The organism is Pandoraea sp. XY-2 (genome assembly GCF_004193915.1).
Lineage (GTDB): Bacteria > Pseudomonadota > Gammaproteobacteria > Burkholderiales > Burkholderiaceae > Pandoraea > Pandoraea cepalis.
In genome coordinates this window covers 2071885-2129555 of the sequence record NZ_CP030849.1, presented here as the reverse complement: position 1 = coordinate 2129555, position 57671 = coordinate 2071885, and the positions used below count along the sequence as shown (strand labels likewise).

Sequence of the window (57671 nt, the reverse complement as noted above, 5' to 3'; positions counted from 1 at the left end):
GCAACGCCACCTATCTCGCCTATGCGCGCGGCAGGTTCTGCGCGGCTTGCGCCCAGCACGGAATTTCGGCCATCGACACCGCGAACTTTGAAAGCAGTGCCGACATCATGGACCTGACGGCGTTCGAACTGGATTGCCGAGAAGGCCGAGCCGAGGGCTTCACCGCTCGCGCGGTTGTGCATCCTGCCCAAGTGGCCATCGTCAAACGCGTCTTTGCTATGCCGGAAGAAGAGTTGCAGACCTACCGCAGCGCCATCGCCGCCTATGCCGATGCGCAGACGGGATTTTCCATCGTCAACGGCAGCATCATCGCCCCACCCTTCGTGGCGCGCGCGCACAAAATGTTGCGGTTGTATCAGCGCCTCCAAGGAGAACAGGCATGCACGGGGCATTGAACCGCCCCACCGCCGGCCCGGCCTGTCTGGACTATGTAGCGCTCAGTGCCGTCGGAGATATCGCCGAACTTGCGCACAACATGCGCACAGCGTACGCGGTCGGGCTGGAGGGCGTGACTGTTCCTCTGCGCAGCAGCATCCAGCGCGATGAGCCTTTCTTCGCCTTCGATACGATGCCAGCTTATAGCGAGACTCACCAGCTATTTGTCGCCAAGCTTGGTACCGTCATTCCTCAGCGCAATCCGGAGTTGAAGAGTGTCCATGCGCTAGTGGCCGCTTTTTCAGCGAGCAGCGGGCGACTGATTGGCATCTTCGATGGTGATGCCGTCACCCATCTGAAATGCGCAGCCGTTGCGGCCTTTGTCACAGACCTGTGTGCGCCGCGCAACGCCAGCGTTCTGGGATTGATCGGTAGTGGCGTGCAGGCATCGTCGCAATTGCGCGCGGCGACGACTGTGCGTCCCATTGAACAGGTCAACATCTATTCACGCAATGCCAAGAGGGTGGCCGCTTTCGTGCGTGAGCATCAGCCGCGATTCCCGGAAATTCATCTGAACGCATGCAGTAGTGCGGAAGAGGCGGCGCAAGATGCGGACATCATCAGCACCGCGACCACGGCGACGGTCCCCTTACTGGCCGCGTCCGTCTTGAAGCGCGCCGGCGGCCTGCACATTAATTGCTTCGGCAATCACACGCCGGCTTCGCGTGAAATCCCGGTCGAGGTGCTGGCTCACGATTCCATCGTCATCGTAGAAGATATGCAGACGGCGTTGAAGGAGGCGGGCGAAGTGCATCGCAGCGCGTATTCGCTGGAACGGCTGAGCACCTTGGACCCTGCTCAACTGCAACTGCAACGAACCGTGTTTTCTTCCACTGGTCATGCCTTCCTCGATTTGCTGGCAGTCGATCACTTTATCAGGAAGCTGGGGCTACTAGGGACGTAGCACTCGTCTTATGGAGTTGAGAGAAAAATGAGTAGGGAGATGAAACAAGTGGCACCAAATGTCTTCCGTGCCAGCTATGGCCGCTACTTCGAGGATTTCGAGATAGGGCACGTGTACCAGCATCGTCCCGGTAGGTCGATTACCGAGGCCGACAATATCTGGTTTAGTCTACTGACGATGAATACCCACCCGCTGCACTTCGATAACGAGTATGGCAAAGCGACCGAGTTCGGCCGCACCATAATCGCCAGTGGCTTCACCGTATCGGTCCTGGGCGGCATGAGCGTTAGCGATATCAGCCAAAAAGCTATCGCAAATCTGGGCTGGACCGATATCCGCATGCCGGCACCGCTGTTTGCTGGCGACACCCTGTACGGCGAGAGTGAAGTATTGTTCAAGCGCGATTCAAACTCGCGACCACACGCCGGCATCGTTGAGGTCAAAACGACTGGAAAGAATCAGCATGGCGTGGTGGTCTGCGAGTATCGTAGAACGGTCTTGGTGCCCAAACGCGGCCACGCTGTTGACGACAAGATGGATTATTAAACGATGGCTCTTGATGCCGACGACACGTTGCGCGACATGCCGGCCCTGGGCGACTGGCTGCTGAGCGCGCCGGTGCCAGCTCTGGAATGGCATACTGGTCAGAGCGAACAACTGCGGCAGTGGTGTGAAGAGGGGCTGAACTTGCTGCTGGCGGCCTTGCCGCCCCGCTCCGTATGGGGCGATGGCGAACGCCGGCTGGTAAGACTGTTTCGCGAAGCCGTAGCGGATGCCCGCGCAGCCCTTGTTGCAGTTCACGGGGAAGGTATCTATAGCCTGCTGACTCGAGACTTCAGCGATTCTCCGCGAATAGATGCTTTAGTGACGCTGGCAGCGACGCAAGTCCCCGGTCTGTTGCCGACGCCAGCGCAGCTAAGTGAGGACGCGGCGCTGGTATTGAACGACAAATTGGGACATGAGTTGAGCGTCGGCCTGGTGCTGGCGCAGTGGCTGGCCCAACCACGCGTCGGCCGGCATCTGATGGCGTCGATGCGACTGCCGCTGCCCGAGGCGCATGAAATACTGCCGGCTTACCAAGCTGGCAGCGAGTTGGAGCTTGGCTTGGTGCGCCTGCAGCGACGTGGTCGACAGGGCTACCTGAGCCTATGCAACCCGCGCTATCTGAACGCCGAAGACGATGATGTGGTGCGTGCCATGGAGTTGGCCATCGACGTGGTGCTGCTGGATGGCGGGACCGAACTCGGAGTGCTGCGCGGCGGGATTATGCTGCACCAGAAGTATCGAGGCCGCCGTGTGTTCTGCTCGGGCGTCAATCTGACCAAGCTATATTCGGGGCAATTGCCCTTCCTGTTCTATATCGAACGCGAATTGGGCTTGGTGAGCAAACTGCATCGCGGGCTGTGGGGCGGCGGCTCGCCATGGGCGGATGCCCCGGACCTGGGACTGGAAAAGCCCTGGGTGGCGGCGGTGGACGGACATGCCATAGGTGGCGGCTGCCAGCTACTGTTAGTCTGCGACCACGTCATAGCGGAATCATCGGCGTTCATTTCTTTGCCGGCGCGTTCCGAAGGCTTCATTCCCGGTGTCGCCAATCTGCGCCTGCCGCAGTACGTCGGACGACGCTTGGCAAACCGCCTGATCTACCGGAACCATAAGGTGGCTGTGGACAGTATCGAAGGCAGGCTGCTGGTTGATGAAGTGGTGGGCGCGGCCGATATGGATGTGGCGATCGACCGCATTGCCGCAGAGATCGTCGACCTCGGCTCGCGCGGCATTGTTAGCAATCGCAAGGCATTTCGTCATGCGACCGAGCCACTGGACCAGTTCCGCGGCTATCTGGCGACTTTTTGCCGCGAGCAGGCGCGCTGCATGTATGGCACCGAGATCATTCGTAACCTTGAACAGTTCTGGACGCGACGCAATCGGTCATGATGGGCAAGACGCGCTATGAAAACGCCGATTAAAAGCTTCGCGCGAGATTTTCGGCGATGTTCACGGCAAAATTCGATGCCAAAGTGAAGTGCAGCCAGTTCGAAGGGGGCGTAAAAGCGTTTCAAATACAGCAGTTCACACCCATGACGGACGACTCTTATGCGCTGAAAGTAGCCCGTTTCGCGCAATCACCAGATTCGCCAGGGCGAACAGACTGAACAGTTGCACCTCAGTTCATCTAGGAGCAGCAAACGCCAGAACTTCAGCAGCGTGGTCGCATCCAGCACGTTCTCAACACTCAGATCGATTCCGGAAAACGATCGCATCGTGGTGCTGTCGTACAGCGCGTCTGCCCGCTTCGGATAGTACGGCTCAATTGCAGTGAACATTCGCGGCCACGGCACGAGCTACCCCATCTCGTCCAGGAAACGCTGACGCCGGGTCATTCGCTTCTTGTCTGCGCCGTCCGCTTCCACATCGCCGATTTGTCGCGCCATCGTCGTGGGCTACTGCTGTACGCCATCGCGACGACCTCTTCGGACACGTCTTCGAGCACCGCTGTGCCCCAAAAAAAGCAGCGTTTCCTGAGATCTGAACGTCAATACTCGTCGAACAGGCTCTGCATGCGCTCGCGCGGCACGCCGGCCTGCAAGGCCAGCATCAGCAAGACACGCGCCTTGAACGGGTGCAGGTTGCCGGCGCTCACAAAACCGTACTGATCGTCGGGTGCCGCACCGTTATGCATCACGTGCCCGCTGCCCACGCGCGCCGCCCGCACGACCGCCACGCCGCGCTGCACGGCCTCCGAGAGCGCCTGTTGCAGCAGCGAATGCAGCGAACCGTTCCCCGTGCCCGCAACCACAATACCTTGCACGCCCGCGTCGACCAGCGCATCGACCGCGATACGCGACACGCCCGCGTAGCTCGACACCACTTCCACGGCCGGCAATTCGCCCGAGAGCCCGACGAACTCGCTCTCGACGGTGTGGTACTGCAACGCCGCGCGTTGATACGCCACGCGTTCGTCCTGCACCCAGCCGAGCACGCCGATCTCCGGCGAGTGGAACGCATCGACCTTATAAGTGCTTGTCTTGATGACGTCGCGCGCGCAATGAATCTGGTTGTTGATGGCGACCATCACGCCGCGTCCGGCCGAAATCGGGTCGGTGGCCACGCGCACGGCGTTGAGCAGGTTGAGCGGGCCGTCGGCCGAGAGCGCCGTCGCGGGGCGCATCGCCGCCGTCAGCACCACCGGCTTGCGACTGTTGACCGTCAGATGCAGGTAGTACGCCGTTTCTTCAAGCGTATCGGTGCCATGGGTAATCACCGCACCGGCCACATCGGGCTGCGAGAGCAACGCATTCACGCGCGCGGCCAGCTTCTGCCAGAGCGCCACGCTCATGTCCTTGCTATCGATCTGCGCGACCTGCTCCGCGTGGATATGCGCAACGCTGCCCAGCGCCGGAACCGCCGCGAGCAAGTCCTGGATACCGAGCGCCCCGGCCTGATAAGCGGCCGTGCGCGTGGCGTCGGACGCGCTGCCCGCGATCGTGCCGCCCGTGGCGAGCAACGCGATGCGCGGCAGATCGCCCGACGACACCGTGTAATGGGGAATCGGGTTGAATGAGGTCGAAGTCATGGCAATGATTGTATCCAATACTGCCCGGCTTCCCAATCGCTGAAAATAGTGATCCCGCCGCGTTGGACGGAATCGTGGCCGGGCCACCCCCGGCCGGCAGCGGCGGGCTTAACGACGCCTCACGACGCCTCACGACGCCTCACGACCCCTGATAGCGCCAGACAACGCCTGTCGCCGCTTACCCATGCGCGCATTCGCCCCGGCACGACGGCGCGTCAGGCCGCGAAGTCGAGCGCTTCTCGCAGTTGCGTCGAGATGTCCTGCTCCTTGAGCGCCGGGGCCAGCATTTCGATGAGGCGGTAGGCATACGAGCGCAGGAACGCACCGCGACGCATGCCGATGCGCGTCGTGCTAGGCTCGAACGCGTTGTCGAGTTCCAGCACCGCCAGATCCTGGTCCTTGCGCGGATCGACGGCCATCGCCGCCACGATTCCTACCCCCAATCCAATCTCGACGTAAGTTTTGATCACGTCCGTATCGAGCGCGGTGAGCACGATGTCCGGCACCAGGCCCTGGTCCGAGAACGCCTTGTCCACATGCGAGCGACCCGTGAAGTCGCCGTCGTAGGTGATGATGGGATAGTCGGCGATATCCGCCAGCGTGACGCGCTCGCACCCGGTGAGCGGGTGATCCTTCGGCACGACGGCGACGTGATGCCAGGAATAGCACGGGAACGTGACGATATCGGGAAAGCGATCGAGCGCCTCGGTCGTGATGCCGATGTCGGCCTCGCCGTCGATCACCATCTGCGCGATCTGACGCGGGCTGCCCTGCCGTAGCGCCAGATGCACCTTTGGATAGACGCTCGTGAATTGCTTGATCACCTGCGGCAGCGCATAGCGCGCCTGCGTGTGGGTCGTTGCCACCACGAGATGGCCGCTGTCCTGATCCGCGAACTGACGCGCCACACGGCGCAGGTTCTCGGCGTCGAGCAACATGCGCTCGATCAGTTGCAGCACGGCCTTGCCAGGCTCGGTAAGTCCCGTGAGCCGTTTGCCGCGACGCACGAAAACATCCACGCCAAGTTCGTCTTCGAGATCCTTGATCTGCTTGCTCACGCCCGACTGCGACGTGTACAGCGCACTGGCGGCTTCCGTCAGGTTGAGGTTCTGCCGAACGGCTTCGCGCACGTAGCGCAATTGCTGAAAATTCATGAGGGGACTCCACCCTGGTGCTTATCGTTTCGTGACGTCTTGGTCATGACGTCTTCGTCGTAACGTCTTCTTCGATCGTCGATCATGTCTTTCGGGTTGACGACACGGCTTGCGCGGGTTCGCCCCGTCGATGCGCCGTTCGGCTCACGCCGGCGCGGCAAACACCCGCAACTGACGCGGCACCGCCCGCAGCGGCGCACCACTTTGCGCGCCAAGCGCCTGCCAGCCCGAGCGGGTCAGTTCCGCCTCCCACACCGCCCCGCCCGGCGCGGCAAGTTCCACGCGCACCGTGCCGCCCAGCGGAATCGCCCGGCGCACGGCCACGTCGATCCCAGGCCCGCCGTCGTGCGCCGGCAGCAGCGCGAGATCGTGTGGGCGCACGTACGCCATCGCACGACCGTCCTGCGGCGCGGCAGGCAGATCGTCCTTGTGCACCGTCACGCGAAATGTCCCCCCGCCGGCACCGACATCGGCAATGAAGTCGTGCGTGCGCAACTCGCCCGGCAGACGGTTCACGGCGCCGAGAAACTCATAGACGAACGGGCTGCGCGGCGTGTCGTACACGTCCTGCGGCGCGCCGATCTGTTCGACCTTGCCACGATTCATCAGCACGATACGGTCGGCCACTTCGAGCGCCTCTTCCTGATCGTGCGTGACGAAGATCGTGGTGATGTGCAGCTCGTCGTGCAGCCGGCGCAGCCAACTGCGCAACTCCTTGCGTACCTTGGCGTCGAGCGCCCCGAAAGGTTCGTCGAGCAGCAGCACTTTCGGCTCGACGGCCAGCGCACGCGCCAACGCAATACGCTGACGCTGTCCGCCCGAGAGTTCCGCCGGATAATGATCGGCCAGCCAGTCGAGTTGCACCAGGCTGAGCAGCTCATGCACCTTGGTGCGGATCTGCGCGTCCAAAAGCCGCTCGCGGCGCGACTTCACGCGCAGGCCGAATGCCACATTCTCGAATACGGTCATGTGACGGAAAAGCGCATAGTGCTGGAACACGAAGCCGACCTGACGCTCGCGCGTGCCGACCGTCGCCACGTCTTCGCCGTTGAGCACCACGCGACCGGCGTCGGCGAACTCCAGCCCCGCGACGATCCGCAGCAGCGTGGTCTTGCCGCAGCCGGACGGCCCAAGCAGCGCGACCAGCTCGCCGGTGGGGAATTCGAGCGTGACGTCGTCGAGTGCCGCGAAATCGCCGAAACGTTTCGACACCTGTTGTACCTGAATGCTCATTGTCTTGCTCCTCGAAGCGATATCGGCTCAAGCCTGCACGGCGTCTTCGCGACGCGCGGCCTTGTCCTGCGCCAGCTTGCGCTCAGCCCACAGCTTCAGCGCCAGCGTGGCGAGCGCGAGCAACGCGAGAATCGACGCCGCCGCAAATGCGCCCACCGTGTGGTAGTCGTTGTACTCAATTTCCACGTGCAGCGGCAGCGTGTTCGTCTCGCCGCGAATATGCCCGGAGACGACCGACACGGCACCGAACTCGCCCATGGCCCGTGCATTGCAAAGGATCACGCCGTATAGCAGGCCCCATTTGATTTTCGGCAGCGTCACGCGCGTGAAGACCTGCCAGCCGCTGGCCCCCAGCACGCGCGCCGCCTCCTCCTCTTCGCTGCCCTGCGCCTGCATGAGCGGAATCAGTTCGCGCGCGACGAACGGGAACGTGACGAACACCGTCGCGAGTATCAGTCCGGGCAGCGCGAACACGATCTTCAGGTTGTGTGCGTCGAGAAAGTCCCACAGCGGTCCCTGACGGCCGAAGATCAGCAGGAACGTGATGCCCGCGATCACCGGCGAGACCGAAAACGGCAGGTCGATGAGTGTCGTGAGTACGCTCTTGCCCTTGAAGTCGAAACGCGCAATCGCCCACGACGCCGCCACACCGAACACCAGGTTGAGCGGCACGGCGATGACCGCGATCAGCAGCGTGAGACGAAGGGCTGACAGCGCGTCGTCGTTCGTCAACCCAACCCAGTACGCGACGAAGCCTTTGCCCAGCGCGGTGACGAAGACCGACGCGAGCGGCAAGAGCAGAAACAAGGCGAAGAACAACAACGCCACGGCAATGAGTGCGGCCTTGACGAACGCAGGCTCGTCGGTCGGATCGGCCCGGCGGACCTGGGACGGTTGCAGCAAGGCCGGCGACAGTGCAAGTGAATCGGACATGATCGAAACGTTTTCCTGAATCACGCGCCACTGGCGCGCCGGCCCGTATGACGGCGTTGCAGCCACCATTGCAGGGTATTGATCAACAGCAGCAACACGAACGAGATCACCAGCATCACCACGGCCAGCGCCGCGGCGCCCGCATAGTCGTACTGCTCGAGCTTGGTGACGATCAGCAGCGACGTGATTTCCGAGACCATCGGAATGTTGCCGGCAATGAAGATAACCGAGCCGTACTCCCCCACCGCGCGCGCAAAAGCCAGCGCAAAACCGGTCAGCAGCGCGGGCAGCACCGCCGGGAGAATCACGTGACGCAGTGTCTGCCAACGGGTTGCGCCCAGGCACGCGGCGGCCTCTTCCTGTTCGCGTTCGAATGCCTCGAGCACCGGTTGGAGCGTGCGCACGACGAACGGCAGTCCGATGAAGGTCAGCGCCACGAAGATGCCCAACGGCGTAAAGGCAATCTTGATATCGAGCGGCGCGAACCAGCGTCCGATCCAGCCGTTCGGCGCGTAGATCGCGGCCAGCACGATCCCCGCGACCGACGTCGGCAAGGCAAATGGCAGGTCGATCAGCGCATCAACGAAACGCTTGCCGGGGAACCTGTAGCGCACGAGCACCCAGGCCAGCACGAAACCGAACACCGCGTTGAGAATGGCCGCCGCGAGCGAGAGGCCAAACGTGAGGCGGTAAGAGGCCAGCACGCGCGGCGAACTCACGGCGGCGACAAAACTCGCCCAATCGAGCGAGCTGGCCTTGATGAACACCATCAGCAACGGCACCAGCACCACAAGGCTCAGATAGGCGACGGTGTAGCCCATCGTCAGGCCAAAGCCCGGCAAGGCGCTCGGCTTGCGCCAGAGAGGAAACAGTGCGGTACTCATGCGTGCGTCCCTTTGTCTTCCGAGATTCCGGGGTTACTTCTTGGTGTAGATCTGGTCGAAGATGCCGCCGTCGGCAAAGTGCTTGGCCTGCGTCTTCGTCCACCCGCCCAGGTCGGCGTCGACTGTGTAGAGCTTGAGCTTCGGATACTGCGACGCATACTTCCTGACGATCTCCGGCGAGCGCGGGCGGTAGAAGTGCTTTGCGGCAATCTCCTGCCCTTGCGGCGAATACAGCCATTGCAGATACGCTTCGGCGGCCTTGCGGGTTCCGTGCTTGTCGACGTTCTTGTCGACGACGGCGACTGGCGGCTCCGTGAGAATCGATGACGACGGCACGACGATGTCGAACTTGTCCGGACCGAGATCCTTCACCGAAAGCAGCGCCTCGTTTTCCCAGGCAATCAGCACGTCACCGATGCCGCGCTCGACGAAGGTGGTGGTGGCACCTCGCGCGCCGGAATCGAGCACCCCCACGTTGTGGTAGAGCGCCGCGACAAAGGCCTTCGCGGTCTGCTCGTTTCCGCCCGGTTGCTTGAGTGCGTAGAGCCACGCGGCGAGATAATTCCAGCGGGCACCGGCCGACGTCTTCGGGTTCGGCGTAACAACGCTGATGCCCGGCTTAATGAGATCGTTCCAGTCCTTGATCTGCTTTGGGTTGCCCTTACGCACGAGCAACACGATGGTCGACGTGTACGGCGTGGCGTTGTCGGGCAGGCGCTTCTGCCAATCCTTGTTCACGAGACCGGCCTGCGCCAGTTCGTCGATGTCGGCAGAAATGCCGAGCGTCACGACGTCGGCCGGTGCGCCGTCGAGTACGGTGCGGGCCTGCTTGCCCGAGCCGCCGTGCGAGGCCTTGAGCGTCACCGTGTCGCCAGTGGTCTGCTTGTAGTGCGCCTCGAATGCCTTGTTGTAGTCGGCATACAACTCACGCGTCGGGTCGTACGACACGTTGAGTAGCGAAAGACTTGCGGCCTGTGCCTGAATCGACAGGCCGGCGGTCAGTGCCAGCCCTCCCAGTGCGGCACCCAGACGCCTGGCTCTCCATCCCCATATGGCTTGGCTCATGACTTGCACTCCCTCTCGTTTTTCATCTGTAGGAGGCCAGTCTATGGGGACGTCTAAATAATTAAAAATAATCTTTAAGCGATTGTTTATATCGAATCATGGATTAGCGCGTTCGCGCCGGCGGGGGATCCTGCGGGAATGCAACGTTTCACGCGCGGGACAGCAACTTCATGCAGTCCATGAAGTTTTCCCTTGCGTTTTTGCAAACACTGTACAAAAATACAGCCACCTGTGCTTCCATACAGTGATGCCATGATCAAACTTACTGCTCGCCAACAGCAGGTCTACGAACTGGTCCGACAAGCGATCGAGCGCACCGGCTTTCCGCCGACGCGTGCCGAGATCGCCGCCGAACTCGGCTTCTCTTCCGCCAATGCCGCGGAGGAGCACCTGCGGGCGCTGGCGCGCAAAGGGGTGATCGAACTGGCCGCCGGCCAATCGCGCGGCATCCGCCTCAAGCGGCTCGACGAAGCGGGCGGCATGCATCAGTTCACCTTGCCGCATATGGGCCTGATGCAACTGTCGCTGCCGCTCGTCGGGCGCGTTGCCGCAGGTAGCCCGATCCTGGCGCAGGAACATATCGAACGCAACTTTCAGTGCGACCCGAACATGTTCGCGCGCCAGCCCGATTACCTGCTGAAGGTGCGCGGTATGTCCATGCGCGACGCGGGCATTCTCGATGGCGATCTGTTGGCGGTACAAAAAGCCGCTGACGCGCGCGAGGGCCAGATTGTCGTGGCACGCATTGGCGACGATGTGACCGTCAAACGTTTTCACCGTGTGCCCGGCGGCGTCGAGTTGATCGCCGAAAACCCCGACTTCGAGAACATCGATGTCAATGAAGGCAGCGGCGACTTTGCGCTGGAAGGGATTGCGGTCGGCCTGATCCGCAACAACGACCTCTAGACGCAACCCCGGGTGCTGCGCCGCGTCTCGATAACGCAGCGCCCCACTCACTGAAGATTTGCATTTCCGACTGCGCCGGGCTGGGTCCGGCGCCCGTGCCCTGCTGTGCCCACGATTCGCGAAGGTCGTGGCAGGACGCGCCCCTCAGACCCACATTGGAGGAAGGATCGCATCATGGCTCGACTCTTTGGTTTGCTGCGTACGTCTTTTGGTCAACCCCGCGTGCGCGTGCCGTCGCAGACGCGGCTGTCTGCGGTGTACGGTCTCTCGGCCCTGTCCGGCCCGTTTGCCGCCGCCCCGGCCATCGCACGCTCCTACACCGTGCCTGCGCGCTCGCGCTCCACCGCCCTGCCCCGCACACTCGCCGCCGCCGTGGCATCGGCGACGCGTCGCGCATGCCCCACCGCAAAAGCGGTCAAGGCATCGCGCAGCGTGCGCGATGTTCAGCAACGCGACGCGCAAACCGGGCACGAGGTACGCGTCTATCGCGACATGTCGCACATCGTCATGGTCGGCAGCATCGCCGACATCTGCCGCAAACTCGATCTGGCCGTTGGCGATCAGTTCTGTCAGGCTGCGGTATAAGCCCTCGGGCCAGCGCTACCCTCCACGGCGCAACGGGCTTATCGCCCGAGTTCGCGCAGTGGATGGTCCGCGCCAAGCCGATCGCCATCGAAGAATCGCGCGATGTCGGCAGATGTGACCGCTTCGATGCTGGCGTGCTGCCAGCGCGGCGCATGATCCTTGTCGACGACCATCGCGCGAATGCCTTCAATGCCCTCCGCCCCGGTACGGCCGTCAAGATTGAAGACGCAGCGCATCATCAGCCACTCCTCGCGCAACTCGTCGGCGAGCGACAGCCTGCGTGCGCGGCGCACCTGTTCCAGCGTGACGCAAACCATCAGCGGCGAGCGCTTGGCGCGCAACAGATCTTCCGTCTCCTGCGCCCAGCCAGCGAATTCGCAGCTCGCTTCACGCTTGAGCGACGCCAGGATCGCCGGCAGATCCGGCAGACCGAAGTGATGGTCGATCACGTCGCGCAGCGGCGCAAGTTTGGCCGGGGCCAGTCCGGCGGGCGGCACGCTTTGCCGGGCGAACGCGCGCGCCGCGTCGAGTACCGCGTCACTGCCCGGCCAATCGCCGCTCGCCAGCCGTTCACAGAGCACTGGTAATTCGGTACGCGGCACCACCGCGTCGGCCAGACCGATTTCGCATGCGTCAACGGCACCGAACACCACGCCCGTCGTGCCAAGGTACTCGCCAAGATGACCGGCAAGATTCGCGAGAAAGCGTCCGCCGCCCACATCGGGAAACAGTCCGATGGCCGTCTCGGGCATCGCCATGCGCGTGGCTTCCGTGACCAGTCGCAACGCCGCCCCCTGCGAGATGCCCATGCCGCCGCCCATCACCACGCCGTCCATCAGCGCGATATAGGGCTTCGGGTAGGTGGCGATCGTGTAGTTCAGCGTGTACTCGTCAGTGAAGAAATCCATGATGTCGGTGCGCCCCGCGCTCACCGCCTCGTGGAAATAGCGAATGTCGCCGCCCGCGCACAAACCCTTCTCCCCCTCGCCCCGCAGGACGACGGCGAGCACGTGCGGATCGTCGCGCCATGCATCGAGGGCCGAGGTGATCGCGCGAATCATGTCGTGCGAGAGCGCGTTGAGCGCCTTCGGTCGGGTCAGCGTGATGAAGCCGATGCGGCCGCGGATATCGGTGCTAACAAATTCGGTCATGTCTGGCGAATGCTTCAAGAACGTCAAGGGAACGGACAATAAAAAAGCCGGTGCGAGGCACCGGCTTTCTTTCCAACAGATTGGCATCGGCACGTAACAGAAGATTCTCCGCTACGCCGCGACACCCTCGCCGGCTTTACTTCTCTTCGCGCGACGCGCGCTTGCGCTCATGTTCCTTGAGGTAGCGCTTGCGCAGGCGAATCGTCTGCGGCGTGACTTCGACCAGTTCGTCGTCGTCGATGAATTCCACGGCGTATTCGAGGCTCATCGAGATCGGCGGCACCAGACGCACGGCTTCGTCGGTGCCCGACGCGCGCACGTTCGTGAGCTGCTTACCCTTGATCGGGTTGACCACTAGGTCGTTGTCACGGCTATGGATACCGATGATCATGCCTTCGTACAGGGCGTCGCCCGGCGACACGAACATGCGGCCGCGATCCTGCAGCTTCCACAGCGCGTAGGCCACGGCAGCGCCGTCGTCCTGAGAGATCAGAACGCCATTGCGACGCTCGCCCAGTGTGCCATCCTTGAGCGGTGCGTAAGCATCGAAAATGTGGCTCATCAGGCCCGTGCCGCGGGTCATCGACAGGAAGTCGCCCTGGAAGCCGATCAAGCCACGCGCCGGAATGCGGTACTCGAGACGCGTACGGCCACGGCCGTCCGACACCATGTCCAGCATTTCGCCCTTGCGGCGGCCGATTTCTTCCATGACCGCGCCCTGGTGATCGTCTTCCAGGTCGATGGTCAGCATTTCGTACGGCTCATGCTTCACGCCGTCGATTTCCTTGAGCACCACGCGCGGACGCGACACGGCCAGTTCGTAGCCTTCGCGACGCATGTTCTCGATGAGAATCGTCAGGTGCAGTTCGCCACGGCCCGACACTTCGAAGACGGAATCTTCGGCGGTGTCTTTCACGCGCAGCGCCACGTTGTGGTTGAGTTCCTTGTGCAGACGGTCGCGAATTTGACGGCTCGTCACGAACTTGCCTTCACGGCCGGCCAGCGGTGACGTGTTCACGCAGAAGTTCATGGTCAGCGTCGGCTCGTCCACCGTCAGCAGCGGCAAGGCTTCCGGCGTGTCAACGTCGCAAATCGTTGCGCCGATACCCACGTCTTCAATCCCGTTGATCAGCACGATGTCGCCGGCTTCCGCGCCGTCCGACATCACACGCTCCAGACCGCGGAACGTCAGCACCTGATTGATCTTGCGCTTGAGGACTTCGCCCTCCGGACCGAAGCGCATCACCACTTGCTGGCCCGGCTTGATGCGACCGCGCGTAATACGGCCGATACCGATACGGCCAACGAATGTCGAGTAGTCGAGCGAGCTGATCTGCAGTTGCAGCGGGGCGTCGACATCGGCTTCGCGGACCGGCACGTGTTCAAGAATCGCGTCGAACAGCGGGCGCATCGTGCCTTCGCGAACATCGGAGTCGAGGCTCGCGAAACCGTTCAGGGCCGACGCGTAGACGACCGGGAAGTCGAGCTGCTCGTCGGTGGCACCCAGCTTGTCCATCAGGTCGAACGTCTGGTTGATCACCCAATCCGGACGCGCGCCCGGACGGTCGATCTTGTTGACCACGACGATCGGCTTCAGACCGAGGCCGAGGGCCTTGCGGGTCACGAAGCGCGTTTGCGGCATCGGGCCTTCGACGGCGTCGACGAGCAACAGCACACTGTCGACCATCGAAAGCACACGCTCCACTTCACCGCCGAAGTCCGCGTGTCCCGGCGTGTCGACGATGTTGATGTGCGTGCCTTCGTATTCGACGGCGCAGTTTTTGGCGAGGATCGTGATGCCGCGCTCTTTTTCAATGTCGTTCGAGTCCATCACGCGTTCAGCAACTTGCTGGTTTTCGCGGAAGGTGCCCGACTGGCGCAGCAGTTGGTCGACGAGCGTGGTTTTGCCGTGGTCGACGTGCGCGATGATGGCGATGTTACGGAGAGCGCGGGTCATGAAGAGGTGCTCGAAAAAAGCCTTTGGAGAATCCGCGATTCTACCACTTGCGCGTGTCTCACGTCATGGTCTTTCTGCGATGCAACAATGGCCTCCTCCGTGGGAACGTCAACTACGCCGCATTCGCCGAGTTGCAACTCCCCTGCCACACCCCCGCAGACCTCCACGTCGCACAGCAATTTAGAGCCTAGCCTCCAATTTCTATCGAAATATTTGCCTAGTCAACTATTGCATGGCCTTGAAATTAATTAAGTAACCGCTATAATCGTGACAAGTCAACTATTGCAGCAGCACGAAAATGATCGATCCGTCCGCTTCCACTTCCGATGCCGCGCCGACGTCGCCGCCGGATGCTCCCCAGAGCGATCCTCCGCGCTGCACCTACGATATCGACAACTCCCTGGGGTATCTTGTCGCCCGCGTGCGCCAGTTGATCCTGGCCGAGCTGACCAACGAAACGTCGCAATACGGCTTGACGAGCACCCAGGCGACCATGCTTTACAAGGTGGCCACGGGCAAGAGCAAGACGGCGGCCGATCTGGCTCGCGACTACTGTATCGATGCGAGTGCTGTCACCCGCCTTCTCGACCGGCTCGAAGCGCAAGGCCTGCTCGTGCGTGAGCGCAGCAAGATGGATCGCCGCACGGTGAACCTGAGTGCGACCGAGGCCGGATACGCCATGGCCGACCGGATGCCGGACATCTTCGTGCGTGCCGCCGATCATCTGATGCGCGGGTTCTCCGTAGAGGAAGTGGGTTTCCTGAAGAGCCTGCTGCGCCGCGTAATCGCCAACGGCGAAACCGGATGACGACGACGCCCCCTCAAGACTCCCCAAAAAAGCATGTCGAGTCCACTATTCCTGGTACTCGCCATCACCCGGTTTCCGATTATTGTCGGTGCCTAACGTCACTCGTAAAGGCTTTGCGATGAAAGTGGCCTCACCGTTCCTCCCGCATCTGCGGGCCCGCTCCATCATTTCCGCCGTCTGTCTGGCGGCGGTGACACTGGGGTTTGCCGGTTGTGCGAATTTTGCCGGCATCCACAGCGACAAGCAGATCAGTACCCCCGATCAGTATCAGACCCAGCGCAGCCTGCCCGCCGAGGGCGGCCAGTGGCCGGGCACGGATTGGGCAAAGCGGTTCGGCGATCCGCAACTCGTCTCGCTGATCGACGAAGCCCTTGCCGGCAACCCCGATCTGGCCATGGCGGTCGCTCGTCTGAAGGGTGCGCAGGCGCAGACCGAAGGCGCTGCGGCCGCGCTGCTTCCGGCAGTCAATGCCTCGGGCAGCATCTATCGCGAGAAATTCACCGAAAACACGATTTACCCGCCGGGCTATGGCGGCACGTGGTTCACGCAGGGCGACTTGACGGCCTCGTTGTCGTGGGAACTCGACCTGTGGGGCAAGAACCGCTCGGCACGGGCGCAAGCCACGTCGGCCGAACGCTCCGAAGAAGCCGAAGACCAGGAAGTGCGACTCGCGCTGGCCACCGCCGTGGCGCGTTCGTATAACCAGCTCGCCCAGCAATATGCACAGCATGACGTGCTCGATCGCATCGGCAAGCAACGCCAACGCCTCGGGCAACTGACGTCAGACCGTGTGCGGGCCGGTCTCGACACGCAAGTCGAGCAGAAGCAGGCCGAGAGCAATACCGCCGACATTCAGACGCAAATCGCCCAACTCGACGGCCAGATCCTGCTCACCCGCCATCAACTTGGCGTGTTGCTCGGCAAGGGGCCGGATCGCGGTCTGGCCATTGCGCGTCCGACGCTCGCGCAACTGGCGACACCCGCCCTGCCCGACAACCTGCCGCTCACACTGCTCGGCCGTCGCCCCGATATCGTCTCGGCCCGCTGGGGCGTGGAAGCGCAGCTCAAGGGGATCGACGTCGCGAAGGCTCGCTTCTACCCGGACGTGAACCTGAACGCCGCCTTTGGCTTTTCCACCTTCGGACTGGGCAAGCTGATCGATCCGACCAGCCAGAACATCCAGTACGGTCCGGTCATTTCGCTGCCGATCTTCGATGGCGGGCGTCTGCGCGCCAACTTGAAGGGGCAGTACGCGGCCTATGAAAGCGCGGTGGCGAACTACGACTCGACGCTGAACAAGGCACTCGGCGACATCGCGGATCGCATGTCGTCGATCCGCTCGGCGGACAAGCAAATGGTCTCGCAACGCGTGGCCCAAGACGCCGCGCAACGCGCCTACGATCTGGCCATCGACCGTTACAAGGCCGGTCTCACGCCGCAGTTGACCGTGCTCGCCGCCGAGTCGTCGCTGCTGGCGCAGGAACAGGCGCGCGTGAACATCGAAAGTGCGCGCCGCGACCAGCAGATCGGCTTGATCAAAGCGCTCGGCGGTGGCTTCGACGCCAAGGCGGCGGGTCTCGTCGTGGGGCAGGAACGCCCCGCCAAGGCCGAAGGCGACGCCGTGCAGACGCACTGAGCGACCGCCGCACATCACACAGAACAGACAAGACAACGTCAAAGCACATTAAGAGATTAGTACGGAGCGAATGATGAGCGAGAACCAACAACAAACGCCTGCCCAACCGGCTCAGGCCAATGGCAAGCGCCGCCGCATGATGCTGACGCTAACGGCCGTGATCGCGATCGCGGCCATCGCCTACGGCGCCTATTACGGGCTGTATGCGCGCTTCTACGAAGACACCGACGACGCTTATGTCGCGGGCAATGTGGTGCAAATCACCCCGCAGGTGCCGGGGACCGTGACCGGCGTGAAGGTCGACGACACGCAAATGGTCAAGGCCGGCCAGCCGCTGGTCACGCTCGACCCGACCGACGCGCGCGTCGCGCTGCTGCAAGCCGAGGCCAATCTGGCGCAAACCGTGCGTCAGGTGCGCACGTACTTCGTGAACAACGACGCCTATGCCGCCACCGTGGCCATGCGCGAATCCGAATTGGCCAAGACGCAAGCCGACGTGAAGCGCCGTGAAATGGCGATTGCGACGGGTGCCGTGTCGCGCGAAGAACTCGCCCACGCCCAGGACGCCGTGAAGACGGCACAGGCGTCACTCGAGCAAGCCCGGGCGCAGTGGGTGTCGAACCGGGCGCTGACGGACAAGACGTCGGTGACAACCCATCCGAACGTGCAGCAGGCCGCCGCCAAGGTCCGCGCCGCGTATCTCGACTACGCCCGCACGTCGATCCCGGCGCCGGTCGACGGCTACGTGGCCAAGCGTTCCGTGCAGGTCGGTCAGCGCGTGGCGACGGGTGCGCCGCTCATGGCGCTGGTGCCGCTCAATCAAGTCTGGGTCGATGCCAACTTCAAGGAAGTGCAGATCGCGCATATGCGCGTCGGCCAGCCGGTGACGCTCACGGCGGACGTGTACGGTTCGTCGGTGGAATACAAGGGCACCGTGGCGGGCTTTTCGGCAGGCACGGGCAGCGCGTTCTCGCTGCTGCCGGCGCAAAACGCGACGGGCAACTGGATCAAGGTCGTGCAGCGTCTGCCGGTGCGTATCGCACTCGATCCGAAGCAGTTGCAGCAACATCCGCTGCGTGTCGGCCTGTCGATGCAGGTCAAGGTCGACGTGCGCAATACGGACGGCAAGGAACTGGGGGAAGCGCCGGCTCTGCCGGTGTACGCCACCGATGTGTACGACAAGGTGGGTCATGACGCCGACGATATCGTCGCCAAGATCATCACCGAAAACGCCGGTGCCGCGGCTGCCTCAGGTGCAAACGGCGCCAGCGACACGCGCAACCAGCCGGCTCGCGCACGTCCCCTGTAAAGCGGAGGGGGTGGCCCCCACCCCTTTGACATCTCATGGCAACTCAAAACGCTCCTGGTCCCCTGACGGGGAGCCAGTTGGTATTCGGCACCATCGCGTTGTCGCTCGCCACGTTCATGAACGTGCTCGACACCTCGATTGCCAACGTATCGATTCCCGCCATCTCCGGCGACCTTGGCGTCTCGTCGAGTCAGGGGACGTGGGTGATTACGTCGTTCGCCGTGGCCAACGCCATCTCGGTGCCGCTCACGGGCTGGCTGACCGAGCGCTTCGGCGCGGTGCGGCTGTTCATTTCGTCGATCCTGCTGTTCGTGCTGGCATCGTGGCTGTGCGGCATGGCGCCCACGCTCGAATTCCTGCTGGCGGCCCGTGTGTTGCAAGGTGCGGTGGCCGGTCCGATGATCCCGCTCTCGCAATCGCTGCTGCTCTCCAGCTATCCGAGCGCGAAGAGTTCGATGGCGCTCGCGCTATGGGGCATGACGACGCTGGTCGCCCCCGTGATGGGCCCGATTCTCGGCGGCTGGATCTCGGACAACTACCATTGGCCCTGGATCTTCTATATCAACATCCCGGTCGGCATTGGCGCCGCTTACGCCACCTGGCTGATCTATGCCAAGCGTGAAACGCCCACCCAACGCAAGCCGATCGATACCGTCGGGCTGGCCTTGCTCGTGTTGTGGGTCGGCTCGCTGCAAGTGATGCTGGACAAGGGCAAGGAACTCGACTGGTTCAATTCGTCGACGATTGTCGTGCTGGCGTTGGTGGCGTTGGTGTCGTTCTGTTTCTTCGTCATCTGGGAAATTACCGAGGAACATCCGGTGGTCGATCTGACGCTCTTCAAGCGGATCAACTTTACCGGTGGTGTGGTGGCGATCTCGGTGGGTTACGGCCTGTTCTTCGGGAACCTGGTGATTCTGCCGCAGTGGCTGCAAATCCATCTCGGCTATACCGCGACGGAGGCCGGCCTGGTGCTAGCACCGGTGGGCCTGTTCGCCATCCTGCTCTCGCCAGTGATCGGTAAAACGCTGCCCAAGCTCGATGCCCGTTGGGTCGTGACCGTCTCGTTCCTGCTGTTCGCGCTGGTGTTCCTGATGCGTTCGCACTTCAATACGCTCGTCGATACGCGCACGCTGATGATTCCGACGTTCCTGCAGGGCGTGCCGATGTCGATGTTCTTCATCCCGCTCACCGCGATCATCCTGTCCGGGTTGCCGCCGAGTCGTATTCCGGCGGCAGCGGGGCTGTCCAACTTCGTGCGGATCACGTGCGGTGCGGTGGGTACGTCGATTGCGACGACCGTGTGGGAGAACCGGATCATCCTGCACCATGCGCAGTTGACGGAGCATTTGACGCCCTACAACCCGACGTACAACGCGTCCGTGCAGACCCTGAATCAACTCGGCATGAGCACACCCCAGGCCAACGGTTACATCGACCGTCTGGTCACGCAGCAATCGGCGATGCTCGGCGCGAACGATATTTTCTGGATCTCGGCGCTGCTGTTCGTGCTGATGATCTCGATGGTATGGATCACGCGGCCGATGAAGGGCGGCGGCGGTGCCGGCGCCGCGGCCGGCGCGCATTGAAGCGAAGTCTTCCCCAGTGTCTGGCCCTGCCCTGTGCAGCCGGACACCTCTCGAACCCCGCTGACGTTAGCGGGGTTTTTTTTGGCCACGCCGACGATGCGCGCAACGCATAACAGTGAAGTTGATTCGCGACGCGCGTCGGCAACGACTACGCAATCGAAGTATGATGGCGCACTCCCCGACGCGATACCGGAATACCGCACGACGCTCGGGAATGTCACATCCCCAGCCCAAACCAACATCATGACGACCCCGCAGAACCCGAACGAACGCTCAGAAGTCACTTTCCGCTTTCTGGCCGAACCGGCCGCCGTCAATTTCGGCGGCAAGGTGCATGGGGGCTCGCTGATGAAATGGATCGACGAAGTGGCCTATGCCTGCGCAGCCACCTGGTCGGGTCGCTATTGCGTGACGGTCAGTGTCGGCAACATCCGCTTCCGCCGTCCGATTCTGGTGGGCAATCTGGTGGAACTGCGTGCGCGTATCGTGGCCACCGGGCGCACCAGCATGCACATCCATGTCTCGGTGCACGCGGGCGATCCCAAGTGGGGCGAGCTGCGTCAGACGACCGATTGCCTGATGGTGTTCGTCGCCGTCGATGAGAGCAATCACCCGGTCGGCATTCCGTCGTTCGAACCGAAAACGGACGAGCAGAAAGCGTTGGCCAAGTACGCGATGGACGTCAAGGCAGCGCTGGACGCCATCGTGGAACTCAAGCCGGAGAACGTCGCCCACTGAGGTCGACGGCGGTCGCCCGACCGCTGAATGGCGCGAGGTGCGCCCCTCGGGAACCGACGAGGCGCGCGAGCATGTGGCTCGTCGCAACATCGGCTGGCCGCGGCTGAACGGCGCCGACTGCGCTTGCTGCGATGACTTCGCTTACTGGGTCTTCAAGAGCCGTTGCGGCGTGAGCAGCGCCTCGCCATCGAGTCGCGCAACGCCCAGCAACCGCGCGGCGGCGTCGCCATCGGCTTCGGCATACACCTTCACCTCGATCGCCTCGGATGCGCCGGCGCACGCGCGCAGCGCCTGAGGACAGCGCACCTCGTCCAGACGCAGACGTTGTCCGTGGCTGAACCGCCTGGCGAGCGTTTCGTCGAGCCAGATCGTCGGCAGCGTCTTGAGCAACGCATCGACCGGTGCCAGCCTCTGCACACGTTGCGCGTGATCGAGCGCCCCCAAATCTTCCAGCGTCACCGCGCCGTCGAGCGTGAGCGGACCGACGGCCGTGCGGCGCAGCGCGCGCAAATGCGCGCCGCAGCCCAGCGCCTCACCGATATCTTCGGCCAACGTCCGCACGTACGTGCCTTTGCTGCAAGTCACGCGAAACGAGAACTCGGCGACGGCCGGCAACGCGCACGCTGTCATCTCCAACGCGTGAATCGTGACCGCGCGCGCTTCGCGCTCGAGGGTCTGCCCCGCGCGCGCATATTCGTACAACGGCTTGCCGTCTCGCTTGAGTGCCGAATACATCGGCGGCACCTGCGAGATCGGCCCCGTGAAGCGTGGCAGCACCGCGCGAATCGCCGCTTCGTCCACCGTCACAGGGCGCGTTTGCAACACCTCGCCCTCTGCGTCGCCGGTGGTCGTCGTCTCGCCAAGACGCACCAGCGCTTCATAGGTCTTGTCGGCGTCGAGCAAGTCCTGCGAGAACTTCGTCGCCTCGCCGAAGCAAAGCGGCAACAGACCGGTCGCCAACGGATCGAGCGTGCCGGTATGCCCCGCCTTCAACGCCTGCAACAATCGCTTGGCACGGATCAGCGCGTCGTTGGATGACAAGCCCAGCGGCTTGTCCAGGAGCAACACGCCATCGAGCGCGAAACGGGGAAGTTTTTGGCGGGGTGCCTGCGAACGCGGGTCCGTCATGATGCGCAGAGTGCTTGAGAGAGTCTTGTGGAATTCAAACCCTGGCACTCATCGCAAGTGCAAAGGTCGTGCCGCACCGCCGGGCAGGCCCATCGGGCCGCCCGGCACGGGGCATCGTCAATCGACGGACTTGCCGTCGTCTTCCTTGTGGCTGTGCGCGTCTTCTTCGACGACGCCGTCGCTCGCTTCGTCGCTTGCTCGCGTCGCGTTCGCCGTATCGATCAGTCGCGACATCTCGATCGCACGTTCGATCGATTGGTCGAAGTGGAAATGCAACGTCGGCACCGTGTGAATGTGCAACCGCTTGAACAGCAGATTGCGCAGGAAGCCCGCTGCCTCGTTGAGCGCCTCACCGGTCGCCTTCGGCTCGCCGGTGAGCGTCGTGAAAAATACCTTTGCATGCGCATAGTCGGGTGTCACTTCCACGCTTTGCAGCGTCACCAGACCAATACGCGGGTCCTTCACCTCGCGCTGAATCAACTCCGACAGATCGCGCTGGATCTGATCGTTGATGCGAAGGTTTCGACCCGGAACACCACGTTTCTTTGCCATGACAAACTCGCTAGTAATGCAATGGCCCACCCCACCGGTTTCCCGGCTTGGTGGGCCATTCCACATTCATTGTGCAAATCGCGTTACAGCGAGCGCGCAACTTCCGTGATTTCGAACGCTTCCAGTTGGTCGCCTTCCGTGATGTCGTTGAAGTTCTTCACCGACAGACCGCACTCGAAGCCGGACTTGACTTCCTTCACGTCATCCTTGAAGCGCTTGAGCGAATCCAGCTCGCCCGTGAAGATGACGACGTTGTCGCGCAACACACGCACATGCGACGAACGCTTGACGAAGCCGTCGAGCACCATACAGCCGGCGACCTTCCCGATCTTCGGCACGCTGAACGTCTGGCGCACGTCGACGAGACCCGTGATCACTTCCTTCTTCTCCGGCGACAGCATGCCCGACATTGCCGCCTTCACTTCGTCCACGGCATCATAAATGATGTTGTAGTAGCGAATGTCGATACCGTTCGACTCGGCCAGCTTGCGTGCCAGCGCATCGGCGCGCGTGTTGAAGCCGATGATGACCGCCTTCGAAGCCGTTGCCAGGTTGACGTCGCTTTCGCTGATGCCACCCACCGCGGCGTGCACGATCTGCACACGCACTTCCGGCGTCGAGAGCTTGTTGAGCGACTGCGCCAACGCTTCCTGCGAACCCTGCACGTCGGCCTTGATGATCAGCGGCAGCGACTTGACTTCGCCTTCGGCCATCTGCTCGAAAATGTTCTCGAGCTTCGCGGCCTGCTGCTTGGCCAACTTCACGTCGCGGAACTTGCCCTGACGGAACAGTGCGATTTCACGGGCCTTGCGTTCGTCCTGGACCACGAGCACTTCTTCACCCGCGCCCGGCACTTCCGACAGACCCTGAATTTCCACCGGGATCGACGGACCCGCTTCCTTCGCGTTCTTGCCGGTTTCGTCCAGCATCGCACGCACACGGCCGTAGGCCTGACCGGCCAGCACCATGTCGCCGCGACGCAGCGTGCCCGACTGCACCAGAATCGTCGCCACCGGACCCTTACCCTTGTCCAGCTTCGCTTCGATCACGATACCCTTGGCCGCGGCTTCCGCCGGCGCCTTCAGCTCCAGCACTTCCGCCTGCAGCAGCACGTTCTCGAGCAGATCGTCGATGCCCGCGCCCGTCTTCGCCGATACCGGCACGAACGGCGATTCACCGCCGTATTCTTCCGGCACCACGCCCTCGGCCACGAGTTCCTGCTTCACGCGGTCCAGATTCGCATCCGGCTTGTCGATCTTGTTGATCGCCACCACGATCGGCACACCGGCCGCCTTGGCGTGCGCAATGGCTTCCTTCGTCTGCGGCATCACGCCATCGTCCGCCGCGACCACGAGAATCACGATGTCCGTGGCCTGCGCACCGCGAGCCCGCATGGCCGTAAAGGCTTCGTGACCCGGCGTGTCGAGGAACGTCACCGTACCGCGCGGCGTATCGACGTGATACGCACCGATGTGCTGCGTAATACCGCCGGCTTCGCCCGCCGCCACCTTGGCGCGACGGATGTAGTCCAGCAGCGAGGTCTTGCCGTGGTCGACGTGACCCATCACCGTCACCACCGGCGGACGCGGCAGCGCTTCGCCTTCCGTCGCATCGTTGCCCAGCGCCAGCAGCGTTTCCGGATCGTCCAGCTTTGCGGCGATCGCGCGGTGGCCAAGCTCCTCCACCACGATCATGGCCGTTTCCTGATCGAGCACCTGGTTGATGGTCACCATCTGGCCCATCTTCATCATCAGCTTGATGACTTCCGAGGCCTTCACCGACATCCGGTGCGCCAGATCGCCCACGCTGATCGTTTCCGGCACGTGAACATCACGCACGACCGGCTCGGTCGGGGCCTGGAACGACGAACGATCGTCCTGCGAATGACGGTCGCCACGACGGCCGCCACGGCCACCGCCACGCCAACCATCCGAACCACCGCTCGTGTCGCCGCGCGTCTTCATGCCGCCACGCTTGTTGCGGTTATCGGCATCCTTCTGCCACGCGCCTGGCTTCTTGTCCTTCTTGTCGGCGGCGCCCGCGGTCGTCGAGGCCGGAGCGGCTGCCGCCGGCTTCTTGTCCGCCGGCTTGGCCGACGCGGCACCTTCCGGCTTGGCCGGCTTGTGCAGGGTACCCTTCGCTTCCGGCTTGGCTGCAGCCGCCGGCGCGGCAGGTGCCGGCTCCGGCGCCTTGAGCACGCGACGCGGCGCGTTCAGCATTTCGCGAATTGCACGCGCTTCGGCTTCTGCCGCCGCACGGCGCTTGCGAATCGCTTCCTCTTCGGCACGGGCCTTGTCGGCCGCCGCGCTCGCCTTCTCGGCGGCCGCGCGCGCTTCCTCGCTGGCCTTGCGGGCCTGCTCGCGCTCGGCTTCGGCCTTGGCCGCTGCCGCCTTCTCGGCTTGCTCCGCCTTTTCGGCGTCGGCCTTGGACACCTTCTCGGCTTCGACGTCGACCCGGGCCTCCACCTTCGCTTCGGCCTTTGCCTTCTGTTCGTCGGCCGCCTTGGCCGCCGCGGCGCGCTCCGCTTCCTCGCGCGCACGGCGCTCGGCGGCTTCCTTCTCTTCGCGCTCGCGACGCTCGGCTTCCTCGCGCTCCAGTTGTTCCTGGCGCAGCTTGAGCTCAGCCGCTTCCGCCGCCAGACGCTCCGCTTCGCGACGCGCGTCTTCTTCACGCTGGCGCAGGGCTTCGTCTTCGGCGGCAGCCGCCGCGCTCTCCGCGCCTTCCGCGACGTCGTCACGTTTGACGAAGGTGCGCTTCTTGCGCACTTCCACCTGAATCGTGCGCGCCTTACCGGTCGCGTCGGCTTGCTTGATTTCCGAGGTCTGGCGACGCGTCAGAGTAATCTTCTTTTTGTCGCCGTCGCCGGCGCCGTGCGAACGGCGCAGGTGCTCCAGCAGACGGGCCTTGTCGGCTTCCGTCAGGGAATCGTCGGCGCTGAGTTTTTCCACGCCGGCGGCTTTGAGTTGCTCCAGCAACACGCCGGCCGGCATTTTGAGTTCTGCAGCAAATTGGGCTACGTTGATGCTCGCCATTCAAACCTCTTCAAGCAAGGCCAGGCGCCTTGCGGTTAACTTCAAAGTTCACTGTTCCATATGCATGCCAGGGCAGGTCATCATTGGAACCAGTGCTCTCGCGCTTTCATGATCAGGGCTTTCGCGGCTTCCTCGTCGACGCCGGTCATCTCGGTCAGTTCGTCGACGGCCAGCTCGGCCAGATCATCGCGCGTCTGAATTTCGTGCTCGGCCAGTTGGGCCAGCAACTCAGGCGACATACCGTCGAGGCTCTTGAGATCGAGCGCAACGCCCTCGACCCTCTCCTCGGTGGCAATCGCCTGTGTCAGCAGGGCGTCGCGCGCACGATTGCGCAGCTCATGCACCGTGTCCTCGTCGAACGCTTCGATCTCGAGCATTTCGTTCAAAGGCACGTAGGCGATCTCTTCCAGGCTCGAGAAACCTTCCTCGATCAGAATGTCCGCCATTTCTTCATCCACATCGAGACGCTGCATGAACAGCGAGCGCAACGTGCCACGCTCCTCGTTCTGCTTCTCGGCCGACTCGTCCGGCGTCATGATGTTGATCTGCCAACCGGTCAGATCCGATGCGAGTCGCACGTTCTGACCGCTGCGACCGATCGCCACCGCCAGTTCGTTCTCGTCGACGACGACATCCATGCTGTGCTTTTCTTCGTCCACGACGATCGACTGCACCGACGCCGGCGCAAGCGCGCCGATCACGAATTGCGCGGGGTCTTCCGACCACAGCACGATGTCGACGTTCTCACCGCCCAGCTCGTTGCGCACCGCCTGCACGCGCGTGCCGCGAATGCCCACGCAGGTGCCGATCGGATCGATACGCTTGTCATATGCCACCACGGCGATCTTGGCGCGCACGCCCGGATCGCGAGCGGCCGACTTGATCTCCAGCAGACCCTGCTCGATTTCCGGCACTTCCATGCCGAACAGTTCGATCAGGAATTCCGGCGCCGTGCGCGAGAGCTCGATTTGCGGGCCGCGCGCCGTGCGGTCGACCTTCGCGATGTACGCGCGGACACGGTCGCCGATACGCAGATTTTCCTTCGGGATCAGTTGATCGCGACGTAGCAGCGCTTCGACACGCCCCGACTCGACGACCAGGTTGCCCTTGTCGAGACGCTTGACCGCACCGGTCATGATCTTCTCGCCGCGATCCAGGAAGTCCGTGAGGATCTGTTCGCGCTCGGCATCGCGGATGCGCTGCAGAATGACCTGCTTGGCCGCCTGCGCACCGATACGGCCGAATTCGACCGACTCCACGGGTTCTTCCACGAACTCGCCGATCTCGATGGACGGGTCGTCTTCCTTGGCCTCGAACTCCAGAACCTGCTTGTCCGGCTCTTGCAGGCCCGCCTCGTCCGGCACCACGACCCAGCGACGGAAGCTCTCGTGCTCACCCGACTCGCGGTCGATATGTACGCGAATGTCGACGTCCTCGGCATAGCGCTTCTTGGTGGCCGAGGCCAATGCTGCTTCAAGCGCGGCGAACACGACGTCCTTGTCGACGTTCTTTTCGCGCGCGAGCGCATCGACCAACAGCAATACTTCGCGACTCATCGTTTGCGACTCCTAAAATCAATCTGCGGCACTAGGCGCGCACGGTCAATATCCGCGAGGGTGAAGTCGAGCAGCGCCGGGCCGCCCTTGCCTTCGAACTCCAGGCTCAAGTTCTCACCTTGCGGTGCCTGCAGGATGCCGCGAAACTGCTTGCGACCTTCCAGCGGCACACGCAACGTAAGACTCACTTCCGCACCGGCAAAACGCTCGAAGTCACGCAGCTTGCGCAGCGGACGATCCAGCCCCGGTGACGACACTTCGAGTCGGTCGTAATTGACGTTCTCGACCATCAGGACATGCGAGAGCTGACGGCTCACCGTCTCGCAGTCATCGATCGCGATGCCTTCCGGCTTGTCGATGTACACGCGCAGCAAACCACCGCCGGCACGTTCAATATCGACCAGCTCGTAACCCAGGCCTTCGACCGTGGTCTCGATCAGTTCTGGCAATTGCAACTTTGCTCACCCTAGAAAAACTCGCGCGCATTAGCAGCGCCCGACAGGTCTGCGCGCCCCGCATGGGGCGCCGCACGATACCGGCCCTCGACCGTCCGGGCCGGCGTACCCGTGTCGGCACACCCACTCCCGAACGCGGCGGCATCGGCCGCGCGCAAAACGCTCGCGGCAAAAAAAAATGGGCGAAACGCCCATTTCTTACAGCCTCATTGCGCATGAGGTGCGCACCGCAACAGAAGTCACAGCACGCGGACCAGCTTATTCGTTGATTTTATATGATTTTGGGCCGATTTGCAACGCTTGGCGCCCCCAAAACCCGCCGGACGGGCGCCGTTGCCGCATTGCCGCATGCAGGATGGGCCCAACGAACGAACGTGCCCATTATTGCGGACGCCAGGCCAGGGGCAATACGCTGGCACCCCTGCCCGCCGCCGTCCGCCCTAGGGGCGTTCCAACGAAATCAACGCGAACGGTTGCCGCCGCGATTGCCACGGTTGCCTTGATTGCCACCGCCCGTATTGCCGCCACCACTTCCACCAGCACGGTTGCCGCCACGACTGCGATTGCCATTGACGTTACCGTTGCCGCCACCACCGTTACCGCCGCGCGACTGACCGCCAAAACCACCGCCGCCTGCCGACGAATTCCCACCGCCGAAACGTCGTCCCTCACCTCGCGGCGAAGGCGACTGCCCCGGGTAGCCGCCGCTCGGACCAACGAAGGCCGTCAGCGGATTGGGACGGGGACGGCGCGACTGGCCCGGCTCGCGACTGAACACGCCCAAGGCCGTCTGCATCGGATCCGGTTGACGGCGCGGCTCTTTCGGTGCGCCGGCTTTGCCGCCACGACCACCCACACTGCCCTTGTCGTCCGAGCCGGTGCCCGGCATCTTCATGCCGACCGTCGCGAACAGGGAGCGCACCTGCGCCTCGTCCAGCTCTTCGTAACGGCCGCGCTTGAGACCGCGCGGCAGCGTCAGCGGGCCGTAACGCGTACGGATCAGACGACTCACCATCAGGCCCGCCGCATCGAACATGCGACGCACTTCGCGGTTGCGACCTTCGGTCAACGCTACGTGATACCAGTGATTCGACCCTTCGCCACCGCCGTCCTGCAACCGCAGGAAATTGGCTTTGCCATCGTCCAGCTCGATGCCACGCAGCAGTTGCTGACGCGACGCCTCGCTCAATTGCCCCACGGTACGCACGGCATATTCACGCTCGATGCCATAACGCGGATGCATGAACCGATTCGCCAGATCGCCCGACGTCGTGAGGATCAGCAGGCCTTCCGTGTTGAAGTCCAGGCGTCCAACGGCGAGCCACTTGGCCGTCTTCATCGGCGGCAAACGATCGAATACCGACGCGCGGCCTTCCGGATCGGAATGACTGACGATCTCGCCCGACGGCTTGTGATAGAGCAGCACGCGCGGCGGTTTGCTCGTGATGCGACGCTTGACGAGCTTGCCGTTGATGCGGACCTGATCGGTCGGCAGAATGCGCTGACCGATGTGCGCGGGCTCGGCGTTGACCGACACGCGCCCGGCGAGAATCAGCTCTTCCATCTCGCGACGCGATCCCATCCCGGCCTCGGCCAGCACTTTGTGCAGCTTGGGCGCCTCATCGTCCGGCGACAGAACGCGACGGTCGGCCGGGCGGCGGCCGCGCTTGGCAGCCGCCTTGGCATCGCCTTCGGACTCGTCGCTATCGAAGCCACCCGACGTCACGAACGCGAACAGATCGTCGTCACCGCCCTTAGGCGCCTTGCCCCCCTTGCCGCCCTTGCCGCCACCGACACCTGCGCCGCCCCGGGCACCGCCCGTCGACTCCTTGCGACCACGGCCCTTGGCACCCTGCGGCGCCCTGCCTGTCGGCGTCGCACCATGACCGCTGGCTGCGCTGCCATCGCCTTGCGCCGACTGCGCCGGCGGCGAGGACTGTGCGGCACCGTCACGCTTGCCGCTGCGCGGCTTACGGGGTGCGGCATTGCGGCCTCGCGCCTGAGCGGCCAACGGCGCACCGTCGGCGCCCAACGCTTGCGCTTGCGGCGCATCGCCGTTCGGTTCCCCGCGCGGGATGTCCGATGCGGCAAATTCACCTGCGCCGCCGTCGTCGCCTTCACGCTTGGATTGCTGAGCCGCACGACGGCGGGCAATCAGACTGCGCGGACCACGGCGCAAGCCACGACGCGATGCTTTTTCGTCGCCGCCCTCGCCTTCCGGCGCACGGGCTTCGGCACCCGCATCGCGTGCGTGCAGGTCCTGGGATTCTTCGATTTGTTTCAACACAACCTCATTGGAAAACGGGATCGTCGCGGGCAGGCGTAAATGGCTGCCCCGATCCGTGTTCGCACCATGAATGCGCGGCAAATGCTTGCCGCGACTTCGTTCTTATCGCTAACGGCCCTGCTGGTGCGCGCGACGCGATGCGCCGACGCCTCAGGTGCCCGTGACGAGACTCTTGTCGTCCCCGTCGCTCTCGTCGTCATCGCCCTCACCGGACAGGCGCTGCCCGGTGGCGGGTTCGTTCGCTGCCGAGTCGGCAGCGTGCGGGGAAACCTCTTGTGTTACCAACGCGGCGGGATCTGCCGCCGACGTCGCTACCTCCTGCGCATCTTGCGGCGGATCGTCGCCGACCGACACCGCAGACTCCGATTCTTCGGAAAATTCCTTGTCCTGCGCGACCTCCACCGACAATGCAGAATGGGAGGACACCGGCCCTCGGTCTGCCTCGCCGTCGCCAGACGTCGCTTGCGTCGCGTCGTCAAGCGCCGCAACGACCTGCTCACTGACGTGCGCCGCGCCCGCGAGTTCCGCGAGCGATGCCCGTTCAGCGTCTGCCGGCGCAATCTCCGCCGGCGCCTCGACCGGGACTGTCACCCCATCATCGCCTTCGCCTTCCGCCATCACGGCGTCGAGCAACGCGTCTTCCGTCGGCCCGTCGCCCACGACCGGCACCGGGCGCCGATCTTCGGGCAGCCCTTGTGCAAGCGGCAAGTCGTCGGCACGCGCTTGCGCCAGACGTGCCAGCGCTTGCGCATCGGCGACAGGCACGTCATCAGACGTCGCGTCGTCCCCCGCGTCGGCCTCGGCACGCTCGCCGAATTCGATGTTCTGCTGCGCGAGCAAGTCGATCTGCGCCTGTGCGGCCGGATCTTCGAGCGGCGGCAACGCATCGAGCGCCCGCAGCCCCAGATCGTCGAGAAAGTCCTTGGTCGTTGCGTACAGACCCGGGCGTCCCGGCACATCTCGATGCCCGATCACCTCGATCCAGCCTCGATCCTCGAGTTGCTTGATGATCTGCGTGTTGACCGTCACGCCGCGAATCTCTTCGATATCGCCGCGCGTGACCGGTTGACGGTACGCGATGATCGCCAGCGTCTCCATCACCGCTCGCGAATACTTCGGCGGCTTCTCTGGATTCAGGCGATCAAGGTATTCACGCATGCGCGGACGGCTCTGGAAACGCCAGCCGGTGGCCAACGCCACCAATTCCACGCCTCGGCCATCCCATTGCACGCGGATTTCCTCGAGCAGCGCGCGCACCGTGTCGCCAGACACAGCGTCATTGAAGAGCTTGCGCAGATCGCCGACCTTGAGCGGCTCCTGCGCGCAAATCAACGCGGTCTCGAGGACGAGTTTCGCCTCTTGGGTATTCATGTGCGACTAAGCAGACCGGGGGCTTGGCGACCCGGTATCAGGAATAAATGGATGCTTGGAACACGAGAAACGGTCATAACCGCTTCGCATAAGCGCGCGCCCGATTGTGTTCGGTCGTAGTGACGGCGGCGCGACCTGAATGCTTCGAAACGACCTGCCGGGAAAACGCCCAGGCCGATTGTGCGGCGAGACGGACGTCCGGTATGTGCGCAATTATTACTGAAACACCGACGCCCGTAAAGCCTCGTCGACATTCCGACGTGCGGAAAGGGAAAACGATAGGTCAACGCGCCATGATAGACTCTCCAAAAAACTTCAGGGGCCCTCATGACCACAGAGATCGGTCGCACTCCCATCGCTCAGCCCCGCTGTTCCACATGTTCGCTCGGGCAATTCTGCTTGCCGGTCGGCATTCCGGAACCCGAACTGGAACAACTTGATGCACTGGTAAGCGAGCGCCGCCGCCTCAAGAAAGGCGAAGTGCTCTACCACGCGAACGACGATCTGCACGCCGTCTACGGCATTCGGTTCGGCTCGCTCAAAAGCTGCGTCACGGCCCCCGACGGCCGCGAGCAAGTCGTCGGCTTCCACCTCCAGGGCGAACTCATCGGCTTGGACGCCATTGCTGACCACCATCACCCGAGCACCGCCATCGCGCTCGAAGACAGTGAGCTGTGCATCGCCCGCTTCGGCGAACTGGAGACGCTGTCGCGTCAGGTGCCGTCGCTCCAGCGCCAGCTGCACCGCCTGATGAGTCAGGAAATCCGCAACGAGCACCAGCAACTGCTCGCGCTCGGCACCATGCGCGCCGAGGAACGGCTGGCTGTCTTCCTGCTCAACCTGTCCGAGCGGCTGTCCGCGCGCGGTTACTCCGCCCATGAATTCGTGCTGCGCATGAGCCGCGAAGAAATCGGAAGTTTCCTCGGCCTCAAGCTTGAAACGGTCAGCCGACTGTTTTCTCGCTTTGCGCAAAACGGCATGATCGAAATCCGGCAGCGCCACGTCAAGATCATCGACGCCGCCGCGCTGCACGAACTCGCCGGCGTTTCCTGCTGACACCCCCAACGGGGATGCACGAGCGTCCCCGCAGCCGAAGATCCCGCCAGTGCGCCGTCACCCGTCATCGCTGCCTCGCAGGTTAGCGATACGCTAACGGCCCCGCACCCGCGTCGTGTTGCGCCAGATCAAGCGTCGCGCGCGATGGCGCGATTTCGCCCTCCCTACGTTCGACAAGCCCCGGCAAACGCTCCATAATCGGCGCGTTCTCCAGGCGCCCCTCATTGTCTGGCGCTCCACCCCGTCGGAGGCTGCCGTTATGCCCGCTGCCATTTTTCTCAGTCCGGAAGACGCCGAGCGCGCCTACTACGAAGCACTGCGCGCCGGCGATACCGATACGCTGATGGACGTCTGGTCGGAAGACGAGGAAATCGTCTGCATTCACCCGGCAGGACCCCGCCACGTCGGCCCGGCGGCGGTTCGCGAGAGTTGGCGGCAGATCCTTGCCAAGGACGGATTGCACGTCACGGCCAGTCATCTCCAGGTCGCGCGCAATCCGCTGTGCGCGGTCCATAACGTGCTGGAACAGGTACAGGTCGAGACCCGTCCCGAAGCCCGTTACGCCTTCGTGCTCGCCACGAACGTCTACATGAAGGAAGCCGATGGCTGGCGCCTTGTGCTTCACCACGCCAGCCCGGCGATCGGTCACGAGGACGCCGGCGCACAACTCACGCGGCCCCATCACCTGCACTGACGCTTCGTCGCGTTACGGCCTCGATAGGCCGGCCGACGGGCATCGCCGTCATCCCAATACGGCGTCGGCCCAAAGCGCGCCTGCAGGAATTCGATCAGCGCATGGGTTTTCGGCGGCACGAACGCCCGGCTCGGGTAGACGGCCCAGATCGCCACCTCCTCCGCGAGCGGATAGGCGGGCAACACCGGCACCAGCGCGCCGCTGCGCAGATGCGCGCCGACGTCCCACGTGGACTTGAGCGCAATGCCCAGGCCCGCCAGAACCGCGTCGCGCAGCACTTCCCCGTTATCCGACGCCAGACGCCCGCCGACACGCACGCTCAGCGGACCACCAGGCGTCACGAACCGCCAATCGCGCTGCTCCCCAGGATCAGGCAATCGTGCGCGGCAAGCTCGCCCGGGTGCTTCGGCGCGCCGTGCACCGCGAGGTACGCGGGCGACGCACACAATGTCCGGCGATTCGGGGCGAGCTTGCGAGCAACGAGCGTGGAGTCACGCAACGCCCCGACGCGAATCGCGAGATCCATGCCTGCCTCGATCAGGTCGACGACGCGATCCGTGAGCCGGAAGTCCAGCGAAATCCCCGGGTAGCGCGCCAGGAACGCCGATAAGGCGGGGGAAACATGCTGACGCCCGAACGACGAGGAGCATGACACCCGCAAACGCCCCTGCGGCGCTGCGTGTCCCTGCCCAACGCTTGCCATCGCTTGCGCCTCGGCCGCCAGCAAGGTCTGCGCCTCTCGCAGAAAGGCTTCCCCCTCTTGCGTGAGGGCCACCCTGCGTGTCGTTCGATGCAGCAACCGTGCCCGAGCGCGCCTTCGAGTTGCGTCAGGCGCGTACTGGCCGTGGCCGGAGACAGCCCTCGCTCGCGCCCCGCGGCCGACACATTCCCGAGCGCCGCCACGCGCACGAACAACGCCACGGTATCGAGGTCCAATGCCATTTGATGGATTTTCCAAAAGATCTTTTCCGCATTATGCGAATTATCAAAGCAATCGACTAGTCTTAGTCTCTCGTTATCGCATCGGGGGCGTCGCCGGCGCGCTTCCGGCGACGCCCCGCATATTCAGGAGAAAGCAAATGAAAGCCGTCGGATTGACCCATTACCTGCCGATTGACGACCCGAAGTCGCTCGAAGACATCGAACTGCCGACGCCAACACCCGCGGGGCGCGACCTGCTGGTCAAGGTCGAGGCGATTTCCGTGAACCCGGTCGACACCAAGGTTCGCGCCCCGAAAGATAAGGTCGAAGCCACGCCGCGCGTGTTGGGGTGGGATGCGGCGGGCACCGTCGCAGCCGTCGGCCCGGACGTCACCCTCTTCAAGGTTGGCGACCCGGTGTACTACGCGGGCAGCATCACGCGCCCAGGCGCGAACAGCGAGTTCCATCTTGTCGACGAGCGCATCGTCGGCCACATGCCCACGTCGCTCGACTTCGCGGGCGCGGCTGCCTTGCCACTCACGACGATCACGGCGTGGGAAGCCCTTTTCGACCGCCTTGGCATCGCTCCCGACGGCGGCGACGAGGGCAAGTCGATCCTCATCGTCGGTGGTGCCGGCGGCGTCGGCTCGATCGCCATTCAGCTCGCGCGACGCCTTGCCAAGCTGCACATCGTCGCTACCGCGTCGCGCCCGGCATCGGCCGACTGGTGTCGTCAGCTCGGTGCGCAACACGTGATCGACCATACCCAGGACATTCCGGCGCAGTTGCAGTCGATCGGTATGCCACAGGTGGATTTCGTGCTGTGCCTGAACGACACCGACGAGCATTTCCCCGCCATGGCGCAGGTTGTCGCCCCACAAGGCAAGATCTGCTCCATCGTGGAGAATGCAGGTCCGCTCGACATCGGTCTGCTCAAAAACAAGAGCGCCACGTTCGTCTGGGAATTCATGTTCACGCGCGCCATGTTCGCAACGCCGGACATGATCGCGCAGCACACGCTGCTGACCGAAGTGGCACGCCGGGTCGATGCGGGTACGCTGCGCACGACGGTGGGCGAGGTTCTGGGCCCGATCAACGCGGCGAACCTGCGCCGCGCCCACGCGCAGCTCGAAGGCGGACGCACCATCGGCAAACTCGTGCTCGCCGGATTCTGACCGGCGCGCGGGGCGCTCATGGTTCCCGCCGTGCGCGCCAGCAACGAAAAACGGCGCTTGCCCTTCACAGGCAAGCGCCGTTTTTATGCGCTCTCGCAGCAGTAGCGCCCGCCCGTCAATTTCCCGACGGCAGCGTGCCTTCGGGCAGCGCGAGAGCGTCGGTCGGATGCACGATCTCGCCGCCCAGCGCATTCACCCCGGCAATCAGTCGCTCGAACGCCGCGCCAACCCGTGCGGGGTCGCCCTTCACGCCCAGGTCGATATGTCGGCGCGCGTAGATCGCGCCACGCTGCGCGTCGCCCACGCTGGGCAGACTGAACACTTTCACGCCGCCGTATTCGGCTTCGATGGCCTCCATGAGCGGCGTCAATGTCGACTCGGCCAACCCGAACACCAGCACCGATCGCTCGGCGTGCTTCGTCAGGTGATGCAACTCGGCGTAGTCCGTGTCGAGCACCCACGCCATCATCGGCCACGCCATGACCGGGAATCCCGGCATGAAGTGATGCCGCTCGACCGAGAACCCCGGAATCTTGTTGTACGGATTCGGTAGCACGCGCGCGCCGACCGGAAACTCGCCCATCTTCAGACGATGCCGGTTATCGGGCTGGCTCATGTCCGCACGTCCGTCGGGACTGGTGTCGGCGATGCGCTCCATGATGAGCGCCTCGGCTTCCGGCGTGAGCACGAGCGGGACATTGAGTGCCGCCGCGGCACACTGACGCGTGTGATCGTCGGGCGTCGCCCCGATGCCGCCGGTGACGAAAACGATATCCTCGCTCGCAAACGTGCGTCGCAGCGTGGCCGTGATGCGCTCAGGGTCGTCACCCACATATTCGGCCCAGCCGAGTTGCATGCCGCGCTCGGTGAGCAGTTCGACGATCTTGGGGAGATGTTTGTCTTGACGGCGCCCCGAGAGAATCTCGTCGCCGATGATGATGATGCCGACCGCCATGATGCTTCCTTTATCTTGTCGTCAGGGCCTGGGGAGAGCGCGCGGCGCCGCCCGGCGGCAGCGCGCAGTCACACGATTGTGCCACTTTCACGGCGAACCGTTCGACGACCCTCGTCCCGGCGGCAACGCAGGCGGCAGGTCCTCGCTCTCTCGCGACGGCGGGCTCGCCACAGGCAGCAGCGTTGCCGCGAGCATCGGCTCATGACGCGCCGCCTCCGCCGCACGCAATCGCGTCAATGCCCGCAGGCAATAGTGCGCGAACCACAACGCTGAAAATATAAAGATCACCACGTACAGCCAAATCGCCAGCAGCGCGATGACCGGGAACATCACGATCATGATGACCGACGACACCCACAGCAGCGTCGGCAATGAGCCGAGCAGCCCGGTTGCCACGCCGATCACCAGCAGTGGCAGACGCCGCTCGCGCACGATCCGGCGACGCTCCTCGGCGCTCGCGTGATACGCCAGCGCGTCGTACGTCATTACGCGATACGTCAGCCAGCCCCATAACAACGGCGGCACGATGGCGAAGAACGGCGGCACGAGCCACAGCGGCAGCGTGAGCAGCGCGGCAACGAGAAAGACCACGGTGGCGCCCAGCGACTGGCCGAGACTGCCCCAGAACGAGCCGCCCTGCCGCGCTTCCAGATGAATGTAGTGGCGACGCGAGAGGTGACGCAACACCGCGGGCATCGACCACCCCGCGATGAGCAGCAGCGCCGTGACCACGATCAGCGGGATGAGCAGCGCGACGAGAATGAACGGCGCGAGCGCCATGCGCACGCTATCGATGCCGAAATAGCCGAAGAAGCGGTAGATCCATTGCGTGAACTGCCACTGTTCGAGCCAGACGCGCAGAAAATCGGTGAACGGCACCCAGCCGAACCAGATCACGGCGCCCCAGATCAGGCCGGAGACCACAAAGGGCATGGCGGTGAGCCACAGCATGCGCGGATGCAACAGGCTCACGAGCGCGCGGCCCAGCGCGCGAAGAATGTCATTCATGCAGTATCGATACGGTCGGTGCCGTCAGGACGAGAATCGGAATCCATCGCGTTGAGGAACGTGCGCCCCGAGCGGGGACGCTCGGTCGGTGTGGCGCCCTCGCCGCGATGTCCCGATGTTACAGCACCGGGGCGCGGTCGAAGAAATAGATCCCGTGAGGGGATCGTCCGACCGGAATGGTGTTGATCAGCTTGCGCTGCGTCATATCGATGATGCCGACCTTGCGGGCCCAGCGGAACGTTACCCACAGCGTCTTCCGGTCGGCCGAGAGTTCCATGTCGTCCGGTCCCGGCAGCAGGCCGGTGATGTTGCCGACGTTCGTGAGCGTCTCCTGATCGACGATGCTGATCGTGCTCGACACGCGATTCGAAATCAGTACGTGCCTGCCATCGGCAAGCGATCGGAAGTTGTGCGCCCCCTTGCCCGTCGGGATCGTCTTGATCACCTTCTGATTGCGCCAGTCGACCACGGCGGCATAGTCCGCGCCGGTCATTCCCACGAGCAGGTATTTGTCCCCCGGCGTGAGCCACACCCCTGCCGGACTGTCGCCCACCTTCATCGTCCAGAGCACTTTCTGGGTGGCCAGATCGATGGCGGCGATCTCGTTGGACTGCTGCAACGAGATGAAGACAAGTTTGCTGTCCTGCGTGAAGACCAGATGGCTCGGCATCTTCTTGAGGGGAATGCGCTGCGCCACGCTCAGGTTCTTGCCGTCATAGCGATACACGTCCACGCGATCCAGTCGCAGGGCGTTGGCGACGAACCACTTCTTGTCCGGCGAGAAGCCAATCTGGTAGGGGTCCTCGACGTTCTCGATCTTGCGCTGCACCTGTCCCGTCTTCGGGTCGAGGAAGATGAGGTTGTTGCCGACCGAATTCGCCACGATGAGCGACTGATTGTCGGGCGTGGCCATGAGGTGATGCGGCTCCTTGCCAACCGGGAACGTCTGGATGACCTTCTGCGCCGCCTTGTCGATCAGGCTGACGCTGGCGTCGGCCGAGTTGAGCACGACCACGACACTGTCGGGCGCCGGCGCCGCAGCCTTGGCCGGCGCAGCGAGCGCCGCCAGACCGAAGGAAGCGGCCAGACCGGCAGCGATCAGGAGTTTGCGCATTGCAGCGTCTCTCGGGAGAAAATTGGGCAGGAAAAGTGGCGAAACCGGCGCGTGGACGGCGCATGGACCGCCCGGTCTCGATACGTCGTGGCGACTCGCCATTGTAGGCTGGGAACGCCCCGTCAACGCGCGTCCGGCGCGCCTTTTTTACGTATCGAAACACAATTTCGACACTTTCTGACGTAGCGCAAACCGGCAGGCGGATGACCTATCGAAATGGCGTCAGGGGTTGGCGCCGGGGCCGAACGCCGTAATTACACGCGTGAGTTGGCATCCACCGAATCCGCTTGGTCGCCAAGTCCGCGACGCTCGTCGGGATCAACGGGATCGCAGCGCTCGCAGCCATCGTTGCGCACGATGGCCGCGCCCCCAGCGCGTCAACGCTGCAACGCCTCCCAAACCTTGTGCAGACGCTTGACCGACACCGGCATGGGCGTGCGCAACTCCTGCGCGAATAGCGAGACGCGCAACTCTTCGAGCAGCCAGCGGAACTCCTCGAGTCGCGCGTCGCCCTGATCGCGGCGTTGCGACGTCGCCCGCTGCCAGTTCTGCAGCAACGGCCCCAGTTCGCTCATGGCACGGGCGTCGCGGGTCGGATCCGCCTTGAGCTTGTCGATACGTCCGGCCATCGCCTTCAGATAGCGCGGGAAATGCGCCAGTTGCGCGTACGGCGTGTCGATCAGGAACCGCTTGCCGATCAGCCGTTGCATCTGCGCCGTCAGATCCGCATACGCCTGCGCGAACGGTTTGGCCTGGGCCAGCTTCTTCTGCAAGGTTGCGTACTCGGTGAGAATCTGTCCGGCCAGCCGCGCGATCTCCTGCGCGAGCAGCGTGAGGCGTCCCCGCCCCTCGTCCTTTCGCGCGACGAACGACGCGTTATCGCTCGGCCAAGGCAACTGAAGGCACGCACGCTCCAGCGCCAGATCGACGATCTGCTCCCGCAGTTGTTCCTGCGTGCCCAGGTTCATGTACTGCATCGCCATCTGCTGAAGGCCCGGGATGTTTTTCTCCAGGTATTTCACCTGCTCGCGCAGTTGAATCGCGAAGAGTCGACGCAGCCCCGCGCGATGCTGCCGTTGCGCTTCGTCCGGATCGTCGAACACTTCGAGATCGCAGTGATCGCCGCGGTCGACCAACGCCGGGTAGCCGAACAACGTCTGCCCCCGCGACGGATTTCCAGCATTTCGGGCAGTTCGCCGAAGCTCCACGTTGAGAGGTTGTCGTAGCGGCCGGGCTCGACCGCGCCCGTTGAAGGCGCTGACTGTGCGCTCGCACGGCCCGCACCGCGCGCCGCCGGCGACGACGCCACCGATGCACCGTGTGCGTCGGGCTCGACGGCGGAACCACGGGTCGGCGTCGCGCCACTCTTCGCCGCCAACTGCTGAAACGTGCGCTGCGCCTGCTGACCGAGTTCGGCACGCAGTTGCGGGAGATTGCGTCCCATGCCGAGTTGACGCCCGTGTTCGTCGATCACCTTGAAGTTCATCGACAGGTGCGCCGGAAGCATTTCGAACTTGAAGTCGCTGGACTTGAGCATGACGCCGGTCTGTTCGCGCGCGTCGGCGATGAGCGCATCGAGCAGCGCCCCTGTCCGAACGCCGCCCGGTCGACGAAGCCGGCCGCAAACTCGGGCAACGGTACGAAGTGACGCCGCAGCTTCTGCGGCAGCGACTTCATCAGCAGGTGCGCCTTCTCTTTGAGCATGCCCGGCACCAGCCATTCGCAGCGGCGCGCGTCGACCTGATTGAGCGCGTAGAGCGGCACGGCGAGCGTTACGCCATCGCGCGGCGAGCCCGGTTCGAAGTGATAGCTGAGCACCATGTCGATGCCCGCAATGGCCGTCTGCTTCGGGAACAAGTCTGTCGTGACGCCCGCTGCCTCGTGACGCATCAGATCGTCGCGCACGAGGTAGAGCAGCTTCGGCGAGCCCTTGGCCGTTTCGCGATACCAGTGCTCGAAGCTCGCGCCGTCGTAGAGATCGGCGGGCACATGGGCATCGTAATACGCGTAGATCAGTTCGTCGTCGACGAGCACGTCCTGGCGGCGCGACTTGTGTTCGAGCTGTTCGATGTCGGCGATCAGCTTGCGATTGTGGGCGTAGAACGGGAGCTTGGTCTCCCATTCGCCTTCCACGAGCGCACTGCGCAGGAAGATTTCGCGGGCGCGACGCGGATCGCGCGGGCCGAAGTTCATCCGTCGGCGCGCATAGATCGTCAGGCCATAGAGCATGCCGCGTTCGTACGCCACGACTTGCGCGGCCTTTTTCTCCCAATGCGCGTCGGAGAGCGACGTCTTCACCAGGTGCTTGCCGACGCGTTCGATCCACTCCGGCTCGATCCGGGCGATGCATCGTGCGTAGAGGCGGCTCGTCTCGACGAGTTCGCCGGCCATCACCCAGCGCCCGGCCTTCTTCACGAGCGACGATCCCGGCCAGATGTGGAACTTGATGCCGTGCGCGCCGAGGAAGTGCGGATCGTCGTCGGCCTTGCAGCCGATGTTGCCGAGCAGGCCCGCGAGCAGGGCAAGATGCACCTGCTCGTAAGTCGCCTCCGACGCGTTGATGCGCCAACCCTGTTCGCGCACGACGGTGAGCAACTGGCTATGCACGTCGCGCCATTCGCGCAGGCGCAATTGCGACAGGAAGTTGTCGCGGCAGGCTTGTCCGAGCAGCCGGTTCGACTTCTTGTGTGCGATCGCCTCTTCGAACCACTGCCAGATCTTGAGCCACGAGAGGAATTCGGAGCGTTCGTCGGCAAACTTGCGATGGGCGTTGTCGGCGGCGTCCTGCGCTTCGAGGGGGCGCTCGCGCGGATCCTGCACGGCCAGCGCACTCGCGATGATGAGGACTTCGCGCAGCGACTGCTGGTCGCGCGCCGCCAGAATCATGCGGCCCACGCGGGGGTCGAGCGGCAAACGCGCCAGTTCGCGCCCAAGCGGGGTGAGCTGGTTGGTGTCGTCGACCGCACCGAGTTCGCCCAACAGTTGATAGCCGTCGGCAACGGCCCGGCCGGGCGGCGGTTCGATGAACGGGAATTCCTCGACCTTGGCGAGCCGCAGCGACTGCATGCGCAGAATGACGGCGGCGAGCGACGAGCGCAGGATTTCCGGATCCGTGAAGCGCGCGCGCGCCTGGAAGTCGGCCTCGTCGTACAGGCGAATACACACGCCGTCTGCCACGCGGCCGCAGCGCCCCGCGCGCTGGTTGGCGGCGGCCTGCGAGATCGGTTCGATCTGCAGTTGCTCGACCTTGTTGCGGTACGAGTATCGCTTGACGCGCGCGGTACCGGCGTCGACCACGTAGCGGACACCCGGCACCGTGAGCGAGGTTTCCGCCACGTTGGTGGCCAGCACGATGCGGCGCGCGTTGGACGGTTTGAACACGCGCTCCTGCTCGGGGCCGGAGAGCCGCGCGAAGAGCGGCAGAATTTCGGTGTGCGGCGGATGATGCTTGCGCAGCGACTCGGCCGCCTCGCGGATTTCGCGCTCGCCGGGCAGGAAGACGAGCACGTCGCCGGCGCCTTCGCGGCAGAGTTCGTCGACGGCGTCGACGATCCCGTCCATCAGGTCCCGTTCGCGATCGCGCGCGCTGGCGCGGCTGCCTTCGCGCCCCAGCGCGTTCGCGATGCGCGCATCGTCCTGGATCGGGCGGTAGCGCACTTCCACGGGGTACAGCCGCCCGCTCACTTCGATGACCGGCGCCGGACGCAGGTGGTCGCCCTCGCCCGTGCCGAAATGCCGGGCGAAGCGATCGGCGTCGATGGTGGCCGACGTGATGATGACTTTCAGGTCGGGCCGACGTGGCAGCAACTGCTTGAGGTAGCCGAGCAGAAAGTCGATGTTCAGGCTGCGCTCGTGCGCCTCGTCAATGATGAGGGTGTCGTACGCGCGCAACAGCGGATCGGTCTGCGTCTCGGCGAGCAGAATACCGTCGGTCATCAGTTTGACGGACGCGCCGCGGGACAAGGTGTCGTTGAAGCGCACCTTGAAGCCGACGATGTCGCCAAGCGGGGTGTTGAGTTCGTCGGCGATGCGGCGCGCGGTGGCCGACGCGGCGATCCGACGTGGTTGGGTGTGGCCGATCAGGCCGGTGCCGCCCGCGCCAAGCCCGCGGCCGAGCGCGAGGCAGATTTTGGGAAGCTGAGTGGTCTTGCCCGAGCCGGTCTCGCCGCTCACGATGACGACCTGATGGCCGGCGATGGCGCGCGCAATCTCTTCGCGCCGGCCGGAGACGGGCAGCGCCTCGGGAAAGACGATGTCGGGAAGCGGATTGGCGGCGGACTGGCGCGCCGCGAGGCGTTCGGCGTCGCGCGCGGCGCGCTCGGCCGGCGTCGTGCGTCGCCCCGCTGCCGGGTTCGGGCCGCCGGCCTGCCCCGTGCTCGCGGGTTTGGGCGGCCTGGCGGGCTTTGGGGTCGACGCGGTGACCGTGGGTTGGGCGCGCGTATGCCCCGGAGCCATCACTTTCGGCTTCGGGGGCGGAGATTGTCGATTTCGTTCATCACTTGCCATGGGCGCGCATTATATAATCTGCGGATGTTTGCGCACGTACACTCATGCTGACCGAACCCGACCCCGCCCTACAAGACGAAGAGACCGCCCACCAAGCCCAGTTCGTGGACTGGCTGCGATCGGTCGCCCCTTATATCCATGCGTTCCGCGACAAGACCTTCGTGGTCGCCTTTGGTGGCGAACTCGTCGCGGCCGGCGGGCTCGACACCCTGATTCAGGATGTCGCGCTGCTGTGCGCGATGGGCATGCATATCGTGCTGGTGCACGGTTCGCGACCGCAGGTCGAGGAGCAGATGCGCCTGCGACATATCGAGTCGCACTTCGCCCAGCAGTTGCGCATTACCGACGCGGCCGCGCTTGAAGCGGTGAAGGAAGCGGCCGGGGAACTGCGGCTGGACATCGAAGCGTCGATCAGCCAGGGGCTGCCGAACACGCCAATGGGTAATGCGCGCATCAGCGTCGTGTCGGGCAACTTCGTCACGGGGCGCCCGGTGGGCATCGTGGACGGCGTGGATTTTCAGCACACCGGCGTGGTTCGCAAGGTCGATGCCGAGTCGATTCGCCTGTCGCTGGCGAGCGGCAAGATCGTGCTGCTCTCCCCGCTGGGCTTCTCGCCGACCGGTCAGTCGTTCAATCTGACGATGGAAGATGTGGCGTCGTCGGCGGCCATCGCGCTGCGCGCCGACAAGCTCATTTTCATCACGGAAACGCCCGGCGTGATGAACGAGTACAACGAGTTGCAGCACGAACTCACGCTCGAAGACGCCCAACGCCTGCAGTCGCAGGGCACGCTCGATCGCGATTCGGCGTTCTATCTCAAGTACGCGACGCGCGCCTGCCGCGCAGGTGTCGGCCGTGCTCACATCGTGCCCTTCGCGCTCGACGGCAGCATGCTGCTGGAGCTCTTCTCGCACGATGGCGTGGGTACCATGATCTCGTACGAGAACCTGGAGAGCCTACGCGAAGCAACGATCGACGACGTCGGCGGCATCCTGCAACTCATCGAACCGCTCGAGGCCGACGGTACGCTGGTGCGTCGCGGTCGCAACCAGCTGGAGCGCGACATCGATCATTTCTCGGTCATCGAGCACGATGGACGCTTGTTTGGCTGCGCGGCGCTCTATTCGTATCCGATGGAACGCATCGGTGAGATGGCCTGCCTGACCGTCGACCCGGAAGCTCAAGGCTCCGGAGACGGCGAACGCCTGCTCAAACACATCGAGCAACGCGCCCGTGCCCGCGGTCTGGATCGCCTGTTCGTCCTCACCACGCGCACCGAGCACTGGTTCCTCAAGCGAGGCTTCGTCAAGGCCGGCGTCGACGATCTGCCCGCTGACCGCCGCCGCCTGTATAACTGGCAGCGCCGCTCGCTGGTGCTCATCAAGAAGCTGTAACGAAGGTCAGGCAGGCGGCGCACGCCCAAGGCTCCCCCTTGTGTCTCCCGCCCCTGCCCCCATCTACCGCTCTCGGCCGCAGCGCTCTTTTTCGTCGCATTTCGATTCCCCCCAAGGGGCTCGAATCAAGCGCCCAACATTCATTCACGCCCCAACAAGTTCACGAAGGAGTTCCCCATGGCTCGCATGATTCAATGCGTCAAACTCGGCAAAGAAGCCGAAGGTCTCGATTTCCCCCCCATGCCCGGCGAACTTGGCAAACGCCTCTGGGAAAGCGTCTCGAAAGAAGCCTGGGCCGGCTGGCTCAAGCAACAAACCATGCTGATCAATGAAAATCGCCTGAATATGGCCGATCCGCGCGCCCGCCAATACCTCGTCAAGCAAACCGAAAAGTATTTCTTCGGGGACGGCGCCGATGTCGCTCAAGGCTATGTGCCACCGCCCTCTGAGTAAACACCTCCCCCCTGACGGATCGGGGCCCCTTTCCGCCTCTCAGACATAAACCCAACTCGCTGCAGAAAGGGGCCCCGATCCGTCCCCGCATACGTCCTGTGGCGCAATGCCATGGGCGTCGTAAGACAGGCATGCGATCCGGTCGCATGCCTGTTTTCTTTCGATAGGGATCCGCTGGATGCGATGGTCAAGCGAGCGTTGTGCCACCCACGGCCGACTTGCCGGTCGAACCCGCTCCGCAATGGTGGCAGAAATGCGCGAACGCGTTTTTGCGCGCGTCGCACACACCGCAATGGTCGAATAGGCAAATGCCACAGTGGACGCAGTAGTCGCGATTCGGATCGTCCAGTTTCACCGGACGCTCACACCCCGGACACACCGACTTCGCCAACCGCGCCTGCGCCAAATCGTACGACAACGTCTTGCGACGTTCCTCGTCCGGCAACTGCTCCTCCGCCCTCTGCCTCGCCAGGTATCGCTGCAACGACACGATGGCGTAGCGTCCGATCATCACCGTGAGCACGATGCCTACCAGATACCGCACATACCCACCATAGTCCGGCAAGTACGGCACCAGCTCTACGAAGAACGCAAACAGCGCGAAGAAGATGAAGCCCCACACGAATGGCCACCACGTGCTCTTGCGCTGACGCACAAAGAGCCATCCCGCCACCACCAGTAATGGCAGCGTGAGCGCGAGCCGAATGCCGAATACTTTCAAATCCTGCGCACGCTGGATCGCCGCAAGCTTTTCTCCCGCCGCCGTGTTCAGCGCATAGCGCGCCGTGCGCGCCGACTGCACCGCGCGCTGGGCATCCAGCTGTTTTGCCTCGAGGGCATCGACTTGCGTCTGGACGTCGCGCTGCGCCGCCTTCAAGGCATCGAGCGCCTGCGTGCGCGCAACGAGTACCGTATCCTGACTGGCCTGCGCCGTCGCCGTACGCGTGGCCACCCAATCGTTGAACGACTCTCGCGCACTGCGATACGCCGTGCTCCGCGCCTTGAGCTGCAAACGCGCCGTCTCCAACCGGCTCTCGACATCTTCGAGCTGTGTCTGCGCCTGCTTGATGGCGGCGTCGGCACTGGCCGCCTGCCCGCGATCGACGAACGAGTCGAGCGTCGGTGCGGGCGCTACGCCCGGCAATTTGTCGACGACGAGCCCGCCCAGGCCAATGAGGAACGCCGCAAACAACACGGCGATCAGCCATAGGCCACGGCGGAACCAGGTTTCGGGAAGACGACGCGATCCAGCCATCCTGCCCTCCCGGGATCAGTTGTGGTAGTCGAGCGTGCGCACGCCTTGCGGCGTACCCATGAGCGTGATGTCCGCGCCCCGCTGCGCGAAGAGCCCCACGGTCACGACGCCCGGGATCTGGTTGACCTGCGTCTCGAACGCCACCGGGTCGAGGATCTGCAGGCCATGGACGTCGAGAATCGCGCACCCATTGTCGGTCATGTACGGGCTGCCATCGGCACGTACGCGCGCTTGCGGCTTGCCGCCAAGTGCCGTCAGCGCACGAGCAACGCTCGCCTGTGCCATCGGGATCACTTCCACCGGCAACGGGAAGACGCCAAGCACGGCAACTTCCTTGGACGCGTCGACGACGCACACGAATTCCTTCGCCACCGAGGCGACGATCTTCTCGCGAGTAAGCGCCCCGCCGCCGCCCTTGATCATGTGGCCAAGCGCGTTGATCTCGTCGGCCCCGTCGACATAGACCGGCAGGCTGTCGATCTGGTTGAGGTCGAAGACTTCGATGCCATGGTTGCGCAGACGCTCGGTACTGGCCTCGGAACTGGAGACGGCACCGCGATAGCGGCCCTTGTGGGCTGCGAGCGCATCGATGAAGCAGTTCGCGGTGGACCCGGTGCCCACGCCGATCACGCTGCCCTCGGGCACGTGCTGGTTCACATAGTCGGCGGCGGCCTGGCCGACCAAGCGCTTGAGTTCGTCCTGGGTCATGGGGATTTCCGGCAAAGTTTGGTAAAGTCGGAAGTTTACCGGAGTCAGGCGGGCCGCGCCGTTTTTCATCGCCCGGTCGCATCCCGGACTTCATGTCACGCAGTGCATTTCTCGCAAGGCCGCTCTCATGAATCAGCTCGACCAGCTCAAACGCCATACGATCGTTGTCGCCGACACCGGCGACTTCCAGGCGATGGACGCCTACAAGCCGCAAGACGCCACGACCAACCCGTCGCTGATTCTCGGTGCCGTCCAGAAGGACGCCTACCGCCCGATGCTCACCCGCATCGTCAGTGAACACCGCGCGGAATCCACCGCGGAGATCATCGACCGTCTGCTGATTGCCTTCGGGCAGGAGATTCTGGATATCGTGCCGGGTCGCGTGTCGACGGAAGTGGACGCGCGACTGTCGTTCGATACGGCCGGCACGGTAGTCCGTGCGCGCAAGCTCATCGCCATGTACGAGGCGCAAGGCATCGAGCGCGACCGCGTGCTCATCAAGATTGCCTCGACGTGGGAAGGCATTCGTGCGGCCGAGATTCTCGAGCGCGACGGGATTCGCTGCAACATGACGCTGCTGTTTTCGCTGGTGCAGGCGGCGGCCTGCGCCGAGGCTGGCGCCCGGCTGATTTCGCCGTTTGTCGGCCGGATCTACGATTGGTACAAGAAGTCGGCGGGTGCGAACTGGGTCGAGGCGGACAACGCGGGAGAGAACGATCCGGGCGTGCGCTCGGTGGCCGCCATCTATCGCTACTACAAGCACTTCGGCCATGACACGGAAGTCATGGGCGCGAGCTTCCGCTCGACCGGGCAGATCCTGGCATTGGCAGGCTGCGATCTGCTGACGATCAGCCCCGCCCTGCTCGAACAACTCCGCACGACACAAAGCGAAGTCCCTCGACGGCTCGACGCGAAGGACGCCCGCGCTGCGAGCATCGATCGCGTGAAAACGGATGAGCCGTCGTTCCGCTTCGCCCTCAACGACGATGCCATGGCCACCGAAAAGCTCGCGGAAGGGATTCGCGCATTTGCCGCCGATGCGATCAAGCTCGAAGCGTTGATCGACGCGGCGCGCTAAGCGCACGCGCGACGGTGATGCCCGGCGACCTCGCGCGCCTGGCATCACGCCCTGAACGTTACGCGCTGAACTTTACGCCCTGAACTGTACGCCCTGAGCCGCAGGTCCTCGACCTCGCGTCCTGAACTTCACGTCCTCGGCCGCATGTCCTGAGCCTCACGTGCTCGACCGCGCGTCTCAAAACTCGCGTCCTGAACTTCACGCTCCGGACTTGGCGGTCGTTACGGCACGTTCCTTACTTTGCGCCCTTGGCCGCGACTGCGCGCTGGCGGACCGCTTCGTACAGGCAGACGGCACTTGCGACCGAGACATTCAGGCTTTCGCAGCCACCGGCCATCGGAATGCTCATCAATTCGTCGCAGTGCTCGCGCACCAGACGTCGCATGCCCTCGCCCTCGGCGCCCATGACAATCGCCATCGGCCCGGTGAGCTTGGTGCCGTAGATGTCGTTGGGTGCGTCGTCGGAGGTGCCGACCACCCAGATGCCGCGCTCCTGCAATTCACGCAGCGTACGCGAGAGATTCGTCACCATGATGTACGGCACGGTTTCCGCCGCACCGCTGGCCACCTTGGCGGCGGTCGCGTTCAGGCCGACGGCGCGGTCTTTCGGCGCGATCACCGCATGCGCCCCGGCCCCGTCCGCGACGCGCAGGCACGCGCCGAGGTTGTGCGGGTCGGTCACGCCGTCGAGCACGAGCAGCAGCGGCGGCCCGGAGATGCCGTCGAGCAATTCGTCGAGGTTCAGCGCCAGCGACACTTCCTGGGCACGTGCGACCACGCCTTGGTGGCGCGACGAACCGGCCATGCCGTCCAAGCGCTTTCCGTCGGCCTGAATGACCTTGATCTTCACGCCCGGGGCGCCCTTGAGCGACTCCACGTGCTTCAGGAAGTCGGTCATGCGGCGATCGCGCCGGCTCGGATCGTAGTAAATCTCTTCGACGCTACCGGCATCGTGGCGCAGACGCGCCGTGACGGCATGGAAGCCGAACAGCAATTTCAATTGACTCATTTCACATCCTCAAAATAGCGTGCGCCGGCACGGCCGCCGACAAAGGGCGCCGCACAAAGCACGACGGCGGCGGAGCCCGCATGGGCCACCGCCGCCGCAATCCATCACGGACCCCCCGCTGCCGGTCACCGCCGGCACAAGGCGCCCATCTTACTGCAAACCCTCCACCGCGCTGCGCGAATCAACGACGCGGCTTCTTCGCCGGACCTCCCGAACGCTTGGCCGGCGCCTTGCCGCCACCGGGCTTGGCGGGCGAGGTCGCCCCTCGCTCCCCCTCGCGGCATTCACTTTCACCGACTTCGGCTTGGCGGGATGCTTGCCTGCCGGGGCCAGTTGCACGCCGTTGAGCAGCGCACCGCCCTTGGGCATCTGGCGAATGCCCGGCCGGGCAGCGACGGAACCCGCCGAACCGGCCAGTCCGGGCGCACCGGCGGCGGGCGCCGGCACCGGTGCGCCGCCGCGCTCGGTGCGACCCGACGTTTTCGCCAGCGCGCGCGCGTTGACTTCGCGTACGAGACGGAAGTCGATCTTGCGCGCGTCCAGGTCCACACGGCTCACCTGCACGCGTACGCGGTCGGTCAGTCGATAGCGGATGCCGGTGCGCTCGCCGCGCAGTTCGTGGCGGACTTCGTCGAACTGGAAGTAATCGCTGCCCAGCTCCGTGACGTGCACGAGGCCTTCGATAAAGAGATCGTCGAGCTGCACGAAGATGCCGAACGAGGTGACGGCGCTGACCGTGCCGCCGTATTCCTCGCCGAGCTTGTCGCGCATGAAATAGCACTTGAGCCACGCTTCGACGTCGCGCGAGGCTTCGTCGGCGCGACGCTCATTCGCCGAGCAATGCAGGCCCAGCTCGTCCCAGATGGCATCGTGCTTCTTGGTGCCTGCGGCCTTCTTGGCTTTCCCGGCGGCGGAGTCGTCGGCCTTCTGAAGCTTGCGCGCGTGCGGCGAGAGGCCGGTCGTCATTTCCACACCTGCCGGCACTTCGGGCTCGTACTTCTTGCCCGCCAGAATCGCCTTGATGGCACGGTGCGTGAGCAGGTCCGGGTAGCGGCGAATCGGGCTGGTGAAGTGTGCGTAGGCAGGATACGCCAGTCCGAAGTGGCCGATGTTGTCCGGACTGTAGACGGCTTGCTGCATCGAGCGCAGGAGCATCGTCTGGAGCATGGGTGCGTCGGGGCGCGACTCGATCTGCGTCATCAGGTCCGCGTAATCGGACGTCGCAGGCTCGTCGCCACCGCCGAGCGACAGCCCGAGCGTCTTGAGGAACGTGCGCAGCACCTGGAGTCGTTCGCCCGACGGACCGGCGTGAATCCGGTACAGGCCCGCCTGCTTGTGACGCTTGAGGAGGTCGGCGGCGCACACGTTGGCCGTGAGCATGCATTCCTCGATGAGACGGTGAGCATCGTTGCGCGTGCGCGGCAGGATCTGTTCGATCTTGCCTTGCGCGTTGCAGACGATATACGTCTCGGTCGAATCGAATTCAATGGCGCCACGCGTCTTGCGCGCTTTCGCGAGCACTTTGTACAGCTCGTACAGGTTCTGCAGATGCGGCAGCAGCGCGGCGCGGCGTTGGGCTTCGGGGCCTTTGGTGTTGCCGAGAACGGCGGCCACTTCGGTGTAAGTCAGGCGTGCGGCCGAGTGGATCACGGCCGGATAGAACTGATAGGCCTTGACTTCGCCGTTCGGGGTGACGAGGGCGTCACACACGAGAACACAGCGATCCACGTCGGGATTGAGCGAACACAAGCCGTTCGAGAGCTTTTCCGGCAGCATCGGAATGACGCGTCGCGGGAAGTAGACCGATGTGCTGCGCGTCAGGGCGTCCGCGTCGAGGGGGCCGCCGGGGGTCACGTAATGCGAGACGTCGGCAATGGCGACGATCAGGCGGAAGCCATCGCTGCGGCCGACCTTGGCCGGCTCGCAGTAGACGGCATCGTCGAAGTCGCGCGCATCTTCTCCGTCGATGGTGACGAGCGGCACATCGCGCAGATCGATGCGGTGGCGCAGATCAGGCGCACGCACTTCATCGGGCAGCGCCCCGGCAGCGGCGAGCGCTTCGGCGGAAAACTGGTGGGGCACGCCGTACTTGCGCACGGCGATTTCGATTTCCATGCCGGGGTCGTCGATGTCGCCAAGGACTTCCGAGACGCGGCCGATGGGCTGGCTATAGCGGCTGGGGTAATCGGTGAGTTCGACGGACACGACCTGACCGACCTTGGCCTTGCCCTGGGCGCGCGGCGGGATCAGGATGTCATGGCCGATGCGCTTGTCTTCCGGGGCGACGACCATCACGCCGTTTTCGTTGAGCAGGCGACCGATAACGTGCGTGTTGGCACGGCTCACCACTTCAACGATATGCCCTTCCGGACGTCCCCGGCGATCGTAGCCGGCAACGCGCAGAAGGACGCGGTCGTTGTGCATGACCTTCTTCATTTCTTCGCTGGGAAGGAAGAGGTCGTCGCCGCCCTCGTCGCGCACGGCGAAACCGTAGCCGTCGCGGTGACCGATGACACGGCCGGCGATGAAGTTCGAGGGGTGGGTCAGTTGATAATAGCCGCGGCGGTCGAGGCGAATCTGGTCATCGCGCTCCATGGCGGCGAGGCGCTTGAAGAAGCCTTCGCGCTCCTGCTTTTTGATCGCCAGGGCTTCGGCGATATCGTTGGCGGACAGCGCGGCATCGGCGGTGCGCAGGACACCGAGGATTTCTTCGCGGCTCGGAATCGGATAGGGATATTTGCTCAAAGGTCGGTAGCGTTGCTGTGCCGGTTGAGTCCGGCCGAGGGGCACATCTGGCGCCCGACGGTCCGTGGTGTTGTGCGTTGCGCGAAAACGCGGGGTCGCACAGTCAGGGACAATCATACGGCAAACCTCGCGAAAACTGCCACCTATGCGGAATTTGAGCGTGGGCTTGCAGGCGGGTGAGAAAAAAGAAAAATTATTCCGCCCAAGTGTTGACAGTGCCGCACGGCATACGCATAATCTCACTTCTTCGCGGCGAGCAAGCAGTCAGCAAGTCGACGAGGCCCAGATGGCGGAATTGGTAGACGCACTAGTTTCAGGTACTAGCGGGTAACACCGTGGAGGTTCGAGTCCTCTTCTGGGCACCAAAAATTTAAGAAAGCCGATGATCGATAGATCATCGGCTTTTTTCATGCGCGCTCGCCCACCGCCCCCCCTCCCCGGCCGCCGACGCCGATAGCGGCATGCCGTCGCACCGTCGGTCCAGCGCACTGCCAACCATCGCCCCCGATCGTCCAAAGACCAAACCCGACGCAAGTCATCCGCATGAGCGATCCGCAAAGCGTGTCGCGCGCGTGTCACGCCACTCACGGCCCATGTCCAGAATCAGAGCGAAATCGGTAGAATTTGCCTCATAAAAAATTGAATATTGCTCAACGGCCACCTAACGGGTTGGGCGTGCCGCGCGTGTAGCGCGTATTCGATTTCGGTTGCTAGATACTTGTTGGGAATGACATGCCTGCCTTCACTCGCGGTGAGCTTGCCGATTTGAACGTCTTTGTCACCATCTGCCGCCGGCAGAGTTTTCGGGAGGCCGCCACCGAACTGGGGGTAACGACCTCGGCCCTGAGTCATGCGATGCGCAATCTGGAAGCGCGCCTGGGCGTGAAGTTGCTGAACCGCACAAGTCGCTCCGTGTCGCCAACGGCCGCGGGCGCCGCACTGGCGAAGGAGCTGGAACAGGGCCTCGAGCAGATTGCCTCGGCCATTGGCGCATTGGACCGCTACCGTGCGTCGCCGGCCGGGCGTTTGCGACTGAATGTGCCGCGCGATGCAGCGCGGTTGCTGCTGGATCCGATTCTGCCGCGATTCGTGGCGTCGTATCCGGACATCGAATTGGATGTCACGGTAGACGACCGGATGCTCGACATCGTGGCGGAAGGTTTCGACGCCGGGATGCGGTATGGCGACACGGTGCCGGGCGACATGATCGCAACGCCGCTCACGCCCGCGCTGAAGTGGATCGTGGTCGGGTCGCCCGCGTACCTCGCGCGGCATGGCCGACCGAAGGTGCCGCAGGATCTGATGTCGCACAATTGCATCCGGATGCGCCTGGGCGACAACACGCTCTACAAGTGGGAACTGGGCAACGGGCCAACGGCGATCGAACTGGATGTGCCGGGGGCGCTGAGCATCAACGAGAGCGACGGCGTGATTGCGGCGGCAACGGGCGGCCTGGGCCTGGCCTATGTGCTGGCGCGAAACGTGTCGCAGGCACTGTCCAACGGCACGCTCGAAGCCGTGTTGACGGACTGGGCCGTCGACGGGCCGCCGCTGTCGATGTATTACCCGAGCCGACGTCAAACGCTTCCCGGATTGCGCCATTTGATCGACATGATTCGCTCGGAGCATATGGGCCACGTCGCGTAGCTTGGCGACGCACCCGATCGGATAGGCCGCCCCCCCCGACTTATCTTTTTTTTGCCGCGAATCGCTTGACAGTATGTAAGCCCCTCGGCATAATCTTGCTTCTTCGTAGCGAGCAAGCAGCAAGCGAGCTAACGAAGCCCAGATGGCGGAATTGGTAGACGCACTAGTTTCAGGTACTAGCGGGTAACACCGTGGAGGTTCGAGTCCTCTTCTGGGCACCAAAAATTTCAAGAAAGCCGATGATCGAAAGGTCATCGGCTTTTTTCATGCACGCCCGGACGGAGATCGCATCATCGAGCTCGATCGTTTACTGCAATCGCAGGGCTTCGGCAGTCGCAAGATGTGCCGCAAACTCATTGTCACCGGTGCATTTGCCATCGACGGCGTGGTGCACGACAATCCGCGCGAGTCGTTGGACCCGCAAGGCCTGCAATTCACGCTCGACGGCGAGCCCTGGGAATATCGCGAACACGTCTACGTGCTGCTCAACAAGCCGCAAGGCTACGAGTGCTCCACGAGCCCGACGCATCACGAGGGTGTGCATTCGCTACTCCCGTTGCCGATGGCCGTGCGTGGCGTGCAACCGGCCGGTCGCCTCGACCAGGATACGACCGGCATGCTGCTGCTCTCCGACGACGGTGCGTTCCTGCATGCCATGATGTCACCGCGTCGCCACGTGCCCAAGCGGTATGTGGCCACGACCAAGCATCCGGTCACCGACGACATGCTGCAGGCCTTGCGCGACGGCGTATTGCTGCGCGACGAAACGGAGCCTCTCGCCGCAACGGACGTCATGCGTGCCTCGTCTCACGAGATTGCCATGACGATCACACAAGGCAAATACCATCAGGTCAAACGGATGGTCGCCGCCGCAGGCAATCGGGTGGAAGGGCTGGTCAGAATCGCGATCGGCGGTCTGCCGATGGGCAATCTCGCACTGGGCGAATGGCGCTATCTCTCGCCGGACGAACTGCTGTCGCTACCGTACGAAGTGCCCGCCTCCGGCAAATGAACGGCTTGCGCTGAAGCCTATGCAGATGCCTATGCCAGTGCTGATACCAACGCCGCAGCCGATATCGATGTCGTCACCGGCGTCATAGCCAACACCGATGTCGCAGCCGACGCCAACATTGGCGACAACGATGCGGTACGGCGGCGGTGCACTGACCCTTTCGGGTCGACATATCAGCTCTGTCTGCCTTCGAGCAGAAAATGCGCGCCCTTGTCCTGCCCGAGCGTCTTGACCAGATACGGCAAGGTCGTCTTGAGGGTGTCCTGCAGCATGTACGGCGGATTCACGATGAACATGCCGCTACCGTGCAGGCCCATGCCGCCCGGCACCGGATTACACACGGTCAGCGCAGCATGCACCCAGTTCTTGATCGGCTGCCCATTGATCGTGAGCCGCTTCATGCGCTCCGGCAACTGCCCCGCCTCACGACGCTGTACCAGCGGATACCATACGGCATACATCCCCGTCGGAAAGCGGTCGAGCCCCTCCTGCACGGTCTGCGTTGCACGCGTGTAATCGCGCTTGTCTTCATACGACGGATCGATCAGCGTGAACGCCCGGCGCGACGCCGGCGGCAGAATCGTCTTGAGCCCCGCAAACCCGTCGGCACCAAAAATCATCGTACGACGCGCCACTTCCCGCCCTTGCGCCTCGAAGTTTTCGCGCAGCACGTCCTGTTCGGTCGGATGCATCTCGAACAACCGCAACCGATCGCGATCCCCAAGCAGTTGCAGCGCAAAGAACGGCGAGCCCGGGTAATAGCGCAGCTTGCCGTCCGGATTGAATTCGCGCACCAATGTCACGTAGTCCGCGAGCGGCGGCGGCAGATCGTCGCGCGTCCAGAGACGGCCGATACCGGTCTCGAACTCACCGGTCTTGTCGGCCCATTTGCCGTCGAGCGCGTAACCGCCTGCGCCCGCATGCGTGTCGATGTACCAGAACGCCACGTCCTTCTGGCGCATGTAATCGATGCATTCAACGGCGATAAAGTGTTTCAGTACGTCGGCGTGGTTGCCGGCGTGAAAGGCGTGGCGGTAGCTGAACATTAGGCAGATCCTGATTCGTCAGGCGCGATTGTAGCCGACGACGCGCCCGCACGGCGTTTCCGGGCTTGCACGCTGGCGCTTTGACTCGCCGTCAACGCCTTCGCTTTCACCGCCTTGTGACGAGGACAGGCGACCAGATGATCGTTCACCAGACCCGCCGCCTGCATGAACGAATAGCAGATCGTCGAGCCCACAAAGGTAAAGCCCGCCTTCTTCAGCGCCTTGCTCATCGCATCGGAGACGGCGGTGCTCGCCGGCACCTCGCCAAGCGCTGTCCAGCGGTTCTGCAACGGTTCGCCGCCCACAAACTGCCAGACAAAGTCGCTAAATCGCGTGCCCGCGGCCTCCATCGCCAGGTAGGCCCTCGCCCCCTTGATCACGCCGGCGATCTTGAGACGGTTGCGCACGATCCCGGCATCCGCCAGCAAGCGCGCCTCGTCCTCCGGCCCGAACGCCGCAATGCGCACCGGATCGAAGTGATCGAACGCCAGCCGGTAGTTATCGCGCTTTTTAAGGATGGTGGACCATGAGAGCCCCGCCTGCGCGCCTTCGAGCATCAACAGCTCGAACAACGCGCGCGAATCGCGCAGCGGCACCCCCCACTCTTCGTCGTGATACTGACGATACTGCTCGAAGCCATCGCTCCACGGACATCGTTCCATTGGTCTCTCGATAGTTGCGTCCGCGCGCAAGTGGCGCGGACATGTGCAGACGAATGGGACAAGTGTGCCAGCAATCGCACGCGAAGCGAACCGCGCAGCCCATGCCACGCATGACTTTGCGCCGACGGACTATGCCGAGACGGAATTTTCCGGGCCGAACGCCGGACATCCGCCGGCCTGAGCGATGGACCGGAAAGCCATCCGCCACACGCTCAGTCGAGCCAGCGCGTGTCGTAGGCGTGTACTTCCTGCGTCTGCTCGCCCAGACCGTCGATGCCCAGGTGCATCACGTCGCCCGGCTTGAGGAACACCGGCGGCTTCTGGCCCAGGCCGACGCCCGGCGGCGTGCCGGTAGTCACGAGATCGCCCGGCTTGAGCGTGGCGAACTGGCTCATGTAATGCACGAGATACGCCACGCTGAAGATCATCTTCGACGTGTGGCCCGTCTGACGGCGCACCCCATTTACATCGAGCCACAGGCCCAGTTGTTGCGGATCGCGAATCTCGTCGGTCGTCACGAGCCACGGGCCGACCGGACCGAACGTGTCAAAGCCCTTGCCCTTGTCCCACGTGCCGCCGCGCTCGATCTGGAACTCGCGCTCGGAGACGTCGTTCACGAGGCAATAGCCCGCCACGTAGTCGAGCGCATTCTCGAGCGGCACATAGCGTGCCGTCTTGCCGATCACGAAGCCCAACTCGACCTCCCAATCGCCCTTGACGGCGTTCTTGGGCAGCACCACCGGGTCGTTCGGGCCGTTCAGGCAGTTCTCCCACTTGGTGAAGAGCACCGGCTCGGACGGCGCGTCCAAACCCGCTTCCACCGCGTGGTCGCTGTAGTTCAGACCGACGGCCAGGAACTTGCCCACCCCCGAGAACGGCACCCCCAGACGCCCCGGCGCGCTCACCACCGGCAACGTCGCCGGATCCAGTGCACGCAATGCCGCCAGCCCCTGCGGGCTCAACGTCTCGGGCGTAATGTCGGCCAGCACGCCGGAGAGGTCTCGCACATTGCCGTCGCCATCGAGCAGCCCCGGCTTTTCCTGACCCTTGGGGCCGAAACGCAGCAGTTTCAAAACAGTTCTCCTTGTGTCGCGATAGAAGTGAGCAACAGGGTTACCCGTCGATGGCTCAGTGGTAAGAGGAATGCACGAGACACTACGCCGGTCGCCCCCAACGCGTCAATGGCGGCGCGGCCCTCAAAGCGACGGCGCTCGGAATCGTTGTTCGCGCCATCGATTTCCTCGACGGACTCGAACGCAGCGTCAACGGCGTGGTCGCGGAAGATCGTTTGTCCATGGGCCTCTCGACAGATCGGTATGGCCCGGTTCACGGTGCGGCGTATCAAGGGCTTCTGTTGTCGGGGTGTCACTTTTCTGAGACCATGACTCGCCGCCTCGACATGCTCACGGAGGCAAGGTTCTCGCCATTGCTGGATCTGCTGTCCCTCGCGCCCTGTCCGTTCCCCGAACTCTGGAGTCTCCGACGATGTCCTCCTCAAAGACCGCCATGCTGGGCCACTGGACCATGTACATGCCGATTGTGGCCCTTGTCGTGCTCGGCCTCGCCGGTTGGCTGCCCTATGGCGCCTCGCTGGTGGTGTGTGCCGCCGCTTTGGCCGGCGCCGTATTCTCCGCCGTGCATCACGCCGAAACGGTCGCCCACAAGGTTGGCGAGCCGTTCGGCACCCTGGTGCTGGCCGTGGCCGTCACCATCATCGAAGTGGCCCTGATCGTCTCGGTGATGCTCTCGGGAGGACCGGACAAGGCGGGATTGGCCCGCGACACGGTGTTCGCGGCCATCATGATCGTCTCGACCGGGATCGTCGGGCTGTGCTTGCTCTTCGGCGGGGTGCGCCATCACACGCAGGGCTTTCACGTTGAAGGCGCGAGCGCCGCGCTCGCGGTGCTGTGCGCGCTGTCGGTGCTCACACTGGTGCTTCCGAACTATACGAGCTCGGTACTGGGCCCGGGACTCACGGCGTCGCAACTGGCCTT

45 protein-coding genes, 2 tRNA genes and 3 pseudogenes (2 of these 50 only partly in view) are annotated in these 57671 nt (G+C 63.7%); 22 read left to right on the top strand and 28 right to left on the bottom strand.

What is annotated here, in order from left to right:
• The 4 genes in view from DRB87_RS09735 to DRB87_RS09720 are tightly spaced (at most 39 nt apart) and all read left to right on the top strand, a layout consistent with a single transcriptional unit that may run on beyond the window.
• Positions 1-395: the 3' portion of a CoA ester lyase gene (locus DRB87_RS09735; RefSeq protein ID WP_130025751.1), read on the top strand. The gene continues 475 nt to the left of window position 1, outside the view; 395 of the gene's 870 nt are visible here — the last part of the coding sequence; its start codon lies off the left edge, out of view; the stop codon is at positions 393-395.
• Positions 380-1339, top strand: coding sequence for an ornithine cyclodeaminase family protein (locus DRB87_RS09730; protein ID WP_130025750.1), 960 nt, complete (start codon positions 380-382; stop codon positions 1337-1339). Before DRB87_RS09735 ends, DRB87_RS09730 begins: the two co-directional genes overlap by 16 nt.
• A 39-nt stretch (positions 1340-1378) precedes the next feature.
• Entirely contained in the window at positions 1379-1885 is a 507-nt protein-coding gene (locus DRB87_RS09725) for a MaoC family dehydratase (protein ID WP_240756243.1), read from the top strand.
• Positions 1886-1888: 3 nt separating this feature from the next.
• Positions 1889-3274, top strand: a complete 1386-nt coding sequence (locus DRB87_RS09720) for an enoyl-CoA hydratase/isomerase family protein (RefSeq protein WP_130025748.1) — start codon at positions 1889-1891, stop codon at positions 3272-3274.
• Positions 3275-3504: 230 nt separating this feature from the next.
• Here DRB87_RS09720 and DRB87_RS23240 read toward each other — a convergent pair.
• The 7 genes and pseudogenes from DRB87_RS23240 to DRB87_RS09685 form a co-directional block, all read right to left on the bottom strand.
• A pseudogene (locus DRB87_RS23240) lies at positions 3505-3771 on the bottom strand (IS5/IS1182 family transposase); the annotation flags it as partial.
• Positions 3772-3872: 101 nt separating this feature from the next.
• Positions 3873-4913, bottom strand: coding sequence for an asparaginase (locus DRB87_RS09710; RefSeq protein WP_130025747.1), 1041 nt, complete (start codon positions 4911-4913; stop codon positions 3873-3875).
• Positions 4914-5128: 215 nt separating this feature from the next.
• A complete protein-coding gene (locus DRB87_RS09705) occupies positions 5129-6067 on the bottom strand; it encodes a CysB family HTH-type transcriptional regulator (RefSeq protein ID WP_130025746.1) in 939 nt (312 codons plus the stop codon).
• 144 nt (positions 6068-6211) lie between these two features.
• On the bottom strand, positions 6212-7300 hold the full coding sequence (locus DRB87_RS09700) for a sulfate/molybdate ABC transporter ATP-binding protein (RefSeq protein WP_130025745.1): 1089 nt from the start codon (positions 7298-7300) through the stop codon (positions 6212-6214).
• A gap of 27 nt (positions 7301-7327) precedes the next feature.
• The gene (cysW, locus tag DRB87_RS09695) at positions 7328-8233 is read right to left on the bottom strand and encodes a sulfate ABC transporter permease subunit CysW (RefSeq protein WP_130025744.1); all 906 of its coding nucleotides are present in this window, start codon (positions 8231-8233) and stop codon (positions 7328-7330) included.
• 20 nt (positions 8234-8253) lie between these two features.
• Complete coding sequence (gene cysT, locus DRB87_RS09690) at positions 8254-9117, bottom strand: sulfate ABC transporter permease subunit CysT (RefSeq protein WP_130025743.1); 864 nt, start codon at positions 9115-9117, stop codon at positions 8254-8256.
• A 33-nt stretch (positions 9118-9150) separates the two neighbouring features.
• On the bottom strand, positions 9151-10182 hold the full coding sequence (locus DRB87_RS09685; protein WP_130025742.1) for a sulfate ABC transporter substrate-binding protein: 1032 nt from the start codon (positions 10180-10182) through the stop codon (positions 9151-9153).
• 252 nt (positions 10183-10434) lie between these two features.
• Between DRB87_RS09685 and lexA the strand changes: the two genes are divergently transcribed.
• Positions 10435-11088 carry a transcriptional repressor LexA gene (lexA, locus tag DRB87_RS09680; RefSeq protein WP_017232301.1) on the top strand — a complete coding sequence of 218 codons (654 nt, stop codon included), beginning with the start codon at positions 10435-10437 and terminating at the stop codon, positions 11086-11088.
• A gap of 174 nt (positions 11089-11262) precedes the next feature.
• Complete coding sequence (locus tag DRB87_RS09675; RefSeq protein WP_130025741.1) at positions 11263-11673, top strand: hypothetical protein; 411 nt, start codon at positions 11263-11265, stop codon at positions 11671-11673.
• Positions 11674-11711: 38 nt separating this feature from the next.
• On the opposite strand, the gene DRB87_RS09670 is transcribed toward DRB87_RS09675, so the two are convergent.
• Entirely contained in the window at positions 11712-12824 is a 1113-nt protein-coding gene (locus DRB87_RS09670) for an enoyl-CoA hydratase/isomerase family protein (RefSeq protein ID WP_130025740.1), read from the bottom strand.
• A gap of 136 nt (positions 12825-12960) precedes the next feature.
• Positions 12961-14781, bottom strand: a complete 1821-nt coding sequence (typA, locus tag DRB87_RS09665) for a translational GTPase TypA (protein ID WP_017232304.1) — start codon at positions 14779-14781, stop codon at positions 12961-12963.
• Positions 14782-15079: 298 nt separating this feature from the next.
• Here typA and DRB87_RS09660 point away from each other — a divergent pair, with 298 nt between their 5' ends.
• The 5 genes from DRB87_RS09660 (at position 15080) to DRB87_RS09640 (ending at position 20858) form a co-directional block, all read left to right on the top strand.
• Positions 15080-15589, top strand: coding sequence for a MarR family winged helix-turn-helix transcriptional regulator (locus tag DRB87_RS09660; protein WP_130025739.1), 510 nt, complete (start codon positions 15080-15082; stop codon positions 15587-15589).
• A gap of 118 nt (positions 15590-15707) precedes the next feature.
• A complete protein-coding gene (locus DRB87_RS09655) occupies positions 15708-17225 on the top strand; it encodes an efflux transporter outer membrane subunit (RefSeq protein ID WP_130025738.1) in 1518 nt (505 codons plus the stop codon).
• Positions 17226-17298: 73 nt separating this feature from the next.
• Positions 17299-18534, top strand: coding sequence for an HlyD family efflux transporter periplasmic adaptor subunit (locus DRB87_RS09650; protein ID WP_130025737.1), 1236 nt, complete (start codon positions 17299-17301; stop codon positions 18532-18534).
• A gap of 35 nt (positions 18535-18569) precedes the next feature.
• Positions 18570-20120: a DHA2 family efflux MFS transporter permease subunit gene (locus tag DRB87_RS09645; RefSeq protein ID WP_130025736.1), complete on the top strand. Its 1551-nt coding sequence runs from the start codon at positions 18570-18572 to the stop codon at positions 20118-20120.
• Between the two features lie 243 nt (positions 20121-20363).
• Positions 20364-20858, top strand: a complete 495-nt coding sequence (locus tag DRB87_RS09640; protein WP_130025735.1) for an acyl-CoA thioesterase — start codon at positions 20364-20366, stop codon at positions 20856-20858.
• Between the two features lie 141 nt (positions 20859-20999).
• Here DRB87_RS09640 and truB read toward each other — a convergent pair whose 3' ends face one another.
• From truB to scpB, 7 genes are all read right to left on the bottom strand, one after another.
• Entirely contained in the window at positions 21000-21986 is a 987-nt protein-coding gene (gene truB / locus DRB87_RS09635) for a tRNA pseudouridine(55) synthase TruB (protein WP_130025734.1), read from the bottom strand.
• Positions 21987-22103: 117 nt separating this feature from the next.
• A complete protein-coding gene (gene rbfA / locus DRB87_RS09630) occupies positions 22104-22538 on the bottom strand; it encodes a 30S ribosome-binding factor RbfA (RefSeq protein WP_130025733.1) in 435 nt (144 codons plus the stop codon).
• A gap of 83 nt (positions 22539-22621) precedes the next feature.
• Positions 22622-25570 carry a translation initiation factor IF-2 gene (gene infB / locus DRB87_RS09625; protein ID WP_130025732.1) on the bottom strand — a complete coding sequence of 983 codons (2949 nt, stop codon included), beginning with the start codon at positions 25568-25570 and terminating at the stop codon, positions 22622-22624.
• An 80-nt stretch (positions 25571-25650) separates the two neighbouring features.
• The gene (gene nusA / locus DRB87_RS09620) at positions 25651-27126 is read right to left on the bottom strand and encodes a transcription termination factor NusA (protein ID WP_130025731.1); all 1476 of its coding nucleotides are present in this window, start codon (positions 27124-27126) and stop codon (positions 25651-25653) included.
• Positions 27123-27581: a ribosome maturation factor RimP gene (gene rimP / locus DRB87_RS09615; RefSeq protein WP_017231557.1), complete on the bottom strand. Its 459-nt coding sequence runs from the start codon at positions 27579-27581 to the stop codon at positions 27123-27125. The genes nusA and rimP overlap by 4 nt, the downstream gene beginning before the upstream one ends.
• A 460-nt stretch (positions 27582-28041) precedes the next feature.
• A complete protein-coding gene (locus tag DRB87_RS09610) occupies positions 28042-29865 on the bottom strand; it encodes a pseudouridine synthase (protein WP_370363811.1) in 1824 nt (607 codons plus the stop codon).
• Positions 29866-30018: 153 nt separating this feature from the next.
• On the bottom strand, positions 30019-31239 hold the full coding sequence (gene scpB, locus DRB87_RS09605) for an SMC-Scp complex subunit ScpB (protein WP_130025730.1): 1221 nt from the start codon (positions 31237-31239) through the stop codon (positions 30019-30021).
• 327 nt (positions 31240-31566) lie between these two features.
• On the opposite strand from scpB, the gene fnr reads away from it, so the two are divergent.
• Together fnr and DRB87_RS09595 are read left to right on the top strand one after the other, a co-directional pair.
• On the top strand, positions 31567-32295 hold the full coding sequence (fnr, locus tag DRB87_RS09600) for a fumarate/nitrate reduction transcriptional regulator Fnr (RefSeq protein ID WP_130025729.1): 729 nt from the start codon (positions 31567-31569) through the stop codon (positions 32293-32295).
• Positions 32296-32554: 259 nt separating this feature from the next.
• On the top strand, positions 32555-32989 hold the full coding sequence (locus DRB87_RS09595) for a nuclear transport factor 2 family protein (protein WP_130025728.1): 435 nt from the start codon (positions 32555-32557) through the stop codon (positions 32987-32989).
• On the opposite strand, the pseudogene DRB87_RS09590 reads toward DRB87_RS09595, so the two are convergent.
• Positions 32977-33931, bottom strand: a pseudogene (locus DRB87_RS09590) (LysR family transcriptional regulator). The gene DRB87_RS09595 and the pseudogene DRB87_RS09590 sit on opposite strands and share 13 nt — an antisense overlap.
• A 137-nt stretch (positions 33932-34068) precedes the next feature.
• On the opposite strand from DRB87_RS09590, the gene DRB87_RS09585 reads away from it, so the two are divergent.
• Entirely contained in the window at positions 34069-35085 is a 1017-nt protein-coding gene (locus tag DRB87_RS09585; protein WP_130025727.1) for a zinc-binding alcohol dehydrogenase family protein, read from the top strand.
• Between the two features lie 115 nt (positions 35086-35200).
• Here DRB87_RS09585 and DRB87_RS09580 read toward each other — a convergent pair whose 3' ends face one another.
• The 4 genes and pseudogenes from DRB87_RS09580 to hrpA all read right to left on the bottom strand — a co-directional run bounded on the left by DRB87_RS09580 (position 35201) and on the right by hrpA (position 42617).
• Entirely contained in the window at positions 35201-36040 is an 840-nt protein-coding gene (locus DRB87_RS09580; protein WP_130025726.1) for a molybdopterin-binding protein, read from the bottom strand.
• 87 nt (positions 36041-36127) lie between these two features.
• On the bottom strand, positions 36128-37048 hold the full coding sequence (locus DRB87_RS09575) for an EI24 domain-containing protein (RefSeq protein ID WP_130025725.1): 921 nt from the start codon (positions 37046-37048) through the stop codon (positions 36128-36130).
• Positions 37049-37166: 118 nt separating this feature from the next.
• Positions 37167-38162 (bottom strand): beta-propeller fold lactonase family protein, encoded by a 996-nt coding sequence (locus tag DRB87_RS09570; RefSeq protein ID WP_130025724.1) that lies wholly within the window; start codon positions 38160-38162, stop codon positions 37167-37169.
• A gap of 377 nt (positions 38163-38539) precedes the next feature.
• A pseudogene (gene hrpA / locus DRB87_RS09565) lies at positions 38540-42617 on the bottom strand (ATP-dependent RNA helicase HrpA).
• Between the two features lie 95 nt (positions 42618-42712).
• On the opposite strand from hrpA, the gene argA reads away from it, so the two are divergent.
• Both argA and DRB87_RS09555 read left to right on the top strand, forming a co-directional pair.
• Positions 42713-44062, top strand: a complete 1350-nt coding sequence (gene argA, locus DRB87_RS09560; protein WP_130025723.1) for an amino-acid N-acetyltransferase — start codon at positions 42713-42715, stop codon at positions 44060-44062.
• A 177-nt stretch (positions 44063-44239) separates the two neighbouring features.
• Positions 44240-44515 carry an oxidative damage protection protein gene (locus DRB87_RS09555; protein WP_017235753.1) on the top strand — a complete coding sequence of 92 codons (276 nt, stop codon included), beginning with the start codon at positions 44240-44242 and terminating at the stop codon, positions 44513-44515.
• A gap of 187 nt (positions 44516-44702) precedes the next feature.
• Here the strand turns inward: DRB87_RS09555 and DRB87_RS09550 are convergent, their stop codons facing one another.
• Together DRB87_RS09550 and rpiA are read right to left on the bottom strand one after the other, a co-directional pair.
• Complete coding sequence (locus tag DRB87_RS09550) at positions 44703-45770, bottom strand: serine endopeptidase (RefSeq protein ID WP_130025722.1); 1068 nt, start codon at positions 45768-45770, stop codon at positions 44703-44705.
• Between the two features lie 15 nt (positions 45771-45785).
• Positions 45786-46478 carry a ribose-5-phosphate isomerase RpiA gene (gene rpiA, locus DRB87_RS09545; protein ID WP_130025721.1) on the bottom strand — a complete coding sequence of 231 codons (693 nt, stop codon included), beginning with the start codon at positions 46476-46478 and terminating at the stop codon, positions 45786-45788.
• Between the two features lie 127 nt (positions 46479-46605).
• Here rpiA and tal point away from each other — a divergent pair, with 127 nt between their 5' ends.
• Positions 46606-47556, top strand: a complete 951-nt coding sequence (gene tal, locus DRB87_RS09540) for a transaldolase (protein ID WP_130025720.1) — start codon at positions 46606-46608, stop codon at positions 47554-47556.
• Between the two features lie 235 nt (positions 47557-47791).
• On the opposite strand, the gene rlmB is transcribed toward tal, so the two are convergent.
• Both rlmB and rnr read right to left on the bottom strand, forming a co-directional pair.
• On the bottom strand, positions 47792-48565 hold the full coding sequence (rlmB, locus tag DRB87_RS09535) for a 23S rRNA (guanosine(2251)-2'-O)-methyltransferase RlmB (protein WP_130025719.1): 774 nt from the start codon (positions 48563-48565) through the stop codon (positions 47792-47794).
• Between the two features lie 150 nt (positions 48566-48715).
• Positions 48716-51310, bottom strand: a complete 2595-nt coding sequence (gene rnr, locus DRB87_RS09530; RefSeq protein ID WP_240756242.1) for a ribonuclease R — start codon at positions 51308-51310, stop codon at positions 48716-48718.
• 280 nt (positions 51311-51590) lie between these two features.
• Between rnr and DRB87_RS09525 the strand changes: the two genes are divergently transcribed.
• From DRB87_RS09525 to DRB87_RS09510, 4 genes are all read left to right on the top strand, one after another.
• Positions 51591-51675: transfer RNA gene (locus tag DRB87_RS09525), tRNA-Leu, on the top strand.
• Positions 51676-52042: 367 nt separating this feature from the next.
• Positions 52043-52957, top strand: a complete 915-nt coding sequence (locus tag DRB87_RS09520) for a LysR family transcriptional regulator (RefSeq protein ID WP_130025718.1) — start codon at positions 52043-52045, stop codon at positions 52955-52957.
• A gap of 136 nt (positions 52958-53093) precedes the next feature.
• Positions 53094-53178 (top strand) — tRNA-Leu (locus tag DRB87_RS09515).
• Between the two features lie 71 nt (positions 53179-53249).
• The gene (locus DRB87_RS09510) at positions 53250-53969 is read left to right on the top strand and encodes a pseudouridine synthase (RefSeq protein ID WP_130025717.1); all 720 of its coding nucleotides are present in this window, start codon (positions 53250-53252) and stop codon (positions 53967-53969) included.
• Between the two features lie 173 nt (positions 53970-54142).
• Here the strand turns inward: DRB87_RS09510 and DRB87_RS09505 are convergent, their stop codons facing one another.
• From DRB87_RS09505 to DRB87_RS09495, 3 genes are all read right to left on the bottom strand, one after another.
• On the bottom strand, positions 54143-55015 hold the full coding sequence (locus DRB87_RS09505; protein ID WP_130025716.1) for a 23S rRNA (adenine(2030)-N(6))-methyltransferase RlmJ: 873 nt from the start codon (positions 55013-55015) through the stop codon (positions 54143-54145).
• A complete protein-coding gene (locus DRB87_RS09500) occupies positions 55015-55677 on the bottom strand; it encodes a DNA-3-methyladenine glycosylase I (protein WP_130025715.1) in 663 nt (220 codons plus the stop codon). The genes DRB87_RS09505 and DRB87_RS09500 overlap by 1 nt, the downstream gene beginning before the upstream one ends.
• Positions 55678-55889: 212 nt before the next feature.
• Positions 55890-56750 (bottom strand): fumarylacetoacetate hydrolase family protein, encoded by an 861-nt coding sequence (locus DRB87_RS09495; RefSeq protein ID WP_130025714.1) that lies wholly within the window; start codon positions 56748-56750, stop codon positions 55890-55892.
• Between the two features lie 412 nt (positions 56751-57162).
• Here DRB87_RS09495 and DRB87_RS09490 point away from each other — a divergent pair, with 412 nt between their 5' ends.
• Positions 57163-57671, top strand: partial view of a calcium:proton antiporter gene (locus tag DRB87_RS09490; RefSeq protein ID WP_130025713.1) — the beginning only. 574 nt of this gene lie beyond the right edge of the window; 509 of the gene's 1083 nt are visible here — the first part of the coding sequence; its start codon is at positions 57163-57165; its stop codon lies off the right edge, out of view.

Excerpts from the sequence above, each read along its gene's own strand:
- DRB87_RS09675 (WP_130025741.1), top strand. The coding sequence starts at position 11,263 with ATGGCTCGACTCTTTGGTTTGCTGCGTACGTCTTTTGGTCAACCCCGC.
- DRB87_RS09650 (WP_130025737.1), top strand. The coding sequence starts at position 17,299 with ATGAGCGAGAACCAACAACAAACGCCTGCCCAACCGGCTCAGGCCAAT.
- DRB87_RS09580 (WP_130025726.1), bottom strand. The coding sequence starts at position 36,040 with ATGGCGGTCGGCATCATCATCATCGGCGACGAGATTCTCTCGGGGCGC.
- DRB87_RS09595 (WP_130025728.1), top strand. The coding sequence starts at position 32,555 with ATGCCCGCTGCCATTTTTCTCAGTCCGGAAGACGCCGAGCGCGCCTAC.
- DRB87_RS09725 (WP_240756243.1), top strand. The coding sequence starts at position 1,379 with ATGAAACAAGTGGCACCAAATGTCTTCCGTGCCAGCTATGGCCGCTAC.
- cysW (WP_130025744.1), bottom strand. The coding sequence starts at position 8,233 with ATGTCCGATTCACTTGCACTGTCGCCGGCCTTGCTGCAACCGTCCCAG.
- DRB87_RS09505 (WP_130025716.1), bottom strand. The coding sequence starts at position 55,015 with ATGTTCAGCTACCGCCACGCCTTTCACGCCGGCAACCACGCCGACGTA.
- typA (WP_017232304.1), bottom strand. The coding sequence starts at position 14,781 with ATGACCCGCGCTCTCCGTAACATCGCCATCATCGCGCACGTCGACCAC.
- cysT (WP_130025743.1), bottom strand. The coding sequence starts at position 9,117 with ATGAGTACCGCACTGTTTCCTCTCTGGCGCAAGCCGAGCGCCTTGCCG.
- infB (WP_130025732.1), bottom strand. The coding sequence starts at position 25,570 with ATGGCGAGCATCAACGTAGCCCAATTTGCTGCAGAACTCAAAATGCCG.
- DRB87_RS09670 (WP_130025740.1), bottom strand. The coding sequence starts at position 12,824 with ATGACCGAATTTGTTAGCACCGATATCCGCGGCCGCATCGGCTTCATC.
- DRB87_RS09555 (WP_017235753.1), top strand. The coding sequence starts at position 44,240 with ATGGCTCGCATGATTCAATGCGTCAAACTCGGCAAAGAAGCCGAAGGT.
- DRB87_RS09700 (WP_130025745.1), bottom strand. The coding sequence starts at position 7,300 with ATGAGCATTCAGGTACAACAGGTGTCGAAACGTTTCGGCGATTTCGCG.
- DRB87_RS09645 (WP_130025736.1), top strand. The coding sequence starts at position 18,570 with ATGGCAACTCAAAACGCTCCTGGTCCCCTGACGGGGAGCCAGTTGGTA.
- rbfA (WP_130025733.1), bottom strand. The coding sequence starts at position 22,538 with ATGGCAAAGAAACGTGGTGTTCCGGGTCGAAACCTTCGCATCAACGAT.
- DRB87_RS09500 (WP_130025715.1), bottom strand. The coding sequence starts at position 55,677 with ATGGAACGATGTCCGTGGAGCGATGGCTTCGAGCAGTATCGTCAGTAT.
- DRB87_RS09705 (WP_130025746.1), bottom strand. The coding sequence starts at position 6,067 with ATGAATTTTCAGCAATTGCGCTACGTGCGCGAAGCCGTTCGGCAGAAC.
- DRB87_RS09655 (WP_130025738.1), top strand. The coding sequence starts at position 15,708 with ATGAAAGTGGCCTCACCGTTCCTCCCGCATCTGCGGGCCCGCTCCATC.
- DRB87_RS09520 (WP_130025718.1), top strand. The coding sequence starts at position 52,043 with ATGCCTGCCTTCACTCGCGGTGAGCTTGCCGATTTGAACGTCTTTGTC.
- DRB87_RS09710 (WP_130025747.1), bottom strand. The coding sequence starts at position 4,913 with ATGACTTCGACCTCATTCAACCCGATTCCCCATTACACGGTGTCGTCG.
- DRB87_RS09720 (WP_130025748.1), top strand. The coding sequence starts at position 1,889 with ATGGCTCTTGATGCCGACGACACGTTGCGCGACATGCCGGCCCTGGGC.
- rlmB (WP_130025719.1), bottom strand. The coding sequence starts at position 48,565 with ATGAGTCAATTGAAATTGCTGTTCGGCTTCCATGCCGTCACGGCGCGT.
- DRB87_RS09640 (WP_130025735.1), top strand. The coding sequence starts at position 20,364 with ATGACGACCCCGCAGAACCCGAACGAACGCTCAGAAGTCACTTTCCGC.
- DRB87_RS09550 (WP_130025722.1), bottom strand. The coding sequence starts at position 45,770 with ATGGCTGGATCGCGTCGTCTTCCCGAAACCTGGTTCCGCCGTGGCCTA.
- scpB (WP_130025730.1), bottom strand. The coding sequence starts at position 31,239 with ATGAATACCCAAGAGGCGAAACTCGTCCTCGAGACCGCGTTGATTTGC.
- tal (WP_130025720.1), top strand. The coding sequence starts at position 46,606 with ATGAATCAGCTCGACCAGCTCAAACGCCATACGATCGTTGTCGCCGAC.
- argA (WP_130025723.1), top strand. The coding sequence starts at position 42,713 with ATGCTGACCGAACCCGACCCCGCCCTACAAGACGAAGAGACCGCCCAC.
- lexA (WP_017232301.1), top strand. The coding sequence starts at position 10,435 with ATGATCAAACTTACTGCTCGCCAACAGCAGGTCTACGAACTGGTCCGA.
- rpiA (WP_130025721.1), bottom strand. The coding sequence starts at position 46,478 with ATGACCCAGGACGAACTCAAGCGCTTGGTCGGCCAGGCCGCCGCCGAC.
- DRB87_RS09730 (WP_130025750.1), top strand. The coding sequence starts at position 380 with ATGCACGGGGCATTGAACCGCCCCACCGCCGGCCCGGCCTGTCTGGAC.
- DRB87_RS09570 (WP_130025724.1), bottom strand. The coding sequence starts at position 38,162 with ATGCGCAAACTCCTGATCGCTGCCGGTCTGGCCGCTTCCTTCGGTCTG.
- truB (WP_130025734.1), bottom strand. The coding sequence starts at position 21,986 with ATGACGGACCCGCGTTCGCAGGCACCCCGCCAAAAACTTCCCCGTTTC.
- DRB87_RS09575 (WP_130025725.1), bottom strand. The coding sequence starts at position 37,048 with ATGAATGACATTCTTCGCGCGCTGGGCCGCGCGCTCGTGAGCCTGTTG.
- nusA (WP_130025731.1), bottom strand. The coding sequence starts at position 27,126 with ATGAGTCGCGAAGTATTGCTGTTGGTCGATGCGCTCGCGCGCGAAAAG.
- DRB87_RS09685 (WP_130025742.1), bottom strand. The coding sequence starts at position 10,182 with ATGAGCCAAGCCATATGGGGATGGAGAGCCAGGCGTCTGGGTGCCGCA.
- DRB87_RS09660 (WP_130025739.1), top strand. The coding sequence starts at position 15,080 with ATGATCGATCCGTCCGCTTCCACTTCCGATGCCGCGCCGACGTCGCCG.
- DRB87_RS09585 (WP_130025727.1), top strand. The coding sequence starts at position 34,069 with ATGAAAGCCGTCGGATTGACCCATTACCTGCCGATTGACGACCCGAAG.
- fnr (WP_130025729.1), top strand. The coding sequence starts at position 31,567 with ATGACCACAGAGATCGGTCGCACTCCCATCGCTCAGCCCCGCTGTTCC.